Consider the following 57,671-nt stretch of genomic DNA (forward strand, 5'->3'; position numbering starts at 1 on the left):
TCATAAAGGAAAAATTTAAAGATTACTTTATTTTTCACTAACCCTCGTACAGAATCTTGCCCAGCCCCGCTAACGCATCCCGACAGAGTCGGGAGGGTCGGATGTTCGAATCATCTCACCTCGACCAAAATTAAAAACCTTTTCAAAAATGAAAAGGTTTTTTTATTCCATTACAATTAGACCCTCTGAGTTAATAATTTCAATATCGATCCTGTTGAGAAAAATTTGTTTAGTATTTTCCCCTCAAATCTGTCATACGCTTACCTGCCTCTTTGTTACCAAGGTCAGCCGCTTTACGATAGTAGCCAACCGCCTCACGCAGAGTAGCCTTTTTCTTGGCAGGCGCAAGCTTTATGCGGTTAGCACTTTCTTCTAATGCCTTACCTTTCAATAACAATGTTTCTGATTCAGTTAGCTGTAATTTACTAACAAGCTGCTCTACTTTTAACTCCTGCTCAGCCAGCGCCTGCTGTTTCTTTTCCAGTTCAATAAAACTATCATGCAAATCGCTCTCCTGTACTTTAACTTTTTCTTCTAATTCTTTATTTACCTTCTCAAGTGAATAAATCTCCTGAAGTCTTAGTTCCAATTCATCTTTTAATGAGGCTATCATATCAAAATAGAAACTCTCATTGGTTTTCATCATTTTTAAAGATTGCTCCAGAGAACTTATCTTCTTTTCCGATAAAACCACATGTTCATGAATTGCCTGAAGTCGCATAGTATAATCTTCTTCAGAAGCCCCTTCTACCACACTGATCTTTAAAAGTCTGCGACTGGCATCAATAGAGTCTATCATAGAACCAACTTCCTGCAACGTCATCATAACTTCCTTATTCAAGGCGAGTGCATTCTTCAAGGAATCATTAGTTGATTGTAACGCTTCCAGTTCTTCTTTAGGCGTACAACTGATAGATACTAATGCTAGTAATACAGCTAGTAAAAATGGGGATTTCATGAGGTTTTTTTTTCAAAATTAACAGCTGAAATTAGTAATTGCTGGTTTCACCGGCAATAAGAGTTAAACAATTGAATTTTTCAGATAAATAAGCAGTTTTACCGATAAACCGCGGCTTAAACTAAGCATATTATTTTTCTATAACGCGCCTAGCCTCACGAAAACTCTTTTGATAATAATCGGCAAATAAATTGGCCTCAACTACACCCAAAGAACTAGAGGCGTGTATAAACTTGACATTATCTTTTGCTTTTTTTTCTGTCACCAAGCCCACGTGGGTGATTTTCCGTCTCCTTTTGCCCGTTGCAAAAAATACCAGATCTCCGGGTTGGACCTCTTTAAGCTTTACCTCCTTTCCTACTTTACTTTGCTGTTCGCTGGTTCTGGGAAGGGGATAATCAATAGCTCGAAAAGCATTTAATAATAACCCGGAACAATCCATCCCCGACCGAGTAGTGCCGCCATATTTGTAGGGAACCCCAGTATAAAGACGTGCAGTTTGTACAACCTTGCTCACTTTTTCTTCGCGAACCCTGGCCTTTTTTTGCGATGCACACGATAGCAGAAAAATGCCTGATAGCAGTAGCGCTTGAAGAAGAAGCTTTTGACTAAATTTAAGTCTGAAAAGTAGCTTCATATACGTTTAAAAAGTAAAGTAAATATACGCTTTCCATGGCATTTGCAGCAGTAGTTCCCTCCCTCATTCAACAATTCGAACAAATAGTAGGCCAGCAAAATATCATTGTTGATGAGGAAAAACGTTACAACTATTCTCACGATGAAACAGAGGACTACTCGTTTCTACCTGATGTTGTATTGAAACCGGGTAACACTGACGAAATCAGTGCCATTATGAAATTATGCAATGAGCACACAATACCAGTAACACCCAGAGGTGGCGGCACTGGCCTAAGTGGTGGTGCTTTACCTATCAATAAAGGAGTTGTTATTTCAATGGAGCGTTTCAATAAAATCATCAACATAGATGAACTCAACCTGCAAGCGACAGTAGAACCGGGCGTGATCACAGAGGTGTTTCAGAATGCGGTTAAAGAAAAGGGATTATTCTATCCTCCCGATCCTGCCAGTCGAGGCACATGCTTTATAGGAGGCAACATTGCCGAAAATAGTGGTGGGCCGAAGGCTGTTAAGTATGGCGTTACCCGCGACTATGTGCTTAACATGGAAGTAGTATTGCCAACAGGCGATGTTATCTGGACAGGCGCCAATGTATTGAAGAACTCAACAGGCTATAACCTGACACAACTTATGTGTGGCAGTGAAGGTACCTTGGGTATTATTACAAAAATAGTTTTCAAGCTTAGAGGATTTCCTCAAAAATCAGTTTTACTGCTGATGCCATTTATTACCAATGAAGAGGCATGTAAAGCTATTGCAGAAATATTCAGAGCAGGTGTAAGCCCTTCAGGAATGGAGTTTTTTGAGCGAGAGGCCGCTATGAAAACTATTGATTATTGCGAAAAGATTTATGCCGCAAAAGTAACCACAACATTCCCAGAAAACATGGATGCTTACTTACTATGTGAGCTAGATGGTAACGATGAAGAAGTATTGATGCGCGATGCGGAGCGTGTAATGAATGTGGTTGAACAGTTTCAGTGTGGTGAAATTCTATTTGCTGAAACCGCTGCACAAAAAGAAGAACTTTGGAAAATCCGAAAAAACATTTCTCCTGCTGTTAACGCTTACTCTCTTTGTAAATCTGATGATGTTGTTGTGCCAAGGGCTAATTTACCTAAACTGATTAGCGGCATTAAAGAAATAGGAAAACGTTTTGGATTTAATTCGGTTTGTTACGGACACTTGGGTGATGGAAACCTTCATGTAAATATTATGAAGGAACAAATGACAGAAGAAAACTGGACTACAAAAGTACCAGAAGGTATAGGTGAAATCTTTAAACTGACCGTAAACCTAGGAGGAACCTTATCTGGTGAACATGGTATAGGCATTGCCAAAAAACCCTATATGAACATCGCCATGCGCGAAGCTAACCTGGTTGTGATGAGGGGTATTAAAAAAGCTTTCGATCCCAACGGCATATTAAATCCCGGTAAAATTTTCTAAATTAGCCTACCTTCTACCTTATCCTGAGCCTGGTAGAAGTAAAAAAATTATATGAGAATTTTACTTTTTGCCTGCCTGTTGATATCAACTATCAATCTAAGGGCTCAGGAAAACACTGCCGACACAACCAGTGTGTATCGCATTGAAACCAATGATGGTAATGAATACATAGGGACAATTATTTCACGCAATTCAGAAGCCATAGTTCTAAAAACCGTAAGGCTGGGTGAAATTACTTTACGCGTAGTCGACATTGTCAGAATAGAGACTGTACTGAAAGACAGAATTAAAAACAATCTTCTTTGGTTTGATAATGTGCAAGCCACACGTTACTTCTTTCAACCCAATGGCTATGGTTTAAAAAAAGGTGAAGCATATTATCAAAATATTTGGGTTGTCTTTAATCAGGTAAGCTATGGCTTTAGCGATCATTTTTCCTTGGGTGTCGGTATAATCCCTACTTTTCTATTTAGCGGAAGTGCTGATGGCATACCCTTTTGGCTAACACCAAAACTTTCTATTCCACTAGTTGATGACCGCGTTAATGTAGGCGTTGGTGTGTTTTATGCAAATGTGTTGGGTGGTGGTGAAGGAGGAACTGGTATTGCATATGCCTTATCTACCTTTGGCAATAAGGACAAGAATCTTACAATCGGCATTGGTTATGGTTTTTCTGGAGGAGAGTTGGGGCAACTACCTGCAATAACCTTTAGCACGATGATCCGAACCGGACAAAGAGGTTATTTCATTAGCGAAAACTACTTTTTAACTTCAGCAGATGAAACCCTTGCACTTGTTTCGATTGGTGGTCGCAGAATTATTAAGCGTGCAGGTTTAGATTTTGGTTTGTTTGTTCCTTACAGCACAGATCAAAATATATTTTTTGCAATTCCGTGGCTAGGCCTAACTTTCCGCCTCGATAAAAAGAAAAACTAGATGGCTAAGCCATCTTCAAACTCCTTCACATTGAAGCGCGTTACCTCATGCAGATCATTGCTGTTTGCATAAACCTGCTGTTGTCTTAAAGCGCTGTTTCCTGAATCAAGAATCTTATTTAGCGCGGTAATGTACTGTGCATAATTACATTTATGAACATAGGGCTCTAGCTCTGTAAGCCAGTATCTCACATCATCTTTTATAGCAATTGGTTTTTTATTTCCCTTTACAATAATCTCTCCATGCAAACCATAACGAATCGCTCGCCATTTGTTTTCGCGTAGTACCCAGTACAAGATACTTTTATGTTTTGCATTCCATTCTTCCTTGTGGTCTTCGAACCAAAGAGCCAACATATGAACAAACGCGGCAATTGCCAAGGCTTCCTCTAGCGTAGCTGGCTCATCACAAATCCTTAACTCAATAGTACCAAAAGCAGGACTTGGGCGAATATCCCACCACAAATCTTTCATGCTACCAATAGAGTTGGTGCTTGTAAGGGAATTATAAAGTTTTTGAAATTGCTTCCAATCTTTTACCACATTTGGCATACCACTGGTAGGCATTGATTCATAAATAGTAGGGCGTGCTGCTGCTAATCCAGTATCCATCCTTTGCCAGAATGGAGAACTGGCAGACAAGGCCATTACATGCGGAACAAAATGAAGTAGAAAATTGCTGAACTCAATTGCAAAGTCTGCAGAAGGCATACCCACATGAATGTGCATACCATAAATTGCAGTTCTGCGTATCATCCACTGGTTGCGATCTGTCAATTCATTAAATCGCACTGAGGAGTTAATTGTGCGTTCTCGGTAATCAGCTTCAGGATGAGTACCTGTAGATGAGATTTTAAGTCCAAGTTCGGTAGCTTTTGTTCTTACCTGTTCTAATGAATAATGTAAATCCTTTTTTACGACATGTACATCATCACAAATACCAGTAATTACCTCCAACGTACTTTTGAAAAACTCCTTTTTAAGACTTTCTAAAGCTAATCCATCAATAATTTCATGCGCCCTTGGTGTTAATAATAAGCTTTCCGCATCGAGCACTTGCAATTCTAACTCAACACCCAAGGTAAATGGCTTTGAAGACGGATTAAATACTAAAGGTTCTTTCTTCATCATGACGAAATAAGGTATTTTTGGTGTCTTATCCCAGAACAAATTATGTGTGGTATTACGGGCATCTATGCTTTCAATCTTATTGGCAAAATCAATAAGATACACGTAACAAACGCCACCATGGCTTTGGAAAAACGAGGCCCCGATTTTCAAGATATTTATCTAGATGAATGGGTGGGTCTCGGGCACCGTAGATTATCTATCATCGATACCAGCATCATTGCCAATCAGCCCATGTGGGATGATACACAAAGATACTGCATTGTATTCAATGGAGAAATTTTCAATTTTCAGGAGCTAAGGCAAATACTAATAGGTAAAGGTATCTCATTTCGATCTCAATCCGATACAGAAGTACTTTTGCACCTCTACATACATGAAAAGGAAAACTGCTTAAGTAAACTAAATGGTTTTTTTGCGTTTTGTGTTTACGATAAACAAGAACAAAGTTTTTTTATTGCTCGCGACCGCTTTGGTATTAAACCACTTTTATATGTGCATGATGAGGATAAATTCATTTTCGCCTCAGAAATGAAAGCTGTGTTACAGTACGGGATTGATAAGGAACTTGATTATGAGTCGTTGGAGACCTATCTCCAACTGAATTATATACCAGCACCTTATAGCATATTTAAATCAGTGAAAAAACTTTTACCAGGGCACTATCTTACACTAAAAAAGCGGGAGATTAACATCAATTCATATTATACAATACCCGATACTGAAGACAAGACTATTACTTTTGATCAGGCGAAACTAAAATTTAAAGACCTGCTCGAAAAATCAGTGCAACGCAGATTAGTTGCAGATGTGCCGCTTGGTTCCTTTCTAAGTGGGGGCATTGATTCATCCGTTATTACAGGAATTGCCAGCCGTCATAAAAAAAATCTTCACACTTTTTCTATTGGTTTTAAAGATGAAAAATTTTTTGACGAAACAGCCTATGCTAGTTTAGTAGCGAAACATTTTAACACCGAACATACAGTCTTTTCTTTAACCAATAGTGATTTATATAAACATGTAAATAATATTCTGGATTATATAGACGAACCTTTTGCAGATTCTTCAGCTATTAATGTTTATATTCTAAGTCAAGAAACAAGGAAACATGCAACGGTAGCCCTATCAGGTGATGGAGCAGATGAGCTTTTAGCTGGTTATAATAAACATGCAGCCTTCTATCGTATGATTCATGGTGGATTGAAAGAGAATGCTTTAAATGCGTTATCTCCCTTATGGAAAATCTTACCTAAATCAAGAAACAATGTACTTACAAATAAAGTAAGGCAATTTCATCGCTTTGCCGAGGGCATGAAACTTGCTCCGCAAGAGCGCTATTGGCGCTGGGCTGGATTTGCATCAGAGCAGGAAGCACTATCATTATTATCAAAAAAATCAAAAACGCAATTATCCGAAGAAAAATACAATGCACGGAAAACAAAATTATTAGCACAATTGTCGAAGAATGTCAGCATGCGCGAAGTTTTGCTTACCGACACTAATTTGGTTTTACCTAACGACATGCTTACAAAAGTAGACTTAATGAGTATGGCTAATGCATTGGAAGTAAGGGTTCCTTTTCTGGATTATGAAGTGGTGAATTTTATCTTCAGCCTGCCTGATGATTATAAGATAAACCATTCTATCCGAAAACGTGTATTGCAGGAAGCTTATCGAGATATGTTACCTCCTGCTTTATACAAGCGACCAAAAAAAGGTTTTGAAGTTCCACTACTGAAATGGTTCAGGTATGAGATGCGTCCATTAATTGAAAATGATCTACTTTCCAGGAATTACATTGAGGAGCAGGGAATCTTCCATTATCCTGTTGTCGAAAAATTAAAGAGACAGCTATTCTCTAATAACCCTGGCGATGTTCATGCGCGTATCTGGGGATTAATTGTTTTTCAATGGTGGTATAAAAAAGTAAATGGCAGCTAATCTATAATTACTTGTCATAATCATATAGAACTAATTAAGTTCAACGCAATTTTTTAAGCCAAATTCTTGCCTAATTTTAGTTTAGTGTATGCTCAATCTTAATTGAAATATTCGAACAGTTACAAGTAAGTAATTCAGTTTTTTGAAAAAATCCACCTCATGACCAAAAACAAATTTGTCCACCTAAATCGCAAAGCACATCGCTACCTTGGGTTCATCATTGGAATACAATTTCTATTTTGGACAATTGGAGGCATGTATTTCGCATTTAGTGATATTGATGAAATACATGGAGATCATCAGCGAAAGCATGTGATGTTAAAAAACTATGACTCAATAGTTTCACCATCGATAGTATTAAACCATATAAAAGAAATCCACGGCATTGATTCCCTTGAAAGCCTTAAATTAATTTCTATTCTAGATAAACCTGTTTACCAAGTTATTTATCATCATAAGCATATGGGGCATATGCTTATGATTCAGCTGGCAGATGCCACGACAGGCGAGCTATTACCTCCACTCACTCAAGAGCAAGGAGTAGCTTTAGCTCAGCAACACTTTAATACTAAGGCTCCTATAAAATCAGTACAATTTCTCGATGAAGTAAACGAACACCATGAATATAGAAAAAAACCATTACCTGCTTGGGCAATAACTTTTGATCACGTTAGTAATACAACCGTTTATGTTGCATCCAACTTAGGAACAGTTGAAAGTTTCAGAAACAGCAAATGGCGAATATTTGACTTTCTTTGGATGCTCCATACCATGGATTATGAAAACAGAGATAACTTTGGAAACCTGTTACTTCGTGCTTTTTCAATATTTGGTTTAGCTACTATTACATCAGGATTTATTCTGTTTTTCTCAACCAGAAAAAAACTATCTAAGAAAGGCATATCAAAAAAGCAATTCTTTTTTATGGATTCAGTTAAAAAATGAATAGGCACCAGAGATGTACATTTCTTAACGAATCAATAGCGTGAGACTTAAAGCTACTCGTCTATTGCCAAATATGTAAAAGTTTGATTTAACAAACAATATGCAATTTCACCAAAAGTTGTTGCGCCTGAAAATCCAATGTCGTTTTTATGCAATTCTCCAAATAGATAATTCAAAATACTATTGCAGTTATAAATTATTAAAGTCTCTCGTTCCAATACCTCTGCAATTTTTGCTTGAAAACTCTGCTGGTAACTATCCAGTTTCTTAGAAAAATAATATCTTTTGTTCTTAAATAGTGGAGCATAGAAAACAACTTCTTTTGTTTCATTTACTAAAAGTTGAAAACTAACGTTTACACTGGCACCAGAATAGTCGCAAATAAGCGGATAGCTTATGTCAACCTCTTTATCCTTTATAAATTGATATAAATTAATCCAATCACCATTAATGAGGCAGTCTTTTACTTTAAAAGTGTCTTCGAATACCTCAATATAAAAGTCATCTGACTGTTCAAATACATTTACTATCTCTATCCGTGCAACTTTAGAAGGAAGTAATGAACATTGTAAAACTACGGCCTGAGTCGTAGATGATTCCTTTAGATAACCGTTAAATGTTTTTGACAAATTTTTATTTTCTTCCAGACTAGTTCCTGCCACCAAACCAATTAATGGGTTCTTATAAAGATCTTCATAATGCCTAACATTCAAGGCGAAATTATAGTGAATACTTTGAAGTGCGGGCAGAATCAGAAAGTTAAATCCATTATCAAAACCTGTTAAACAAATTGAGCTCAGTGTTTCTTCATCTAAAGTTAAAATTTTAAAGTCATTAATGGATTCCGTGAAATCAGTCACAAAAACCTTTGATTTATCCATCCGGCCACATTCATTCTTCAAATAAAAATAGGGTATAGTACCACCGATCCAATTTCCTTTAGGCAACCTTTCCAACAAGTTTTCGTCTCCGGATATTACCAATACCCTTCCTCCTAAAATCAATTCAGTTGCTGTTCTGATATCTAATAATTTACTTTCTTGTACTCTTGCACCCATTTTACCATTTTTTAAAAATAACTTGAAAATCATTTTGCAATGAAACTGCATATTTTGTGGATAGTTCATACAGTTCATCAATTGATTGCATTATATCAATCTTGTCTGTTCCTTTTTTCTGTTTAAACTCCATAATTTTCAATTGCATTACTAAATTTTGAAACTTATGATCAAGCTTTGTGGTGACCAAAAATGTCCACTCTTTACGGTCTTTGGGCGGAACAAGTGTCTTTGTCATAATCGTAATTAGAGACTTAAAATATTAATTAAATCAGGCATCCTCTTTCACTAGAGATTTAAATGGAACAGGGTTATCCAATGACTGAAAAGCTGTCAAAGCAAAATTAAATTCACTTCCTCTACCTGGTTCGCTAACAACCCAGATTCTTCCGTTATTCATCTCAATAAATTCCTTACATAGCATTAAACCAAGCCCAGTACCCTCTTCGTTATAAGTCCCATTTTTACTAATTTTTTGCTTTTTGGTGAAAAGATTAATAGACTCATCTTTACTCATTCCTATTCCACTATCTATAATGGAAATAATAATCTCATTATTCTCCAATTTAGATTTCACAATGACTTTAGCCTCGTCAAAAGAAAACTTTATAGCATTCATTAGTAAATTTCTTATAACCAGTCTTACCATATCTAAATCAGATCGAATTAAATGATCGGTACTAATATCATTTAGAGTTTTAATTCTCTTCTTTTCTGCTACTGATTCTAGCAATAGGATACAGTCATTAACAATTTCATGTAAATGTATAGTAGTCGGTTTTACACTAAAACCGGTCATCTGACTTCTGGTCCAATAGAGAAGGTTTTCCATTAAATTATAGGTTACATCTACTTTAACCTTGATACCTCTTGTTAAAAACTTAAATTCATCAGGACTAATACTAGCCGATTTATTGATGAGTTCCAGTACTCCTTTGAGCGACTGAAGTGGTGCACGGAGGTCATGTGATATGATAATGAATAGTCTATCTTTAAGTGAATTAAGCCGAACCAAATCGATGTTCTTTTTGGATATTTCACTTGATTGCTTTTCAATTTGGTAGTTTTTATTCCACAGTTCGCTATTCAACCTATTAAGTTCCTGTTGAACTTTAAAATCGCTCAAGACTACTTTACCTCGATAATAGATATAAAACTGTGACATCAATCCCATAGTAAAGAGCAGGAAAGATCCATTTGCTAAAACCTCTCCCCAAGACAAGGGCGAGAATAAAGTAATAAGTATTGAGAAACAAGAAAGATTAAGTACGAGCAGTACTACAGAATTAATAGGCCTCCAAAAAATAAATAATGCACTTGCTATATAACCTGTGCATGAATTTATAGCGTAGATTGAAAATGTTTGTGTGCTGTCAATTTGACTTAACATCCACATTAGGGAATTAATAACTAGTTGTGTAGAAAAATGCGCAAGCGTAACTGGCTTAAGTTTGGCATAGCTATCATAAATTAGTAGTAGTATTAAAAGTAAAACACCAGTGAATCTCACCAGTAGAAATATCTTCCAATTTTCTACTAATAAATAGTCTAATAACCCAAATGCCGGATAAATAAAAATTGCACACCAGATCATAATCCTGTGCGAGCGCCTTGCTTTATCTAACAAGTGTTTATCTAGTAATTCATCACTAATTTGAAACATGAATTAATCTTGCTGGGGATTTTACAAATTGTATGAGACTGAACTTCTCAAGTCAGTCCCATACAAGTAATCTTTAGGCTCTTCCTACAGGCGCCTTAGTCATAATATCTGCTAATGCCATATAGAGCGTTGTCCACGCTTCCTTAACCTCATCTGTCCATTTATTTCCCAATCCTTGTTCCAATGTCCATAATAACGCACTCGCAACATTTGTATAATAATCATCCTTGACGCCATAATGCTTATGTCTTGTACCAAGTGCTCGAACATCGTCAATTATTTCATCAATATTTCTAAGCTTACTTACAGCAAAGGTGATCAAGGAAATCAATTTTCTTTCTTGATCCTTCATTTCGCCTTTAAAAAGTGGTCGTAGTTCTGGACTTTCTTTAAAAAGCCTATCATAAAAAAGTTGACCCGCTTCTTCTGTGTTTGTAATCACATAATCCCATGTTTCTTCAATGATGTCAATTTGTTTAGGTGTCATAATCAATTTAGTTAGTTGTTAATTGTTACTTGTTGAAGTTTTACTTTTAATCTATTAATAATTAGCTCGTATGATTTTTTTTGTGCTTCCAGTTTTGATTCTAATAGCATTTTCTCCTCTTCCCTAATTTTCTGAATTTCACTACCTTTTTCTTTAAGAAGAGCTTCTTCCAATTCAACAAGCCTTCTCTTCAATTCCGTCTCATTTCTTGCTAATTGTTCCTGCATAGCTGTCATTTCCTCCAAATTCTGCCTCATCTCTTCTTCCTGTGCTCGTAAATTTTCTGTTTGTTGTTGACTTAGCGCTAAAACTTCCTCGAGTCTTACTTTTTCATTACCAGCCCGAATCAGCGATGCTAAGTTCTCAGCAATCTTTTTAATAAAATCCAAGTGCTTCGATTTAAAATCAAAAAAAGAAGCAAGCTCTATAACACCAACAACAGTTTCGTTAATCAACAATGGTGTTATAAAAACATTGCGTGGTGTAGCCTCACCCAAGCCAGAAGTAATCTGAACGTAATCGGTGGGTATACTTTTTAAATAAATTGAGTCTTTTTCTATTATTGATTGCCCTGCAAGTCCTTCACCCAAAAACTGCTTTTTATCCAAAAATTTCTTTCTATCGTAAGCATAGCAGGCAATCATTTCAATATAAGGATCTTGCAATTCGTCTTTTAATATAAAAACAGCCCCTTGATTTGCCCCAACGTATTTAACAAGTTCTGCAAGGCACCTATCCATTAAAACAGTAAAAGAATGTTCATCTTTATTTCTTATCAATTCTAAAAAAAAAGAAAGACCTTTATTAAACCAAGCTCTACTTTCTTCCTCCTCTCGAACTTGTAATAGATACTTAATCATTAATTGTAATGAAGTAGCTAATTTAGTTTCGATCATTTTATCAGATAATCTGATATTCAAATCACCCTTCTCAATTTGAGAAATTGATTGGGTTACTTCCTCAACTAACTTTTTTTGATCGGAGAAGTCCTTCCTGACTTTATCCCAATCCTTTTTATTTACCAACTTCCAATACATTTTACGGGGCTTTATAAACTGTTATATAAAAATACAACCCGATTGTATGCGCATATATTTAAGGAAGCTCATATACCATTAGTAAAGGTTCACAGTATCCATTTAGAAAATTATCTATCCGCAGTTGCAAAATAAGTTTAAAAGAAGAGCTGCATTATTCAGTAAAGGTCAGTTTTTATAATGTTAAGCTTTTACAGTACTGCTGGAGAAGCAGATTAAGAATTCTGTTCCTTCATTGAGTTTACTTGAGCACAGTAGTTTACCTCCTGCTTTAGTCAAATATTCCTTACAAAGTGATAGTCCTATTCCATTTCCCGGTTCGCCTTTAGTACCCGGTTGACTTATCACATTATTTGATTGTGTTACAATTCTAATAAAATCAGCATCCATACCTATACCATAGTCTTGAATACCAATTGTGATATTGTTACTTTCCTTTTTAACATAAATACTGATTTGCCCACCATGATGAGAGAATTTAATAGCATTAGCCAATAGATTACGAAGTACCATATTAAGAATATGCTTATCCCAACAGATTATTAAGGATGTAAGAGAGTACTCAAAACGAATTCCTTTTTGTTCAGACGCAGATTTAAACATTTGAACATTGCTTTCTATCAAATCCTTTAAATTAAAAAAATCATTATTGATTGCTGATCCTTTAAGTTGTATTTTAGACCAATGAAGTATGCTGTCTATTAAAGCAGAAGTCTTATCCAACTCTTCTTCTATATTTTCTGATAAGCCTTTAAACTCTTTTGCCTCTAATAATCCTTTATTAAAAAGCATCAGTACGCCCTTTAGTGAATTAATAGGAGCTTTAACATCGTGTGATATGATTGATAATAGTTTATCCTTAACCAAGCTGGTTTCCACCAACTCTTTTGATCTTTCATTTACTTTATGTTCTAGCTCAACATTAATAGTGCTTAATGTTTTAAACGCCTTAGCATAATGTTGGGCAAGTAGATAAACCTGAAAGCCAAGAAAAATAAGCAGACCAACCTCAACAGGATAAAATAGCGTAAAGCTTGTTGTTATGTTTACTTTCCTAATAGTGTTATTCAAAAAAATCTCAATTAAAAAAAAGGGAGTCGCAGCAAACAGCCCGTAAAATATTATAATGGCTTCATGGTTTCCCGCTCTTTTTGCGCGAATGATTGTGCAAAAAGAATAGATTATTCCGGCTAAAATAATGGCATGTGCTAAATCGAGTAACCTTCCATAGGTATATTGGGGAGTTACTACTACAACTAAAAGTAACACGAATGAGGAGCAGACAAGAATCAGCACTGGAAGCTTTCTGGCAACCTTATGGTATAAATGATATACATATAATGCAACCAGAGCTCCCAAAATGTAGACGCCACCAAACTCAATTTTTTTCCATAGTTCAGTAGGAATCTCTGCAAAAAGATCAGGCAACAGAAAAGATCCTCCGTGAACTATCATACTGCGTAATGAAATTATCAAACAGATTAACGAAAGCCAGAGATAAGGTCTACCCTTTGGGTACAAGACAAATAATATAAATTGATAAACAAAAATTGCAAACAAGCTTCCTGCAAAAAAATTGACCATCCCCTTTGCTTGATACAGCCTTTCCAATAGTACCTTCGCATTTCCAATAGTTGGAACTTTAACTATTCCTCCACTAAAATATGAATAGTTGGCGACATGAATCAGCAAATTAATTTCGCTAGTGTCTGGTAAATGTATAATGCTATTCTCCAGACTTGATTCATACTGACTAACCTGCTTGGCTACAGTGCCTACCTGAAGGGATAACTTACCATTTATCCATACCGAATAGGCAGAATTGATTATAGGTAAACTGATTGCTAATGGCGGAGTGTTTTCTCCTAATTTTATGCTAAGGTGATATGTTGCGTAGCCAATTACCGGATACTTACTTTCCTTAGACCACGATCCTGGAACCAAAATAGTACTATCCGATATTCCGGGATTGAATTGTGGATTTTTAAAATCTGTCCAATAAAAATTCCAATTTCCTCTTAATTCTATAACATCATTTGTGAGATCACTTTTGCTTAAGTCAACCTTACCGAAAATAACCTGACTGTATAATGTGTTTGAATAGAATATACCGAATAAAAGAAATATGATGAAGAATCCTTTTAGCTTTTGGCCAAATAAATCTTCATCAATACTTTTTTCTTGATCACTAGCTTGCAATGCTATATTGATCAAGTGATTGTCTCTTCTGAAGAAAACTTTCCTTTAGTGCTTTTGGAGTAATTCCGAATTTGGTTTTGAACGATTGAATAAAATGTGATATATTCTCAAATCCCACCTCATAACCAATTTCCGAAATAGACCTATCACTAAATTCTAGTAAAGTTTTGGCTTCATTAAGTCTTTTCTCTTGGATCCATCTTTTAGGTGAACACTTATAAGCTTCATCGAATTTTCGCTTAAAAGTTGAAACACTAAACCCAGCAAGCCCTGCCAGTTGCTCAACCGAGAGATTCTCTTTGTAGTATTTATTAATTACAGCATCTAAGAATGAACGTTTTGGTATAAGGAACGGGGAAACAAAACGATCAAAATTAGTTTTTGCTTTAAGATTAAGTAGCCAAAGCAATTCGAGTAATTTAGATTCAAACAACACCTCACTAGATTCGAGCGTTGGTAGTTTAGAGTAAAGATCTAAACTTGATAAGAGAATATTTGTTTCTCTGCATGAAGGCATGGCAAAGGAATTCAGCGCTTCATAAAATTGTCGATTTCCCAGAGGTGAATATTTAATAGTTGAAAGCATTCTTTGAAGGCACTGTACATTGATTCTTATTAATAGACAACTTTGGTTTTGATTACCGCCAGCTATTTTAGGGATGCTCAAATGGCTAAAAACAAAACTAGATTCAGGAGTAAGGGTAGAAATCTGATCTTCATCATCATCCTTTTGCTTAACTCCAAATACAACCAAAACACCAACTTCGGCAGCTGTTAAATCGATATTAATGTGTCTGGAGAACGAAAAACGCTCGAAAGTAAAGCAGTTTGAGAGGCTCTTTTGGCCGCCTTTAGTCAATTTTAGTTTAGCATCCATAGGGTTTCTTTTTTTATTCAAAGGATGCTCTTTGAAGCTCAAAAGTAAAGAAATCGGAGACTACAAAGCGGCTACTTACGCTTTACAAGCGTATGCAAAAGGTTTACAAAGGAAATTTTGTCATCATTTATACAACATTTTTTCTGTTTTGACAGATTGACATACTACGAAATACAATTTGGAATAGATATTATAACCCTGGTGCCAAGTGCTGAATTGGACTTTATTGAGATATGCCCACCTAATCTATCAACCATGCTTTTAGTTACAAATAAGCCTAATCCAGAACCAGTGCCATCAGCGTTAATCCTAAAAAACACGTCAAACACATTATTGAGATAGTTTTGGTCTATTCCAATGCCATTATCTTCAATAGTTATTATGGCGCTTGCATCATTGATTGAATAGGTAATCTTCAGTAATGGTTCAGTGGAATTTGGACTGTGGAATTTAAAACCATTTAACAATACATTGGATAAAACCACTTTTAATCTTGCCATATCGCTATAAAGCAAGTTATTCCCAATATTGTCATGGATAACTTTTATGCGCGGAAACTCCTCCTTTAGAGGTTCAAGAATACGCTCAATAAGTTTATGCAATTGAATCTCATGCACTTTAATAGCGTAAACATTATTATAAGAAATATCACTTAAATCCTTTAAAACTTGATCCAAGTGAGAAACCCTATTTTCAACAAGCTTAGCATATTCCAGTAATTCTTGGATAGATCCTGTCTTATCGGATTTTATAAGATTTGTAAGTCCTAAAATAGTGGTTAATGGTGCCCGTATGTCATGGGAAGCCCTATATAAGAAATTATCCAACTCTGCTTTTAACTTTTGCAGTTCAATTACCTGGCGCCAGTTTTCAGAAACGTCCTTAATAACACCCTCCACATAGCCATCCTTACTAAATAGTGCACAAGTAACTGAAGCAAAAACGTTTAAATAGCTATGCTTTACCTGAAAAGTAAAATTATCTACTTGTCCGTTAGTTTTCAATTTATTGATAAACTCATCAAACACTGCTATGTCCCTAAAAATATCCTTTAAACTATATCGCACCTCAACAAGCCCCAGTATTTCTAATGCCTTTTCATTTAATTTCAGAAAATTGAAATCAGTACAATCGGTTTTAAAAACACCAACATAAGGATTATTGAAAAGGTTAGCATACTCATCATTTATAATCCGGGTACGAAGTTTATAAATAGCATTGTGTGTAGCATCAGAAAGTGCAATCCTATAACCGTTTAACTCTCCGTCACTATTATACAATGAATTGAATATCGTTTTAGCTAAAAAAATATCGCCATGTTTTTTAATTTTAAAGTCTGTAGTTATGTATTCTTTACTTTTAGATGCATTGTGTAAATCTTCTTCAACCTTAAGCTGTTTGATATCTTCTTTGGGGTAAATAATTTCGATGGACTTCCCAATCACTTCCCACTCTTCATAACCTGTAATGGTAACAGCCTCCAAATTACTACTGACGATCTTCCCCCATGGATCAACAATAAATTCCTCATGACCATTAAGAATATTAATCAATGACTTAAGTCTCCTCTTATCGTTGATTTGTAAATTAAAATTGTCACTATTCAAATCATCAAAAATCGCTGTCCTCATAAAATCAATGGATTTATCATTATGTTGAAAATCTACCTTATCATCACTTTAAGATAGTAGGATTACTTGCTGCAGAGCAATATTCATCAGTAGCAGAATAAAACCTATATAAAATAAAGTAACCGCTAATAATTGTAAAAGAATCAAATATGGGCTTCTGAAGATGCAAATAGACCCCTTTTGAATATGTTAAAAACGTTAATTCGATTTTACAAAAAGTATAAAATGGTAATTGTCAACTAACCCGAAAAACAATTTGCCCATGATCAAGCTTATTCAGTTAGTTCTTATCATGCTTACGGTATTTGTAGCAGATATTCCACAAAATTCTTCTACCCATAAAATTGACAAGCTCATTGAGCTAGGTCATTCAATTAAGGTAAAAAATATTGATAGCGTATACCTGTTAGCAACCGATGCATTAACCCAATGTAAAAATTTAAAGTACGATCTGGGTATTGCAAAAGCAAAGACACTAGCTTCTTTCTATTTCCTTGAAAAGCATAAGTACGATACTGCAAAATTTCTTTTATTTGAATCACTACAACATTTCACCAGAGTTCCAAAACACCAAAATACAATAGACCATGGTATGGTTTTTCTACATCTTGGATATGTTGGTATCAAGCAATATGAATTTAAACTAGCTTTACGCTACGCGGATAATGCATTACGTATATTCAAACTTAATAATGATATAAACAATATAGCAGCTTCTCTTACGCTATTAGGTGTTATCGAGTCCAATCAAGGAAATTATGTGCAAGGTCTTGCATATTATTCCAATGCCTTCCGACTTAAAAGTGATAATAATTTCTCTCCAGAGGACTGTATTTCAGACTTTAGTAATATAGCTGCCATTTATACCAAAATCGGGCAATACCAAAAAGCAATACAATATTCAAAAAAAGCATTGACTCTTGCCTTTAAGTATAACCATACATTAAAACAATTAGGAAACTTAAACAATCTGGGTGTTATTTACTCATCCTTAAAACAATATGATAGTGCCATTTATTTTTATGAAAAGTGCTTGGAAATCTCTACCGACCACAATATAATTGAAAGAAAAAATATTACGCTTTACAATATAGCTAACCTTTATTATAAGAAAGGAGAATATGAAAAATCCAGTAAACTCATACAAAATGTTATAATTGCTGATCCAACAGTTAATGTGTTACGCAACTCCAAGATACTTCTCGCTAAAAACCACTTGCAACTTGGAGAGATCGATAGTTCAATTTTGATTGCATCAAAGCTGTATAAAATTTTCTATAAGCATTCTAGAAACAAAGAATCCACAATCGAACTTACCCATGTACTTGGCCAAGCTTATAAAGCAAAGAAGAAATACGATTCAGCAATATTCTATTTAAATATTCACCACCTTTTAAGAGATTCCTTATACAGCCTTGACAATCAGCGAAAGCTTGGTTTATTATACGCTGAGCTCGAAACCTTAGACAAGGAAAAAGAACTAGAAATTTTGCAAAAAGATAGTATTGTTCGAAAAAAGAAAACTACAGGCATCTTTATTATTGTTGGATTTCTAACCCTCACAATTAGTCTTATCTCGATTTGCATTATTCTTATGCTCCGTAATAGAGAAAAAAATGAAAAAATAAAATCGAGGGAGCTCAGCTGTCAGCTAGAAAAAAAGAAAAGAGATTTACATCAACAAATTCTTAAAATAATTTACATGAACAATGGACTACTTGAGGTTGAAAGCGGTTTAAAGCGTTTGCAAATGCAAATTGAGAAGAATAAATCTAAGGATATTGACTTGATGCTTGAAACAATTCAAAAAAGTAAAACTTTAGATGCAGAATGGGATAACTTTATAATTTATTTTGATCAAGTGTATAACCAATTCATTAAAAAAGTATCTACTCGATTTCCTAATCTGTCTACTTCAGAGAAACGACTGATTCTATTAATTAAAATGGAACTAAAAAACAGAGAAATTGCCTCTCTGTTAAATATAGACTCGGCTAGTGTTAAAATGGCAAAATATAGGTTAAAGAAAAAATTACTTTTACCAGAAGAGATTGACGTGCAATTATACCTATACAACTTCAATTAATAAGACCACAATCTAACAGATTACCGAAAAGTAGCAATTCCAGGCACTATCTGAAATTAAATCTTGGCATTCAGCCAAATGCCAGCCTCTTGAACAGAAGAAAATAAATGAATTTCAATTCCATCCACTTCCTCCATTGCAGTTTGTACGGATAGTATTGAAAATATATTATAGGGAAGTACCAAAGCCTCGTAGAGCAATCCTGCACTTTTTGCTTGTGGAATAATAAACTGCAGGATATGATCCTTCATAAAGCTGAAATCTCCTTCAATCTTTGTCAAATCAGCTAGCCACTTTTTTGATTTATTCTTTTGTATGTTCGTTAACACAATATAAAGACCAGAAATAAAATTTTCCTTAGTCTCAAAATCACCTACCCATTCATCAACAGTAGCAGAAAGAATAGTGTCGTAATAAATAGTCACATATTGTACGCCTTTAACATTTTTTAATGAAATTATATCTCTTTTCATTTTTACACTATTTAAAAGTTAACCAGATCAATGAATTTCGAATAACTTGCGCATAAGTACTACCCAAGTTAAAACTTGAGCGACTCTCACCGGCTTGAAAGCACGCAATTCTTCCAATCTTGTTATCATTGTTTTTGTTAAACAACCGAACATAACCTTCAGTGTGTGCTTGGCCACCAGTTAAATTATTAGAGAATAGTGGTGTGATTTGATTTATTTCATCACCAAAAGAAACAGAAGCAACAAACACCTTATTATTATATATCTCGTCAAAAATATTAATTGTTGGATATACTGATAAGCTTCTGTTTGTTGTACTTATCAAAGGATAGTGAGTCCAGTGTAATGGAGCTTCATTAATTGCGCTGGTTGGTATGTGGTACGTTGAAATAAAGTGGCCGAAATTTGTAGAATACATCTGATAATTTTCACGTACTGCAGACCACGTATTTTCTTCAGATGTGGCTCCAAAAAGTTGTGTTGTAAGTATATTTTTATTTAGCGAGGCATTAGCATCATCCACATCATTATATAAAGCATGGTGCAGCGCCAAAACGCCACCACCATTATCTACATACGATACCAATGCGTTTTGTAACGCAGTATTTACTCCGGTAGACCAATGTTTAAAAAAAACAACTACATCAAAAGTTGCTAAATAATTTTCTATAGAAGTTTGATCTGTTTCGGTATATGGAAGTGTGGGATTAGTAATATTCACATCACTTACCAAAAATTGATATCCATCGCTATTATCTGATTGCAATAACGCCTTAACATGAGTAAAATCAGCAGGAAGATTAACTCCACCTTCATAGAGACATGGAATATCATTAGCTCGGTTAGATGGGCTACAATTTGACTCATTAAGAGGGCCTCCATGCATAATCAATACCTTTTTTTGTTCTTGCCGATGTTCAACGTCCGGAAAAGATTCCAGAATATTAACAAAAACCTTAGTAGCGTGGGCTACTGTTTGGGGATACCAATCTCTAGAGGTAACAATTTTAAAATCCCCTTCACCTAAGTCAGCAAGTGCCGCATTTGGGCTTGATACCACAACTTTATCTTCATCCCTTAATTCCACACCTAAGTTTTGATACGTAGATTCTGTTGAGGCCTCAGGATAACCAGTAGCTATTTGACCAGACATGAATGGTGTCTCGGATCCTTCGATCTTCCAAAATACTGGTAAACTTGCACCATGACATTGAGCAAGAATAGGTTTTCCCGATTTTAAGGCCTGGCTTGCAAGTGTATTCAATTTTTGTACAGTCAATTGAATATCATTTGCAGAAATACCGGCCTGTACATCATAAACTCCATCAGCTCTGAGATTCAGAATTCCAGTTCCTCCAGCAATGACTATACCCAGATATTCACTCATATCCTCAATTGAATGAATTGATTTTATACCTGATATTTTAATTGGAACAGTATTATGACTATGCTGCCAGTCAATACCAAATAAATCCTTGAATTGCATTTTGAATTCATTGAATTTGTTGTTTCCAGGTAAGGTATTGGCAGTTTCTTCAATGGTGGTACCTGATGGTAGCATGTATGGAGTAACATCCTCATCAGTTGCTGAAACAAGTTCAATTGTATAACCTAAAGCTTTAAGCGCTTCGTAAGCCACAATATATTCTGAATAATATACATTGTCAGGAGCCAGAAACATCAAAATTCTCTTCTCTTCTGTTGCAGGCTCTGGATCTGAATTTTTGGAACAGGAAAGCCAAAAACTGGCAAAAAACAAAACTATAATCTGTACTATTAATTTTTTCATAAGCTCAAATAATGTATGAAAACTAATAAAGTTATCTCAAGCTAAATACAGTAAAAAGCTCAAAATATATTCTTTTTAGCTTAAATAATTGCCTCGACATGCATATCATTTGATCTTTTCAAAACACATTATTATTTCCAAAAAAGTTTACTTTATATGGTCATCTAAACAAACACAACATGGAAACATTAACACTAAATCCAACTTACGCAGAGCCATTCAATCTGGAAGACAATGATTTGAGCGAAGTTAGAAAAATGTTCTCTTCGTTATTTAAACAGAATAATGATGCAAATGAAGATTTCATTATCTTATTTGAAAAGTATGACCAGTTACCCGCTAAATGTCTCGACATTTTTGCTCACATCATTAACATTCATGAGCTTTGGCTAAATAGAATAACCAATGTTTATGACGGTGATGTTATGCCTTGGAGATCCCTTAGCAAAATTGATTTTGCTTTACGAAATGAAGATAACTATTATATAACACTGGGGTTACTAGCTTCAGAAAGCTATGGCAAAAATTACAATTGGAGTTTTACCTATATTAACAATGAGGAAAATCCAATCCAAACAAATCTGACTGACGCATACTTTCACATATTATCTCACTCAGTTTACCACCGTGGTCAAATTGCTTACATACTTAAGCAAAACGGAATTGCTCTGCCCGAAACAGCATTCTCTATTCTAAAAAAATAATCAGAGTCAATTTTAAGCTAGAATCAATAATATACTCACCTTTTATAAATCAGTTTACTGCAAAAAATGGTAGATATCAACTGTAATATATTCGATTTACTGGTTTCAGGAATAATTAAGAATTCTTTTATCGATAAAAAATGGTGTTCTACTTATCTATTGTTAATACTACTTTTGAATTTAGTGGGCTGTAATAAAAGTAACAACAGCTCTTCAGAAATGCCTCCGGTCAAGCAAGACACCTTAGTTCAAAGTCAAGAATTGACAACTCAACTTGTAAATTCAAATTATCTGTTAAAAACTGAAAAGTATTTCCTGTTAATTAATAATGATACTTCAGATTTTAACTGCTTGATAAGTAAATCAAAAGAAGACAGGAGTTATTCTATGAATCTTAGTTTTTTCGCTGGCTATTCCAGCTATGCTGAAAGGTTAAAAGAATTAAAACTTATATTACCTTCTATTGACCAGAAATACAGTTTAGATTCATTAAAAAGTATCTATTTAGGCAGATTGATATACTATGGTGATCTTGCAATATCTGTAACGAAATCCTACCAGGAGCAATATGATACTAGCAAAAAAATAGAAGATTATGAAGCTATCTCTACTTTTCTAATGAAAACCAAACTTGCTGACGATTTCAATACACTACTTAAACCATACGCTGTCTCCATCAAAAAAATTTCAGCAGAAAAAATATTCTTTGCTACCAAAACCGAGTTACTTACACTTAATAAAATAAGTTATAATAGAGATTCTATACCAGATAAAATATTGGATTGCATGATTTGGATTAAAGTGGGTAAATAAAGTTATATACCCTTACAGTAATTATTAGTGTTGGTTAAAGTCAAGCTATTGCTCGAGCATCATCTAATTTGAAGCTAGTTTAATATTGTAAAAGCTAGTTAAGAGGTACTGCAACTCTTCATTATCGGTATTTATTTTAATAGCATATTCAATATTCTCTAATGCCTCTTTGTGCTGTCCATCTTTTGACAAAGTGCGTGCTAACATTGAGTACGTTTCAGGATTATCATAAAAAATATATGTATTGATTCTACAGATAAAGATAGCTTCTTTCAATTTTCCCTGGGTAGTCAAGACCTTAGCACAAGAACTCAATTCACTCGGTGTGATAAGCAAAGGCTTCAATTGTTTAGCCAATCCTTTTAAAGAAACATTAGGATTCGACATTAAACCTCTCTCAAGCCATTGATCAACATGTTTATATGTTCTAAAGTTAGATTCATAGTCACCGCCACTTATAATTTTAAATATATCTTCTTCTAAAGTATATACAGGATGTTCAGTTACTCTGCCAACCTCAAAACCATTTTTTAGAACAATAAAAGTAGCTACTCGATATATTCCCTTCCCGATTGTTTCACCACCAGGTGATTGTTTGTAGTTTTCTCCAGAATCAACAGCAACCAATTTTATTTTATTCTCTGGAAAATTACTTTCATTTATTATTTTGTAGAATCTGGGCAGTTCTCGTTTTGAATCGCCACACCAAGTTCCAAAGTAAACCTCAAAGGAGTAATCCTTACTTAAGTTCTTCCTTAGCTTGGCTATAAAATCAGCTTCAGGTTTATAATTAGTGTAATTTGGTTCAAACCATTCTTTCCAAGGCGATAGAAGTAACGAGTCTCGGTTACAAAGGCCTAATAACTTTTTACTTGCTTGTGCAACTACATTTTCACAGTTGCAAAAAAGCACTATTAGTAAAATGAATTTTTTCATGGCTTATTTTAATTGAATACGTAAATCTAAACTGTTTGTAGTTAGACAACTTAGCATTAACATTTCTTTAACATTATTTAATGTAAAATACTAATAGCAGATTTCTTCGAATTTTATACCATGATTAAGGATCTGAATATTATGAAGATCCCCTACTTGAACTACCAAAAAAATAGCAAATTAATGCAAACTGAGTGTTAATCAGCTTAATGGCAAACCATTAGATTTAAAGGTTGAGTATAAAGGAACATGAATAAAGATTGATGCTACACTTTGGTCTTCTGGAGCTTATCTACAAAGGGTTATACACAATAAGCAAGTATTTCTTAGAAAAATAATTAAACCGTAATTTTATGAGACCACACAACAAAGCATGCGTGTTTAACGGATCTTACATATTATTTTTTGGCGAAAAAGGTTAGTCGAGCATATCAGCTTAAAACCAAAGCGTAAAAGTTGCTCCTTGTCCTGGTTCACTTCTTAATTGAATTTTAAGATTAAGTTTATCAGCCAATAATTTTACTATATACAATCCTAGGCCAGTTGACGATTCACCTGCAGTAGGCCTGGCCGATAAGCGCTGAAATTTACCGAAAGCCTTATTTAAATCTTCATTTGAAAATCCTGGACCATAATCCCGAATATTTATACAACTATCATTTATCAAAAAGCTAATATTGGAGCCAACTGGCGAGAATTTTATTGCATTGGAAAGTAAATTTTCGATAATGCGTGTTAAATAGTTGGGATAAGTCTGCATGTGAATATTGTTCTTTATTTCAGTATCAATTTTTATACTCTTTTGCATAGCTATTAATTCCATGTTATTCAACAGCGGAACCATTAAATTTGATAAATCTATTTTCTCAAGCTTCAAAGTATCGTTGTTCTGCTCCAGGTTTGAGATAGTGCTTAGTTCGTCTATTAGTCGTATTCCGTGATCTGATGCTTGCTCAATACGTTTCAACATTTCAATCATTGTATTTTGATCAGTAGTATGATGCAATAATAATTTACCAAGTGCTTTAGTCTGATTAAGTGGACTTTTTAAATCGTGCACTACTATGTTAAGCAGGCTATCTTTTTCCTGCATGGCTAAAACAAGATCCCTATTTTTGTACTCAAGTTCTTTTGTTCGAAGATCAACCGAAGTCTGTAGTTCACTATTTTGCTTTCGCAATAAACCCTGATACTTTTTTATTATTGAATTTTGATAAGTAAAAATGGCCATAGTAAAGCAAACAGCCTCAGCTATTCCACCAAGCATAATGATGAAATCTCGGATAAATCCAAGTTCTATCCATTGATTTTGCGCTGCTAGGTAAATACCAATACCACTCACCATTAAAAATTGACCAATGATTATTAATCGATAATATGGTTTAAATACTTTGCTTTTAACAAAACAGATAAAGGTCATTAGCAATACAAGAAATGAAATAAGCACTGATGATACTTGAACAACCAATAATGCCAAGCTGTAATGGTCTGTATATAGAAAATAGATAACCGGGAATATTGGGATAATCGTTAAAACCCAAAAATTAAAATGATATAACGATGTCGCGAGCTGGTTTGCGTTAAATGCATAGCGAAGAAAGGCAAGTATAGAAAACGAGACTCCAAATGTATATAGGGGAAAGATATAATTAAAGATTGGGGCGTTAGGCCAAATGTTTTGAAAATAGATTCCAGACTCCAATAAGGTGATGGTACTTCCAAAAAATATGAAGCAGACATAAAACAAGAAGTGGTATTGCCTGCCCTGAACAATAACAGCCACAACAATTAAAACTATTACCAAGAGTATTCCTCCATATAGCCCATATATTAAATGACGCTTATTTGTATTTGTCGAAAGATCAGATAGAGAGGCAATGCGTAAGTCAGTATTTAGGAAGTGTCCACTCTCTAATCTTAGATAATACCAATTAGAGTCGGAAGTTACAGGAAAGGTAAAATGATCTGATAAAAATCCTCTTGAATAATAATTTCTTAGAAATCCAGTAGTAAGCACAGCGTACCCAAGTGTATCTTTGGGATGATAAAAGTCAACGTAATGAATAGTAGGGGTTGATAATTCCAAAAAATAAAAATTTGTGTTTTGTTCTTGACTGAAAAACTTAAACTTAATCCAGATGGCAGAATTTGTAATGTTGTAAACAAGTTTGGAATCATCCAATAGAGTAAATACGACAGAATCATTTTGAATAGTACTCAAATCGTAACTTTTTGAAACATCTTCAAAAAACCAAAACTTATAATTATCAGACGATTGAGCTTTAGTTTCTACGCAGAATAGAAATACAAATCCCCAAAAAAAAGTCAGAACTTTATTTATGTATAAATAACCAGACATTAGGATTGTTCATATACAATTCATTTTTTAGTCAAAAGGGCTTTATCTCTTTTAAATAATTCAACGTCAATCTTCCCTATTAAAATAATTCTGTTAAATTCCTTAATTGAATAAATCAACTTAACTATATAAAATTTAAAATAGTGTTTGCAAAGTTCGAAAATACTCAAGAAAATACTAAGCACTCTTCATGATTTGAAATCGTAACTCTTCTACCTTTCTATTTACTTCATCAATATTAGAAGTTATGAAAGTTTCGTTAGGCGGTTTCTCAATAAGCATCATACCCTTTATCATCATACTTACAATTGGTGAGCTAACCCAAAGTACAGCACCTATACAATACTTATTTAATCTCTCACGATCATTTTTAAAGAAAGTACCTTGCTCAATTCTTATTTCAGAAGAGAGAAAACCCACATTTCTGGCATCCATTATTAAAACAAATGGTTTCAGATAAGAAAGTAATTTTTTCTGACCATCAATAAATTGCTTAAACTGATCTAAAGTGGGATTTTTAATGTTAAAGGTAACCCTTACAATAGGAAAATCTGATTCATCAAAAGTTGCGTACTCCATAATAAAATTTTACCGTTAAACTATTATCTGCTCTTCGCTGCGTACAGCTCGTATTGGCAAGCCTACAATAAGACTCATAATTGAAGCTCCACCCAAAACAAGTTTAGAGTCCGTAACAACCCATATTTTATCTATTTGCTTACTCATTTCCTTCATGCATTTCTGGAAAGCTATTCTTGCCTGCGGCTCATAGTTTTCCATCTTAGATGCATTAAAAACAATGACAAAACTCTTTTCTGGCTCTTGAAGGGAGTATTTTTTCCACTCTGTGCATAATTCAATTGCTTTTTTCTGAGTGAGTAGTCCATCAAAATTAAAACGCAAAAAATCCTTACCAGCCCGGCTGACTGGTTCGATCGAGTTCTTCTGTTCTACTATTTGCTGCATACCCTTATCTGTTATTTTTAACATATCTGCTTAACTCAGTAATTCGATTTTCATCAATGAAAGCCTTATTAATTCTAAAATATTTATCCTTATCAGAGGTTCTTGAAAAGGCAAACTTTGCAAAATCAAGTTTCCGATCTTCATCAATAAATAAATCTACAACTTTATAGACTTGATTTGTTGATAGACATTCCTGATCAAAAACTGATTTTGCCACCTCTAGTTTATTATCTTCATCTATAGGCTCGTCTACTGCCTCAAGGGCTTCATCAAAGTCATTGACTTCCATTGGAATACATGAATAGCTAAAATCATTTGTAGTAGTAGAGTAAGTAGACTGCTTAGGTTCAACTGTTGATTTTTTATCTTCCTTAACGGGTACGTAACTTTGTGAAGCTTGGTTAGTGGATATAAAGTTTAGCAACTTCTCTTTATTAAATTCAGCCATTAGTGCCTCTACTATTAAACCATAATTGGCCTGATCGTAAGTTCGCAAATAACCCAGCTGAGCTACTTCATACTGATAATCATTCATCTGTACAATTTTTACCAGATCAGCCACCTGAGCAGATAACATGCACTGCTTATTCATAAACTCCTTGATGTCCTTAGCTTTATACATTTCCATATTGACGCTAGAAAGTTTGTATTTAAACTTTAGCAATGTTTGTGCATCCACTGTGGGGCCTGAACACATTAAGCCATCACTAACTGCAGGTACTCTATTGCTATTACTTTTTTCAGTTTTGCCAGTACTATTACTACTATCCATTTCAGGTATGTTCATATTCATACTAACAGCGTTTTGATTAACTGTTACCTTGATCTCTGATGTCTGAGCAGTACCCGATGCGGTTTCTTTGGTAGACAATTTGTTGTTATTCGAAGAAGATTCTTTTGTGGTGGTATTCCTACTTCCTGAAATATTCTCCAATTGTGCATCATCAGTATCCTGCCCAACAATGCTCATGTTATTATCACCAACGAACTGAAGTATATATTTTCCTTTAGCGTCTTTAATTACTTTATACGCTAACTGATGAACTTTATCATCGTTAGCCAGCTCTATTTGTGTATTCAATTCAGGAACACCCTTTCTTGAAAAGGCTAACCGCACATGATTCCGACCTATTTTCATTCCATCCACCACAGCCACGGTGTTTGGCATTGGGCTAACATTAATATTATTCAGAAAAAGCACAAACGGATCATTCTCCGAAACAATTGATAAGGTTGAACCTTGTGAAAAACTGTAACCATAAATGAACATTATGCCAATAAAAAATAATACACTCCTTTTCATATTGCGTAGTAATTGATTTAAGAATTCCTCTTTAAAGTTTTGGTTTATATGTTAGTCCAATACTCACATCCAGACCTCTAGCAGGAAAGTGATTAACGAAATCAATTGATGATGATGGGTAATAGTAGGTTGTATTAAATAGATTTCTAAACATCAAATTAAACTGAAAAGGAATTGTTGATGGTGTAGCTACTAAATTGAGGCGGGCAACGAAGTAATCTTTTACGCCCGCCCGTAAATCACTTTCTGGTTGTTCAAACCCACCTCTATAATTCCCCCCCAGATTGAAACTCATCCATTTTACTGGAATTGTGTAGTCAATATTTAACATAGTAAAGGGCATATACATGATTGTCTCAGCAAAACCATTGTCGCTATTAAAGTACTGAGTCATATTTACCTGCAATATTGTTTTAGAGAATCTAGTCACAACTTTGGCATCAAAACCGTTATTTGATTGGATAACGCCATTGCCCACATTTATAAACTGCCCTATGAATCCATTAGCTCTTAGTTCATCAGAAATATTGGCATTGGTTTCTAATCTATTAGTAATGCTTGAGTGAAAAAAACCAGCTTCAGTTCTAAAGTTCGACTTCCAATTTTTAATCCATTGTAGTTGATATGTTTGAATCCGCTCTGGTGTATTATTAGGATCTCCTAAAATTGATACTGAAGAAAGTGTTTCAAACCCATTTGGAATTCTTGTAGCTGTTCCCGCTAAAGCTTTTAGCGTTCCAGCTATTTCATTATCAAAAACAAGGGCAATTTTTGGGTTAAACTCTGAATATTTTTGACTTGCTAATACTCCTGTGCCTGAGAAGTTGTCGAATCTCGCTCCTACATTAATATAAAGTTGCTTTGTTAGGTGGTAATCTGCTTGCATATAAAAGGCTAAGGTTTGTCGAGATGCATTCAAATCGAATAACCAATTGTTTTGTGGATCTCTGATTTCACGAAAGGGATAGAACTGAAGTGGAACAAGGTTAAGTTCACTAGGTCTGACAGCATCAATCACCTTATCATCAGCGAGGTAAACTCCAAATACAATGTTGTTGCTATTAATATAATTGTATGTCCATTGTGCTTCGGCATCTAATGAACGGGTATCTGCACCTTGCCCGTCTATAAAAAAAGATGTCTGTATGTTTTCACCATTTCTGTATAGGTCTACTACATCCAATTGAGGTGGTTCTTCCGGAGTAGTCTGTGGAGCGAAAATGGGAATTAGCGCTACCTCAGTCCAGTTATCATTATGCCAGCCACCAGAAAGTTTAAAGGTAGACTTGTTCATTTTTTTGGAATAGTCAATACCTAATGAATATGCATGCATATATAACTCCAGTTCATCCATATTTGTTGGGTTAACTGCATTAAATCCTGTAAAAGTATTCCGACTCTGCTTGGTAAATTTACCTTGTACATTAAGGTTATTCCAAGACATGATTGCCTCACCATCATAAGTATAATTGATGCCATCTTTTAACTTTTGATTACCAAAAAGCGAATTATTAACTTGAAGTTCCTGGCCATCTTCGTTTGAATAACGAAAGGCTGCATTTAAACTACCTTTCTTTGCTATTGGTGTCAACAAAGAACCGTTATAGGTTATGCCCCCAGCTGTTGGTGTAACTGAAACGCCTGCTCTTGCAATACCTTCAGCATTACCTGTACTAATTTTTTTTGAAATAATATTTATCACTGCTGTAAAAGCACCAGTTCCATAAAGCGCGGAACCAGGCCCACGGATTATTTCAATTCTTTCAATGTTATCTAATAAATACTCCTCTCCTCCAAAACGATTTCCTGGCAAAAATGCATTTAAACGTTGTCCATTAAATAGCATTAATATATTCTGACCCGAATCAAAGCGAAAACCAAAACCTACGTTTTGATGAACCGGCTCACCGATACCCCAATTACTTCTGTCTTGATGATTGTTGGCTATATCATTTAATAATTGACCGAGATTTTGATAACCCCGTTGAACGAGTTGTTCAGCAGTTATTACTTCTGTAATAGCTGGCGCGACATCGGATTTACCCGCTGTTTTAGTCGCTGTGGTTATCTCCAAATTAAGCAGATCTTCTAAGGAGAGTTCAAATAGATCTTCAACTTCTTCAGTAGTAGATTCTTGTGCAAATGTGCTGTTCGCACATACCATGAGTAGCGTGCAAAAGCAGCAAAGTTTAACTATTTTCATAAGGCATCTTTTTTTTGATTTTATACTATTCCTAAATGATTTTCTCTGCCATGGCTGAGAAAGAGCTGGCAACTTTAATTTTCTTTTCCTGAAGCGCAGAGGCATTAAGCTGATATGAGAGTTTATCACCTTTCTTAATAAAATTGAGATCACTTCCTTTTTCTAAAAGGCCTTCTGTATTGGTAACCAGCAAAATCGGTTTTGCATTGACTGTATTAATGAGGGATTCAGCTTGCGCATTACCCGTAAAAATTACAATATGACATGAGGGTACATTAGTAAGACTTTTAACTTGCTTAACTACTATAGCACGGTTTCCAATCTTTCGTGATTTAGCAATCTTCTGGAGTTCTTGATAAATTTCACCATCGCCCACAACCAATATTTCAAAATTGGTTAACTCATCAGACGGCCACTCTAAATATTTGATTGATTGATAAAGGAATACAGCTTGCAATGTGGCTGAACTTACTTGACCTAAGGCGACCTTTGCACCCAAAATCGATATTAAAATAAAGGCATTTATCGTTCTCATAGGTATTGAGTTTATTGAACCTAGAACGATATAAAAGTAGAACTTGTAAAAGGTATAGATGATTTTGGTTAGCTCAATATGTACAGCAAATAGTTCAACTAATAAATAACTATTAACTCACAATTTCATCAAGAATTAAGCGCAAGGCTATTATGTACTGATTGTGATTATATATCTTAAAATATAATACCTATCAGTTCAAATTTTGAAAAAATGAATGAATATCTTCTTCTTCATTCAAACTTAGTTTCTTTTTCAATCTGTACTTGGCGATTTTAACACTAGATGATTCAATATTTAATATAGATGCTATCTCTTTATTTGTAAGATTCATTCTTATAAGAGATGCCAGACGTCTTTCTGAAGTTGACAAATCAGGAAAATCAGTATTTATCTTATCAAAAAAATGTCCATGAACCGTTCCAAAATAACGGTTAAAATTGTCCCATTCTTTTTCAAGTGTTCTATTAAGTTGCAAGTTACTGAGTAGTTGTCTAATGTCTTTTGCTGAGTCCGATGATTGTAAATGAAGTTGTTTAAGACTCTGTTCTATTTCCACGAAACTATTATTCATATAGATCATCTTTAAGGTCTGTTCGTGTAAATCTTTATTTTTTAAATCAATTTCTTGTTGAAGTATGAGGTTGTCAAGTATTTGTTTCTTTTGCTTATTTCTATAAAATAAAACCACACTAATTAAAACCGATATAAATGAAATCGATCCTAGTACGATGGCAAGGATCAAATTTCTATTTTGTACTTGATCTATAAGATTTTGCTTTTCAAGTGCTTCAATTTCCTTTTGTTTTCCTAATGTTTCTATTTCAGCATATAAGGAACTAAGCTTACGTTGATTCTCAATACTATAAACTGAATCTCTATTTGAGAAATTAATCATATTATAATGTAGTGCAGAATCATACCTTGCCAAGGCCTTAAATGCTTGAAATAATATTTCCGAAGTCTTGATGATTTCTGTTTGCAAACCGATGGTGTTGGCTGTTTTATATGCCATTCTGCCATAGTATATCGCTTTATCATAATTTTTTAAATACAGGTAGTTTCTGGCTATATGTGCTTTTACATTAGTTTCCATAGTTGAGTGCTTAGGAAACTTAATTTTTAAAAAAGGGAAAAGCATATCATTTGACTCTCGAAACTGACCATTCTTTGAGAGAAGTAAAGCAATATCATAGTTTATTAAATTTAAATACATTACCTCATTTAAATCGTTTGCCAATTTTTTTGCCAACTGGAAGTAATGCATAGCACTGTCAAAGGATGCTTGTTGATGAAAAATTTCGCCAATTAGTTTCAAATCTTCAAGTCGGTTCCTATCAGAAGATGAATTTTTGATATCAATTCTTATATATTCTAAAGCCTTATCGTACTCTCCCATTGTTTGGTATGTCTCAGCGATTCTTATTAACTCATATCTATAGTATTTAATATCGTCACCTACTTTCATTTTCACCTTTAAAGCTTTCAAGTAAAAATCTAAGGCCTCCGCGTACTTATCTTGCAGATAACTTATAGAACCTAGCTGTGTTAATGCAATTCCAATATTAATATCGCTTTTAATCTCAGTAAAGATAGCGAGCGCACTATTTGCATGGCTTTCAGCCTCAGCATAATTTCTTAATCTAAAAGCACGTTCTCCACTTAAAATATAGTAAAGCCCACCTTCTTCTGTCATTAACAGATTTTGATTCTTTTTGAAAAATAATCCACAATCCTCTAAGAGAATCCTTGCAGTATCTAGTTTCAGGTTATTGATAAAGTAAATCGATGCTAACAGCTTGGCTTTAACACTACCTAATTCATAATTATCCTGAACACTTATTCTAAGTATATCGTTAGCAAAGTTTTTAATACTGTCTCCATTCTTAGACTTGAGTGCCTTGGCCCTTAAGTATAGGCTATCTACTCTTTCTTTTTCACTTACCTGCGCTACTAAAAGTGTTGTAGTTAAGGAAAACAAAAAAGATATAAGAAAACATTTTTTGCATGCTTGCATATCCATTTTCTATGATGAGTTTATAAGTTAAAAAAATAAGACTAAAATTATAATCTCTTCCTCACAAATTACTTAAGACAAGATAAGATAAATGTCCTGTAGAAAATATAATTCAAAGAATTAATTAAGGCTATTGACCAAGATGGGTTATTGACCTGTATCAAATAAAAAATTAGGCCTAAAAATTGAATTTATCGTCCACCAGTTTCTGAGTAAGTTATATTATGCAAATAGGCGCTATTTTACTTGTAAGCAATAGCATCATGGTTCATAATAATCCAAAAAGGTGCCTAGCAGTAACTAAAAGCGTTTATAAAGTCACTCAGAATGAGGAATGGTTTAAGGTTGGTTTTTGGAGCAGTTGGATGTTTGAACCGAAATAGTAGTTATATGTACGCCAACAAAAAAGATTATAAAAAATGGATACATATATTTCTAATATTATACCTGCCTAAATATAAGCCTATAAAGCTCGTTTCCTTCTAAATTTCTCAAAAAACTCAGATAAATACCTGTTTTGGTGAACTAGATCACGAAACGTCATGTACAGAAATGTAGCAGGGCTTAGCTTTATCAGTGGCAATAAAATTGTCGGATAACGTTTGGTAACGTACAATTACATCTCCGTGTACTTCGGGTGAAAGCTTTGCGAGCCAGCCTAAATCAATTTTATTGGTAAATTCGTAAAGTTGGGAATTATTGTCTACCACCATAATGGCGGTATGCAATTTGTATTGGTATAGTAGTTTTTCTAAAAGTTTTTCAAAGACATGCTCATGCCCGGCAGTGAAATAAATACCCTCCACGGCAAGAAAATTGAAATGCTTAGATAATAGTCGAGATAGAAAAAGTGTGACGCCAAAAGCCTTAAGCAGCACTTTACCATACTTACCCGGCAAGCTTAACACACGCCATGCATCGGCATTCACCTGGACACCTGCGATAACTTTGCCTGCTCCATTTTCTACATAATAGTAAGTTTTGTCCAGGTTTTCGCAACTGAAATGGTTATAGTCTTTGTAGAAATTTTCTAGAAGCTTCTTAATTTTATCAGAAGATGAGTTGATTTCTTTAATCTCTAGATCGAGATGTCGCTTAGGAAAAATACGGCTGAATACTCTCGTTGTATACTTTCTAATTGGTACAAACCCAAATTCTTCGCATACATTGGCTGAACGCGGATTGCGCGGATCAACGTAGGCATAGTGGAAGAAATTAGATTGTGCGTTAACATTAAAATCACTACCATTAAGCAATGCCTTAATTTCACTGCGAATGATAGAAGTCTTTTCCTTGTTTTTGGGATAAGGGATTCCTTTTATTCTGAATTCATTCACAAAAGCAAAGTAACGGACATAGAATCCTGCAGAGCCTTGAAAATCTCTTTCACAAAAACAACAGGTACCTATGACTTTTTCATTTCGTTTAACGGTAATAAAATGAGGTTTGGCAATGTTGTACAGTTTCAGATCAACACCCATGTGTTGATACAACATACTTAAGCCGGGAGTGCCAATAACATTGGCTTTTAGCAAATTCTCAATTTGATTGGTCGGTGTTTGCTGTATGGTTAAATATTTGAATTGCACTGGGAAATTAGCTTAGTTATTAACGAAGGTAGGCGGATACCAGTATTGTTCATAATTTATATAATCAAGATAATTAAAATTCAGTGATACCAACTTGAACCAAATTTGTAAGAAAGAGAATTTAATTGCAGTTGTTTTAAATTGACAAGTCTCAATTAAATAAAAGGATCTTGTTTCGCAGTCATTTTTCAAATCGATTCTATAGGAGTATTTTGCAGCATGTATAATCGCGAAGAGGCATCGATGATTCGGAAAGAATTCTGGACAGCCTTTGGGAAGTATATGAGTCCTGTTCCTTCTGCTGAAGGATTAAAAGTAAACTGGATCAACTACCATACTGGTATTCGCGATGTGTTTTTCCGTATGGATGCTGGTGCTAAGTTGGCCATTATTGCTATTTCGCTTGAGCATAATGATACTGAGCTTCAGGAATTGTATTTCGAGCAGTTTCTGGAACTTAAAAGTCTATTGCACAAAACACTGGGGGAAGAATGGCAGTGGCGCTTGAACCTTACAGTAAATGAAAGTAAAATCGTTAGTCGGATTTACTGCGAATTGCCTGAGGTCTCTATTTTTAATAAAAAACAATGGCCGGAACTAATCTCCTTTTTCAAGCCAAGAATTATAGCACTAGATAGCTTTTGGGAAAATGCGCGTTATAGTTTTGATGGGTTGATGTAAGGTGCGTAAAAACTATTGATGTGAGATTTGGTTTGTTTGTTGCAGTAGGCTATTCAAATTGAAGTTTTAAAAATCTACTCTATTCTAGACAGTTTATGGTAGGCTTGACTTACGGTCTTCTTCTTGCCGTATAAAATCTGTCTTCCGCCCATTTAGAAGGATTGTTTTTGATGTAGTTAGAAATTCTATAATAGGCCTCCTCAGAACGAATGATGTGATCGTGAAAAAGTGGTTGCCAATCGAATTCAATATTGTTTTTTCGGGCGTAGGTGGCAACGGCAGATTTGTATCCGCGTAGGATCGATGCCAGGTTTTTGGATTGGGGGCCGAATTTGTTTTTGGATTCGGTGGATGCGCGATGCATCGCGTTGGTGGTTGTAGAGACGCAATGCATTGCGTCTCTACAACCACCATTATATTCATTTTTACCAATGATTATTATACCATGTATATGATTTGGCATAACCACAAATTCACCCAATTGCAAATTCATATCGGGTCGTAATTCAGGGGTTTTGTACCATTCATTGTGGGCAACCAAACCGATTTCGGATTGGACCATCTGTAGAGATGCCATGCATGATATCTCTACAGATGGTCCAATTTCGCCAAAATAATTTTTCCGGTTTTTGGTGCATGTGGTTACGAAATACATTCCATCGTTTGCATAATTCCATGATTGTAACCGTGTGGTTTCTATTCTGTATCTGTTTTTGAATAATGCTGCCATGTTGAATATTATGTTTGTTTTTGTTTATAAAATATCAGCGTTGGTTCAATACAAAACAGTAAAATAAAAATGCCCATCTCATCTGTTAAAAGATGAGTATGGGCATAGATGAAAGATAATATTAAAGTTAGAAATTATAACGCGCCCTGCATGAGGGATGGTAAGGATGAGCCGCAGGCAAAGTGCGCAGCACCGAAGCGAAGCGTAGCCCTGAACAGCCCGACCCTGATGGCACGTGTGTGGTATGTGTGCATCAGGGGCATGCCCAAAATTTTTATAATACTAAAATAGCATTGATGTTGATCTACCCAAATAAATCTAACTGGCGCTTGCTTACTGTCTGTTGCTTTTGTTTTTGTTTCTCTTCGGTAGTGACGATGGTCTTGCCGTTCTCGGAGTAAGAGCTAACGTGTATGATGTTGTAACCTGTAATTCTTTCGGCACCGGTGCTGCTTATTTTCTTTTCGATTTCTAAGGTACAGGCTATCGTTGATCCGCTTTTGAATTCTACTTTACCGGATTGTACCATTTCCATAAAATCATCGGACTTCATGACAAAAGAAATAGGCACTCCGTTGTAATCTCCTTTCCACTTGTGGCGGCCTTTTACCAACACAGGCGAAATGATATCGATTTGCGCTTGTTCAATTACTTGTGGTGCCACAGTGGCTGAACTGAGCAGGAAGTTTTTGAAATTGTCGCGTAACAATACTTGCTCCTCAGTAACGGTTTTCTTTGTGTCGTCAGTAAGTGCAATGGATATACTCTGTACTTTTTGGTATTTGCGAAGTAAGTCGTAAAAATTGGATCTACGCTTTTTTATAACTGGGTGCTGATCGAGTTTTTCAATGTAGTTGGCGCATTCTGATTTTAAATGATTAAGCATTTGTTTGCGTTGTTCACGCTCTGCTTTATTCAGTTCTTTATCGTTTGTAAGGCTGTTGATGATTTGCTGTAGTACTTCGCCAATAGAGGTCTGGTTGGCTGTAGCTATGCAGGAGGCCATTAGCATATTAACTACGGCTACTTTTGATGCGGGGGTTTTCTTGGGGGTTTTAGCACTGAGTGTGAGCCAGGTTTTAAGGCCGCCCTTGTTGTTATACTCTACTTCCATATTAACTACAACCGCACACACCTTGGCAATGGCTTTGGTGAGCTCAAGTAACTCGCGCTCGCATTTGTTGTGAACAAGCGCATCCATAGCATGCTTTTTATCGCTAAACCAATAGTGGAGTTGCAGTTTGCTGATGGTATGGTGTAGATCGGAATTTTCCGTCATGATCTGATAAAAACTGTTAAAGGGAAACTAAAATAGGAAATTATGTGGGAAAAGGAAACAGTAAATACCCAGTAAGAAAACCTCGGGTTTAGTTGTTAAAAAAAATGTCAACCCTTTCAGGTTGACATTTTGAGGTTCCGAGCGGATTCGAACCGCTGTAGGAGCTTTTGCAGAGCTCAGCCTAGCCACTCGGCCACGGAACCGGATGAATTCAAAATTTCAGATTTGAAATTTCAAATTGTGCTTCAAAAATAGCAATTATCGCTGTCGCAACAAATGCCATTTGAAAAAGAAAGGTGGAACCTTTACAGGAACCACCTTCTTATCATTTATGTACAACAATTACTTGTTGTCGCCAGTCATCTTGTTCTTCAAAGCACTTAGTGCTTCGATATCGCCAAGGGTTGACTTTTCGTTTGACTGATTGATTGACTTCACAGAAGGCTGTTCTTTACCAGGAGCTTTCGCGCCTTTCTTAGCCGCTGCTGCAGCTGGTGCTGCTTTTTCTTCTTCAGTTGACCATAATGCTTTTAATGAAAGCACAATTCTACGGTCGTCTTTAGAGAACTCTGTTACTTTGAAGTCGATTGCTTCACCTACTTCTGCTTTAGAACCATCTTCTTTAGCATTGTTTTTAGCTGAGCAGAAACCTTCGATACCATAAGGCAACTCAAGCACTAAGCCTTTGTCGTTCTTGCTGGTAACTGTACACTTGTGTACTGAACCTACTGTGAATATGGTTTCGAAAGTATCCCAAGGATTTTCTTCCAAATGCTTGTGGCTTAATGCCAGTCTGCGGTTGGTTGCATCCAATTCCAATACTTGTACTTCCATAGTCTCACCTACCTTCACAAACTCTGATGGGTGCTTAATTTTCTTAGTCCAGCTAAGATCAGATACGTGTACTAAACCATCGATACCTTCTTCTAATTCGATGAATAAACCGAAGTTAGTAAGGTTGCGCACGATGCCTTTGTGCTTAGTGCCAACTGCATACTTGCTTAATACATCCTGACGTGTCCAAGGATCTTCAGTTAATTGCTTAATGCCTAGTGACATCTTGCGCTCTTCGCGATCTAAAGTCAATACAACTGCTTCAACCTCGTCACCCACTTTCATGAAGTCCTGAGGATTGCGCAGGTGTTGTGACCAGCTCATTTCACTTACGTGGATCAAGCCTTCAACACCTGGTTGTAATTCAAGGAATGCACCGTAGTCGGCTACGTTTACAATCTTACCTTTTACTTTAGAACCTACTTCAAGCGTAGTAGTTAATGAATCCCAAGGATGAGCTGTAAGTTGCTTCATGCCAAGGCTGATGCGTTTCTTGTCGCCATCGAAATCTAACACTACTACTTTCACTACCTGGTCTAACTTCAACATCTCTTCCGGATGGTTGATGCGACCCCATGAAATATCTGTGATGTGGAGTAAACCATCTACACCACCTAAGTCGATGAACACACCGAAGTTGGTCATGTTCTTGATGGTACCTTCCAACACCTGGCCTTTCTCCAGGTTGCTTAGGATGGCTACCTTTTGTTGCTCCAGATCTTTTTCGATCAATACTTTGTGCGATACAACCACGTTGTCGTTTGTGTAGTTGATTTTCACAACTTTCACTTCCATGGTCTTGTTTACATAGATATCGAAATCGCGGATAGGCTTCACATCGATTTGTGAACCTGGCAAGAAGGCTTCGATACCGAATACATCGACAATCAAACCACCTTTTGTTCTGCGTTTTACGAAACCTTCGATGATGCTGTCGCCATCCAATGCTTTTTGAACATTGTCCCAACCCTTCATCAACTTAGCTTTTCTGCGGCTTAATACTAACTGGCCCATTTTGTCTTCGCGCTCTTCAATGAAGAGGTCAACAACATCACCAATTTTTAAGCTTGCGCTATCTTTAAATTCAGCCAATGGCACAAGACCATCAGACTTGAAACCGATATTCAAAATAACATCGCGATCGTTGATGCCTACTACGATACCTTCTACTAACTCACCGCTATTAACAGTAGTTACAGTATCACCGTAAAGGTTTGTCATCTCTGCACGCTTTTCTTTAGAATAACCTTCACCGAAACCTTTAGTCTCGTAGGCATCCCAATCGAACTCGCCAGCTACTTGCTTAGCATAAAGTTCTTTTCTCAATTGTGAGGCAGGAATTGCTTCAGAAGTGATTTCTTCTTCCTGACGCTTAAATTCTTTAGCAGCCTGGATTAGATCCTGACCAGCGATATCATCAGCTGATTTAGGTCCTTTTGCTTTTTTAACAGGAGTTTCCTGCTCATCTGCCGTTTTTCTTGGTCTTGAACCACCTTGTACTTTTGCCATAATGGACTTTGCCCTGGATTACATGCAGCAAATGGGCGTTTTTGCTACAAATTGGTTTAAAATACCCTCTGAAACCTATCAGAGTGTCCCTTCCACTTAATACTGGATTAGGGGGTGCAAAGGTAGCGCTTTTTGTGAAATCTGGAAGTTTTGATGCAGAAAATCAATCAGTTGGCTGATTAAACGGGGTTAAAATCAGGGCAGGCAACAGAATACTCAGTTTTTCGGAAAGGCTGCTCCTGTAGAAGTGAAGTCGACCTCAACTTTTAATCAGGAATTTGATAAAGACTTACGGTATTGGCAAAAACTGAATTCAGTCCTAAAAACCAGCAATGTAGTGTATACCGGAAAGGCTGGTGCTCCGGAGGGAACCTCCATTATAACTGGAAGCAATTGCAAGACATTAAGAATTATAAAACCTGACAAATCCGGAATCTGATTCCGGATTTGTCAATTTGTAAAAATTAAAACTGTGCCTCCTCGGTTGATCCTTTCAAGGCCACGGTGGAACTTTCTCCTGCGGTGATCGTCTCCTGCACAGCATCAAAATAACCTGTGCCTACAAAAGCCTGATGCTTTACCGCTTTGAAGCCGCGTGACTGCAATGCAAATTCGCGTTCCTGCAATTGTGAGTAACCTGCCATGCCCTGATCGCGGTATAATTCTGCCAACTCGAACATAGAGGTATTGAGTGCATGAAAACCTGCAAGTGTAATGAATTGAAATTTATATCCCATCGCTGCCAGCTTATCGCGGAAGGTGAGCATTGCTTGCTTGCTTAATTTAGATGCCCAGTTGAATGATGGTGAACAGTTATAAGCCAGTAGTTTGCCTGGATATAGTTTATGGATGGCATCTGCGAATTCTTTGGCTTCTCCTAGATCAGGATGTGAAGTTTCGCACCAAATTAAATCGGCAAATGGTGCGTAAGCAATACCACGGCTGATGGCTTGTTCAATGCCATTTTTTACCTGATAAAAACCTTCCATTGTTCTTGATCCGTATACAAAAGGCTTATCTCTATCGTCAATGTCGCTGGTGATTAGGTTAGCTGCATCGGCATCAGTACGCGCCACTAATAAGGTTGGTACGCCCATTACATCAGCTGCCAAACGTGCGGCAACTAATTTGTCGATGGCCTCGCGTGTGGGCACCAACACTTTTCCTCCCAGGTGTCCACATTTTTTTGCTGACGACAATTGATCTTCAAAGTGTACGCCTGCAGCGCCTGCTTCAATCATCATTTTCATCAATTCAAAAGCATTTAAGTTACCACCAAAACCTGCTTCCGCATCTGCTACAATGGGTGCCAACCAATGTACATCGCTTTCTCCTTGTACTGTCTGAATCTGATCCGCTCTCAATAAAGCATTGTTAATACGCTTGACAACGGCAGGCACACTATCAGCAGGATATAAACTTTGATCGGGATACATATTACCTGATAAGTTTGCATCGGCTGCTACCTGCCAGCCACTGAGGTAAATGGCTTTTAAGCCTGCCTGTACTTGTTGCACGGCTTGATTACCTGTGAGTGCACCTAACGCACCAACGTATTTTTCTGTATGCAGCAAATCCCACAGGCGTTGTGCACCTAAACGTGCCAGGCTATAGTCTATTTTTACAGAGCCTGAAAGCTTAAGCACTTGTTCAGCTGTGTAAGGTCTTTCAATGTTTTTCCAGCGTGGATTGGTAGTCCAGTCGGTAACAATTTGGTTTATCTTTTCTGAAGTTTTCATTTTATACTATAGATTTAAATAGTTGGTATTATGAGTGATTCATTCAAAATTTCAAATTTCAAATTTTGAATTATAAGTATCGATATGCGAGTGTGGTTAAGAAGTCTTCGAAGTCATCGCTGAGTACAAGTTTATCCAAAAGTTCTTCAGCACGATTGAGATAAGTGAGGTCTCTTCCTTCTTTACGGAATTGAGCAAGCAGTGCATTCAACTCTTCATCATAAAGCTTTAGGTAGAGGTCGAGGTTAAACGCACGACCATCATCGAGTTTTACATTATCATTATTAAGCCATTGCCATAATTGCGCTCTGGAAATTTCTGCTGTTGCAGCATCTTCCATTAGGTTGTGGATGGCAGCGGCTCCTACACCGCGCAACCATGACTCGAGGTAGAGTAAGGCCACATTGATGTTGGTGCGCACACCCTGCTCTGTAATTACATTTCCGGCACTACTCACTTGTAGTAAATCGCGGGCAATGACATTGACATCATGACGCATAATGTTCTTTTGATGAGGTGTGTTTTCTAACACTTTGTCAAATTCAGTTTTAGCAATTTCTACCAGGCGTGGGTGCGCCACCCAGGTGCCATCGAAACCGTGAAGTACTTCACGCACTTTATCTTGTCTTACTTTTTCAAAGGCTATTTTGTTGATGGTTTCATCCTTGCTTGGAATAAAAGCTGACATGCCTCCCATAGCATGTACGTTGCGCTTATGACAGGTTTTTACAAGCAGTTGCGCGTAGGCTTCCATAAAGGGAACATCCATGGTAATGCTTGTTCTGTCAGGCGTTACAAAAGCTTTATGGTTTTTAAGTTTTTTAATAATGCTGAAAATGTAATCCCATCTTCCTGCATTTAAACCTGCCATATGTTCCCGCAACTCATAAATGATTTCTTCCATTTCAAAAACAGCGAGTATTGTTTCGATAAGTACGGTTGCTTTTATAGTACCTCTGTTAAGCCCTATGCTTCTCTCCGCAAAAAGAAATACATCGTCCCACAAACGTGCTTCAAGATGACTTTCTAATTTTGGTAAATAGAAAAAAGGCCCTCTACCCTGCTTGGCCAGTAGTGTACCGTTGTGATAGATAAACAATCCGAAGTCTACCAACGAAGCCGAAACAGGTTGACCGTTAACAAGAATATTTTTTTCTTCTAAATGCCACCCTCTTGGTCGTACGTTGATTACTGCTGGTTTGTCGTTTACTTCATAGGTCTTACCTTCTGGTGATTCGAAGGTGATTGTATTACGCACGGCATCCATCAAATTGTATTGACCTTCAATAATATTACTCCATGTTGGAGATGTAGAATCTTCAAAATCGGCCATGAAAACTTTTGCACCAGAGTTAAGTGCATTAATAATCATTTTGCGATCTACCGGACCAGTTATTTCGACTCTGCGATCTTGCAAGGCAGCTGGAATGGCTCCGACTTGCCAATCGCCTCCACGTATGTAGGCAGTTTCCGGAAGAAAGTCAGGAAGTTTACCTTGGTCTAATTGCTTCTGCCGTTTTCGTCTAGCTTCCAACAATAAAAATCTGCGCTGTGCAAATTCGTTATGCAGTTTCAAAATAAAATCGATCGCACCTTGTGTTAATACGCGTTCTTCTTGGGGAAGGACAGTGCCCGTAATTTGCAAACCTGTCTTTGTTTTTTGTGCTTCCGTGGTGACCATAGCTTTTGATTTGAGTGGATCAAACTTAGGTCATCGAAAAACATATTTCAAGCGAATTTTCGCTGTTTGAATATTTTCGCTATTTTTAATACTTTAGCGAATGCGTTTTAAATCAGTTACAGCATTTTTAGTGATTTCAACCGTTTGAAAAATATTTTCTTTCGCTGTTTAGCGAAGGGTATTTTAAAAGATGAAATCTCGATTATGGCTGTTCAACTACCTAAATACATCAGTTTTATGAGGCCAAAACATGTACTTGATGAGACCAATCTGAAGCTCCTTTTTGGACTAAAATTGAAGCAACTCAGGCTCGAAAAAAACCTCTCTTTACAATCGCTGGCCACTGCTTCTGGTGTATCAGTTTCTTACCTGAACGAAATAGAAAAAGGGAAGAAATACCCGAAAGCGGAGAAGATCGCAAGCATAGCCAATGCCTTAGATGTTAGCTATGACTGGATGGTGTCTTTGCAAATGAGCAAAAAACTTGGGCCGGTAAGTGAATTGTTACAAAGCAAGCTTTTAAAAGAATTGCCTCTAGATGTATTCGGTATTGATCGCTCGCAACTCTTTGAGTTACTCTCAAGCGCACCTGTAAAACTCAATGCCTTTATTAATACTGTTATTGAAATTAGCAGAAACTATGGTATGCGTGTTGAAGATTTATATTTCTCAGCACTACGTTCTTATCAGGAAATGCATGACAACTATTTTGAGGAGATTGAACAAATGGTTGATTCGTTTATTAGTAAACACAAATTAGACCACTCTAAACCAATTGCTGCTGAAGCATTGGCTGGTATATTAGAAAAAGAGTATAACTATGTAATTGTAGAGGATGGTTTGTCGCAACAACCTGAGTTAAAAGAATTGCGCTCCGTGCTCATTCCTGGCAAACAACCTCGTTTATTATTGAATAAAGATTTAAGCAAAACACAGAAAGCGTTTATTTTTGGTCGCGAGGCTGGTTTTATGTTTATGAATATCAGTAGTCGTTCGCATACTACTTCGTGGGTTGCCTTTGATTCATTCAATGAAGTAATCAATAATTTTAAAGGCTCTTATTTTTCATGCGCTTTGTTTTTGAATCGCAGTAATGTGATCAATTGGCTTAAAGAGATTTTATCAGAAAGATCTTTAAACATTCAGCATTTTCAGGAATTGATGAACCGCTACATTGTTTCTCCGGAAATTTTACTTCATCGACTTACCACCTTATTACCGCGTTATTTTGGGATACATGAATTGTTCTTTTTACGCTTTAGTACGCAACATGGTACTGAAGAGTATGAGTTGACAAAAGAAATTCACTTGTCGGGATTGCAAAGTCCGCACCCCAACATGCTAAATGAACATTACTGTAGACGCTGGGTGAGCATTAGTATTTTACAAGAGCTTGCTAAAGAAGTAAAAACAGGCACGTACACACAATCTCTTTGTCGTGTACAACGCTCTAAATACTTTGGATCTAACAAAGAATATCTGATTATAAGTTTTGCAAAGCCGATGGTGTTTGGTTCGCGGAAACACAATAGCGTTTCCATTGGCTTGCTTATTAATGATCAATTGAAGAAAAAAGTAAAATTCTGGAATGATCCACAAATCCCTATTCGGATGGTGGGTGAAACCTGCGAACGCTGCATTGCTACTGATTGTAATGAACGTGTGGAAAGACCATTGTTTATAACCCAACAGCAAAAAATTGAAAATCTGAAACTGGCCTTGTCTGCGTTGAGGGATTAGAATTAAGAATTAAGGAGGTAGAAGATAGTAAATAGAATCTAGTAGCTAGAATGAATGCGGTGATCTGCTTCGTCCCTACGGAGACGATGCAGTGACCAGCCTGTAGCTTACAGCGTGAAACGTGAAACCTTGCTCAAAGCTAAAGGCTCAAAGCTTGACACTAGTAGACCAAATAAAGCAAATCGTGTAGCATTTGGCGTGTAGCTTAAAGCCGAAATCAAAAGTATACGAAAGTCAATTCCCCCTTTTCGCCTTATATCCTTCTTTCAATAAAATCTGTATGAGTTTATCTCTATGATCGCCCTGAATTAATATCTCACCATCTTTTACAGAGCCACCTACACCACACTTCGATTTTAATAATTTGCCAAGTGCTTCCAAATCAGTATTCGTTCCTACAAACCCGACTACCATCGATACTTGCTTGCCTGCACGCATGCTTTTATCCAACTGCACCCGCAGATTCTGTTGCTGTGGCGGTAAAGTCGTTTGTTCTTCCTCTTGTTTATAGTTATAGTCAAACTCGTTACTGGTGGAGTAAACTATACCATCTCTCTTCTTCCAATCATTTTTTTTAGCACTCATAACTTTGTCACTAAATAATACACAAGATTAAAGATAAAAATTAAAGCGGCTGTTATTCCCATATTAAAACCTTTGCTAACGTTATGCCTGTAATAAAAGGCCGCAAGTGTAAAGATAATTAAGGCTAAAGGGGCAAAAACAAAACCACGATAAATAGAAGAGAAAATTTTTACATGTTGTTGTTTACTTCTCACTTCGGTAATCTCACGCATCAACCACGATTTACCTAATACTATGGTATCCATACCGGCAATGATATCGATATCATCGGCCTCTAGCCTAAATGAACTGCCTTGTTGTGTGTAAATGATGGCGTGGGTATTGCCACCGTATCTTCTGCTGGTTGTTCTTAACTGACGGCTTTCAAACTGCTCTGTTACCTGTTGTCGGGGTAAAACATAATCGATAAAAAGAAGGGCACTAATTACCATGAGTGTTTTTGTTATTAAAACAATTCTGGGCAAATACTCTTTCATCAATTCGTAAGTATCATCCTTGCGATTGGCATGCTGCCTGGGTGCACGCGGTCTGTATTTGGGGTCGCGGTGGGTTTGCTGGGGCGGTGGCTGCGGACTTTGGTATACGGGGTTAATCAACCGTTGATCATACGCATAACGCAACTGAGGGTCTCCCAGTGTTTCGTAGGCTTCATTTACTTCTTTAAAAAAGCGCTCTGCTTCAGGGTGGGGATTTTTATCAGGGTGATATTGCAGCGCCAACTTGCGGTAAGCACGTTTAATATCTGCAGCATGTGCACTGGGAGACACACCTAATATCGCGTAATAGTTTTTCATTAAAAGAAAAGCCCTGTTTTACCAGGGCTTTTAATTGTTATAACTAAAGTTTAAGCTTATTTCTTTTTGCGTTTGGTTACAAAAGTAAGCACAGGGCGCTTGCTGTGACTCACCACATCTTCGGCAATACTGCCTGCCAATACGTGAGCAAATCCAGTACGGCCATGTGTAGCCATTGCAATCATATCTGCATCAATGCTATCGGCAAAGTATACGATACCCTCTTCTTCACTAAGGTCATTAAAGATGTTGATAGTGAATTTTTGCAATTGAAGTTTTATAGCGAAGTCTTCCATAGCCTTGCGTACTACTACATCGCGTTGGAAGTTCGAAGGTGTGTTAATACGCACTAAGTGAACTGTTGAATCATACATCTCTTGTGCTTTCTTAACAAAACGAGAAAAAACTTCTTCATCTTTATTCATGGAAGTTGCGTATACAATATCCTTAAAGTTTTTAGTACCTGGTCTGCCATGTACAGTTAAAACAGGACAAGCGGCATGTCTTACCACTTTCTCAGTGTTTGAACCGATTACCATTTCCTCCAGTGCTGTTTGCCCCGAAGTCCCCATCACCACAAGATCTACTTTGTGTTCTGTAATTATGGTGGTCATGCCATGAAACGGAGAACCAATTCTGAGTTCGCGCTTTACTTTAATGCCTTCCAATTTTGGATCGTTGGCCATTTTTTCCATCAGTTTTTTAGCTCGCTCTATCATCTTAAGCATAAACAGACGGTCCTCCATATCACCTTCAAGGTTTACCTGGCCAGCAACGCTAAAAGAGCCACCTCCAGAAGATGCTTCTTCAATAACGTGCAGAAGGGTTAATGTTGCTCCTGATCTCTTAGCAATGTCGGCCGCTACAGAAACGGCTGTCTGCGCTATCTTAGAGAAATCGGTAGGTACAAGAATTTTTTTCATAAGCTAATGCTATTGGGTTTGAAGAGAATAAAGATAAGTAAATCTTTTAAAAGGCAAACAAGTTCAAGGAACCAATACTATTGGTATCGTAACGCGTTTAATAAAAGTATTCCAGTCATTGTCGTTTACTCCGGCAATGGCGACATCCTTACTTAACACTATTAAACATATATCGGCATTTTGCATGTGTACTTCCAATCTGTCCGTTTCAAAGCCCACTTCTGCCATAAAGGTGTGGGGTACTTTTTTTAAAATATTTATTGACAACTTCAATTTTTCGAAATGTTCAATGGCCTCGGCTTCCAGCTGCTTTTTTACCATTGGCCTTTCCTCTCCATATCGCTGAAACTTAAGTCTATACGGATACAGTATAAGCAAATTTGCTTTGTGATCCAACGCATCTTCTGCTGCCCACTTCAGGACTTTTTCAGTATTGATCGATAAATCGATCATGCACAAAATTGCTTTGCTAGTATCTTTCACAATGCTAACTTACAGGCCTTGGAGGCCATTTTTCGTGGACTTTTCTCAATTGAAATTATGACTTTTGTCATTCGCAGTTAGATGTTATCTTTCAGGTATGAATAGGGAAACCCCCATACAGTTTCAAGAAATTTTTGAAGGATCGACAGAAGGCATTGTTATTGTCAACAAAACAGGGACAATTGTTGAAGCTAATCCCTCCTCTGAGCGAATATTTAATTACAATACAGGAGAGCTTATTGGTAAAAGCCTTGATTGTTTACTACCCGATCGGCTGAGAGTAAAACACAAACAATTTCGTGAAGACTTTCATAATGCTCCCTCACCACGCAGCATGGGCATGGGTCGAGATTTAATGGCCTTACGAAAAGACGGGTCTGAATTTCCAGTAGAGGTTAGTTTAAGCTATACGGAATCTAACGGCCAGTTTTTAGTTATGGCCTTCGTCATTGACATTACCCAACGCAAGAAAGCAGAAAATGCTCTCAAGCAAAGTGAAGAACAGCTGATTGTATATGCGACAGAGCTGGAAAGAAAAGTAGAAGCCAGAACTGAGGCCCTAAATGAGTTGGTGCATAAGTTAGAAAATGAGGTTCAGGAAAGAAAAAAAGCTGAGGAGGAAGTTAGGAAATCACTTGAAAGAGAACGAGAACTCAATGATCTTAAATCAAAATTCGTTTCTATTGCTTCTCACGAATTCAGAACACCACTAAGTACTATACTAAGTTCAACTTCATTGATTCAGCAATACAAAGAGCGAAATGAATTCGATAAACAAGATAAACATATAAACCGTATTAAATCATCGGTAAATCATTTAACAGGCATACTTAATGACTTCCTTTCACTTGGGAAGCTGGAAGAAGGAAAACTCGAAGTGCTTAGGGAAACTTTCACCCTTAAGGACTTTCTTTATGAGGTGCTGGACGAAGTAAGGCCTAGCTTAAAAGATGAACAGAGTCTTGTAATTGACATGTTGAAGGATTATAAGGTGGATACTGACCCACGTATGCTTCGGAATATTCTTTTCAATCTTCTTTCTAATGCAAGCAAATACTCAGACAAAGGCAAAAAAATTACATTGAAGTGCACTTGTGGAAATGAAAAACTCATACTAATGGTAATGGATGAAGGTATCGGTATTCCTGATACTGAGTTAAAGTATTTATTTGATCGTTTCTTCAGAGCCAGCAATGTCACCAACATACAGGGTACAGGACTTGGACTGCATATTGTAAAACGCTATGTAGATCTTTTAAAAGGAACCATTTCTTTTACCAGCGAAGAAGGAAAAGGAAGTATATTTACGATTGAGATACCTATAACATAAGATGAAAAAGATTTTGCTTATTGAAGACAATCAGGATGTTCGTGAGAATACCGCTGAAATTCTTACCCTTGCAGGATATCAGGTGAGCATTGCACCAAACGGTAAAGCCGGTGTAGAAAAAGCACTGCAGGAAAGGCCTGATCTGATCATCTGTGATATTATGATGCCAGAACTTGACGGTTTTGGTGTATTACATATTCTCAATAAAAATTCTGACACTGCCACCATACCTTTTATTTTTCTGACAGCCAAAGCTGAAAAAACAGATATGCGTAAGGGCATGACACTTGGCGCTGACGATTATTTAACAAAACCTTTTGACGATACTGATTTATTAAATGCCGTTGAAGCTAGATTGCGTAAACGCGATCTACTCCTGCAATCCTACGACAACACGGAAGCTGGTTTACAGACTTTTATCAAGGACGTAAAGAAAATACTGAAGATTGAAGACCTGGCTAAAGACCAAAAACTAAAGAACTACAAAAAGAAAGCAACCATCTTTGATGAAGGTGAAAGTGCTTCTTCACTTTATTTTGTTAAGTCAGGACAAGTAAAACTTTTTAAAGCACACCCTGACGGCAAAGAGTTAATTGTTAGTTTACATAAAGCCGGTGATTTTTTTGGCTTTGAAGCCATTCTTCAAAATGAGTCCTACACGGAATCAGCAGTAGCCCTGGAGGATACTGAGCTACACCTGCTACCCAAATCTGATTTTCTGGCGATTATGTATAGTAATGTTGAGATTGCAAAAAGCTTTATCTCTTTACTTTGCAGCAAAGTACAGGAGAAGGAAGAACAATTGCTTCACCTGGCATACAACTCCATTCGTCAACGTACTGCTGAATCTTTATTAAAACTTCATTCGCTAAAACCAACAGAAGATACCCTAAGCATTGCGAGAGAGGATTTGGCTAAAATGGTGGGTACGGCTACAGAGTCTGTTATTCGTGTGCTGTCAGATTTTAAGGATGAGGGCTTAATTGATATTATTAGCGGAAAGATCATTTTAAAACACACCGGTAAACTAGAACAAGTTGTTCGTTGGAGTGTGGCTAGAAAATGATTAATCGCAAACAGCAGGTGTAGAAACAGACAAAGGCTCTTGCAAACCTGCGTGGTGATGCGCGTGCATTGTACGACCTATCAATAATACACCCAAACCAATCATCATCACAGTAGTCAGTTTACTGTAATTGATTTTTATGTAACCACCAATAAATTTAAGTACATAAGGCATTCCAATCATTACCGGAAAAGTACCCAGACCAAATAGTAGCATAAATAAAAATCCTTCTGCCGGAGTATCTAATGTGAGCGTGTAAGAAAGCGCCAGGTAAGTAAGGCCACAGGGTAAAATACCGTTGAGTGTGCCTAGTATAAAAAGGCTTGCAGTATTTTTCTTTTTTAACTGATTAGCAAACTTACTTTTAACAATCAAACTTACCTTATTGATAAGTGTAGATAGCAAAGGTATACGAAGAGATGAAAGGGTGCCTATACCCAAAAGGATTAACAACACACCCAAAATAATTGATACATACGTTTGGATTGCCTGGAAATTAAATAGCGAGCCAAAAGTTGCCACTAAGGCTCCGAAAGTACCATACACGAGAATTCTCCCTGTGTTGTATACAAATCTATTAAAAAGAAGTTGTCGATTAAATGAAGTAACCGCTAATGCAAGAGGGCTGCACATACCTGCACAATGCAAGCTGCCACCAATACCCAAAAGCAAAGCTGTCCAGATCATATTACTATTGTCTTGTCAATGCGATACTGTTTAGTACCTTCTGTCCATTCTAACCTTAATTTATACAATCCACTGTTCAAATCCGATAGTTCAAATTGCTGAATTGAGTCTGTCTGTTGCTTCACTGTAAAGCTACGATCCTGATCGGCATTTGATGGACGCATCAAGGTAAGTGTCCCCTTCTCAATTTTTTCAAAATCGATATAGTTAATAGTAAGGGACTTAGTGATAATGGTTACCGTTGGTTTATTTGCCAAGGCATTAGCATTTTCATAAGCTTCAAATTGTTCCTGATAATGAAGGTCGTCTTCATAGTACTTTTTGGATACCAGACCTACATCTTCGCGAAAGCAAACCACCACAAGAGTAGCAATGAAAGCCACAAAGAAAATAAATACAACTACAATCGATTTTCCCCAATTCATACTTCAAATTTTAAATCTCAAATTTCAAATTCGCACCGAATAAAACGTCTACTTTTTAATTGAGACAGGTCCGATAAATTTTGTTTTCACAACTTCTATTACCTCACCTTTTTCACTTACCTCCAGCGCAATACTGGTTTTTGCTTCTTTAATAGCTTCTGCAGGTAGCTCAAGTATAATCACGCGTTTCACCAATTGTTCTGCCGGTAGTTTTATTAGCGGCTCTCCAATAAGCTGAAGACTGGTTTCTACCGGAGAAATAACACGGATGGTTAACTCACGATCATCAAATGATTTATTGATAAACTCAATGTTATATAAATTAGTAACACCTCCCCTATCAGTTTTTTGGAACAAGGTGCCCGGTACTTTTAATAAGGTGGTTTCAATGGGAGATCTTGTAAATACCATGAAACTTAACAAAACCAGCAGTGCTGTTAAAACAATCGAATAACCCATTACTCTTGGGTTCCACAATTGCTGAACTCTGTTAACAATAGAATTGTAAGAGGCAAAACGAATCAAACCTTTGGGTTTATCAATCTTCACCATCACATCATCACAAACATCAATACAGGCTGTGCAGTTTACGCACTCCAATTGTGTACCATTGCGTATGTCAATTCCAGTAGGACAAACATGCACACACAACTTACAGTCTATACAATCTCCTTTGTCAAGCCTTGGTTCGTTCTTTTTTATTTTACCACGTTGTTCGCCTCTCAGCCAATCGTAGGCTACTACTATCGACTCTTTGCCTAATAGCACACCTTGAAGCCTTCCGTAAGGACACACTACAATACAAGCTTGCTCACGAAACCATGCAAATACAAAATAGAATATACCTGTAAACGCAACCAATCCTATAAAACCAGCCATGTGTTCGGCAGGTGGCTGTTGTACTATGGCTATTACCTGATCAAGACCGATCAGATAAGCCATGGCAGTATGGGCAATTAAAATAGCAATGGAAACAAAAATAATTTGCTTGCCACCCTTCTTTATTATTTTCTCCTTCGTCCAGGGTGCTGCTTTAAGTTTGCGTTGCTGGTTGGCGTCACCTTCAATCCAATATTCAATTTTTCTGTACACCATTTCCATGAACAAAGTCTGCGGACAAGCCCAACCACACCACACCCTGCCAAAGACAACAGTAAAGAGAATAACGAATACAAAAAATGTAATAAGTGTTAATGCCAGCAAGACAAAATCTTGCGGCCAAAATACCTGACCGAATACAATAAACTTTCTCTCAAAAATATTGAAGAGCATAAAAGGTTGCCCATTAATTTTAATAAAGGGGCCACTAAAAAAGAGTGCGAGTAAAATGATGGTTACAAGTACGCGCTTGTTGTGAAAAAAGCCAGCGGGTTTTTTGGGGTACACCCAAATCCGCTTGCCTTTTTCATCAACAGTTCCTATTGAATTTCTAAACTCTTCTTCGTATTGATAAAGTTGATCTGTATTCTTCATGGTTTATAAAGAGGCTTGCGCCTTCACTGAATCTGCCTGCACACCTTCTACCTTCACTTCTTCTTTCCAAACTGCACCCTGTGGCGCTTTCGCATTTGGTGGGTTAGTGCCTTTCAAACTCATAATGAAAAATGATACATCACGAATTTCCTCCGGTTTCAGAATAGCATTCCAGGCAATCATACCTTTTTCAGGCACGCCATTTTTTACAACTGTAAACACATTCTGAATACTACCACCGTGTAGCCAATACTCATCGGTAAGGTTGGGGCCAATACTACCTTCACCCTTCTCTTTATGACAAGAGACACAATTATTTTTAAACACCACTGCCCCCTTACTAATTAACGCGGCATCGGCTGTATAGCTAAGAGTTGCTTCATCAATAGCGGCAACGGGTTCAGCAGCACGAATTTTTCTCAATTGCTCTTCCGCCATAGCTACTTCGTTCTCGTACTCTTGCTGTTGCAAAGGCACACTATCGGTAACATGGTACACAATAAGGTAAACAACAGACCAGGCAATAGTTCCATAGAACAACCATTTCCACCATGGTGGCAGGTGATTATCCAATTCTTTTATGCCATCGTAGTTATGATCTAACTCAATAGTAGCCTCTTTTTCAAGTGGAATTGCGTTGGTTAATTTTCTATCTAATTTTTGCCACCAACTTGGTTCAGGCTTGTATTCGATGCCAAGTGCCGCAGCTTTTTCTTTTGCAGCTCTTTCTACAAATGTATTCAGTACTTGTAGCAACATAATGGCTACAATAAATACAAGTACCGTAACCAACACCACCAATGCCATCAATGCATAAAAAGGTGCCATTGGATGATTAATGGGATCATCCCAAAATCCTTTTGTTACAGGTGCATCTTGTGCCCACACACTGGCAGGCAGCAGAAATAGGATGAAAATGATTATTCTATTTTTCATGGCCGGCAGGATTTGAGTTGCTAGTTGCATCATCTATAGGCATGTTGCTCATGTGTTTAATAAACTGCTTGTTAACTGTAAAAGTCCATAAGATCAACAAGAGAAAGAACACAAAGAAAATAACAAACGATATGATAGGCCAGATGGCTATGTTATCGATGCTTTGAAGAATATTTTTATACATAATCTTATTCGTTATTGATTAGCAGATACAGTATTGTCTTTAACCTTAATGTCGGTACCCAGTCTTTGCAGGTAGGCAATCAGTGCAATAATTTCTGCATCTGGCATTACTTCTATGCCTTCCATTTGCAGATTCTCTACAATACGCGCAGCCTGTTTATCTAAGTCACCGTTTGCTGTTTCTTCATAGCCTTCGGCATAAGGAACACCAACTGTTCTAAGTGCATTTATTTTAAGTGCTGTCTGATCTCTGTCAATTAGCTGCTCATACAACCAGGGGTATGCAGGCATAATTGTTCCTGCTGATACAGAGCCGGGGTCAAGCATGTGATAATAATGCCATGAGTCACCATACTTCCCACCTACCCGTTGTAAATCAGGACCTGTACGTTTTGATCCCCATAAGAATGGATGATCATAAATGTATTCACCCGATTTTGAATATTCACCGTAGCGTTCAGTTTCAGAGCGGAAAGGTCGTACCATTTGTGTATGGCAATTCACGCAACCTTCTCTTATATAAATGTCACGACCATGTAGTTCGAGTGGTGTATATGGTTTTACACTGGCAATAGTGGGTACGTTAGATTTTATTAAAAAGGTTGGCACCATTTCAATAACACCACCGATCAAGATTGCCACCAGGGCTAAGGTTGTAAATACAATTGGTTTGCGTTCTAATACAGCATGCCAACCTGTGTTGCCATGCGATGCCGTTGTTAGCGGAGCAGCCTGCGCATCTTCATTCGCGATAAACTTACCAGCATAAGCTGTTTTAATTAAGTTGTAAGTCATAATGATAGCACCTGTAAGGTAGAGTGCACCACCGGTTGCACGCAACATGTGTAGCGGTAGAATCTGAACAGTAGTTTCTAAAAAGTTTTTGTAAACCAGGAAACCTTCGGGTGTGAATTCTTTCCACATCAGGCTTTGCACAACACCTGAGATGTACATCGGTAGTGCATAGAAGATGATACCTAGCGTACCTAACCAGAAATGAAGATTGGCCAGCTTGTTAGAATATATTTTGGTGTCCCACATTTTAGGAACCAACCAATACAACATACCAAAAATCAGGAAACCATTCCAACCTAAACCGCCTACGTGTACGTGTGCTACAATCCAGTCGGTAAAGTGTGCAATCGCATTAATATTTTTTAATGATAAAAGTGGGCCTTCTAAAGTAGCCATACCGTAAGCTGTAACTGCTACCACAAAAAACTTTAACACTACATCTTCTCTCACGCGATCCCACGCGCCACGCAAGGTTAACAAACCGTTTAGCATACCACCCCATGATGGCGCTATCAGCATAATTGAAAATACTGTGCCTAAACTTTGTGCCCAGTCTGGTAAAGAAGTATATAATAAATGGTGAGGACCAGCCCAGATATAAATGAAAATCAAAGACCAGAAGTGAATGATGGAAAGGCGATACGAATAAACAGGACGATTAGCAGCCTTTGGTAAGTAGTAATACATTAAACCTAAGAATGGTGTAGTCAGGAAGAAGGCAACAGCATTGTGTCCATACCACCACTGAACTAAAGCATCTTGCACACCTGCATAAAATGAATAACTCTTAAAGAGATTCACAGGCATTTCGAAAGAGTTTACTACGTGCAAAACAGCAACCGTAACAAAAGTGGCTATGTAAAACCAGATGGCTACATACATGTGTTGTTCACGCCTGCGTAGAATAGTACCGATCATATTAATACCAAACACAACCCAGATAAGGGTAATGGCGATATCAATTGGCCATTCAAGTTCTGCATACTCTTTAGAAGTAGTTAAACCCAGTGGCAGGGTGATGGCCGCAGCGAGAATAATGGCTTGCCAACCCCAAAAGTTTATCCAGCTTAGTTTGTCGCTGAACATTCTTGTTTTTAACAAACGCTGCATCGAGTAGTAAATACCAGCAAACATAGCGTTGCCTACAAAAGCAAAAATGATTGCGTTAGTGTGCAATGGTCGTATTCGACCGAAGGTTGAATATTGCAGGTCAAAGTTGAAGATTGGCCACACTAACTGGAGGGCGGCCGTAAGACCTACCAGCATACCTACCAGGCCAAAAACCACGGTGGCAATGATAAAGGCCTTGACAATTTTATTGTCGTAACTAAATTTTTCGAGTTCCATAGGCAGATTAAGCTTACGTTTGGTTGATGTGGTAAAAGTACCTTTGACTTAAAGTATCTAGGCTGACAGGACTTAGAACCAAATATGATTTTTGTCAGGTCTATAATCACAACGTTTTATAAGATTGACGCTCATAGATTACAACCTCAACCCTACCCCTATGGCAATTCCCAATACTAAAAATTGAATTATAAACCAGTGGAAAATTGAAAGCAGTTATTAGGAACTATACACTGACTTTAAGAGACGTTAGATAGATTTTAGCAGATCTGAACTTTAAGAAGTATGCATTTGTAAAAGACTGAAATTGGCCTGCAGTCTAAGAGAAAAAAAAATGGCCGTTTCTAATTACTTCTCAAGTAGATTAGAAAAAGCCATTAAGTTTTGCCGATCGGTATACGATACAGCTTAAATGAAAATTAGGTGCTTATAATTTACTTACTATCTGCCATAATCATCATAGCTCTCATTGTAATACTCTTCGTAGCGATAAATCAGATCGATATTTTGCACTTCAATATCTGTTAGATTTTCTCTTATATCAATTCCCATAGGTATATACCAATCTACAACATCAAATTGTCTCCTATCTTCGATGTCTTTAAATGAATAACCATGACGTGCATAAATCTCGTTCCGCATAAATTCCAATTCCTCCGGCAATAAATTGGCTACATCCTCTTCTGTCAATAATCTTGAAGAGGCTTCCGGATATTCGCCCAAACCCGGCTGATACAAATAACTAGCCTTCGATAGCTCATAAGATTTCTTAGAAGTAGCATCCTTTTTAAAAGGTGACCACTCCCCCTTCAGCACTCCCTCGTTTCCATCAATAGTAAATTTGAAATTACCATCGTACTTATCAGTGCCTGGTTCATTCATTACAAAAGAATAAACATTGTCTTTCACTTCTGCGGTACCAGTAATGGGGCGATAATTACCTGCACAGACTGTGTAGCCGATCGCTTTTCCGTCTTTCACTTCAGCTATAGCAATGTTAATTTTATTCTTTCCAAACATACCAACCCAATACCCAACAGCGGGATCACTTTCATTGGCAGCCATTTTTTCGATTGCCTCTTCTATCTGCAATTGTTCAGAAGATTTTTCAGGGCCAATGGTTCGGGCATCTTTACTAACTGCCAGTACCACCAATGTGTCCTTTTCAGTTTCTTCGATAGCCTCTGTAAACTCAGAAGATTTTGGCTTTGCACATGATATTACTACCAATAGCAGGAGGGGAAGTATTTTATTCATATCGTTTTTCTTTACTAGAAATTTAACAACATTTCTTAATATTACACATGCCAATAAAGTGGAAAATTCTTGTATTGAACCTAACACTACTATTTTTTACCTTTTTAATGGTACGGATTTCACTGCCTTATCTTTCTCTTGACTATGATGTGGCATTTCTTCGAATTAAGCAGTGGGTGATCAACAATGACATATGGCGAACAGCCTTTTTCATTCACGTTTTCACAAGCACTTTTCTGTTACTGGCTGGCTTCACACAATTCTATAATCCTTTTAAAAAATTCAGTAAACTTCATCGACAGCTAGGTAAGCTTTACATTTTTATCTTATTGATATTTTCTGCGCCTGCCGGCTTAGTAATGTCCCTTTACGCCAACGGGGGACTACTGTCACAAATTGCTTTTACATTACTAAGTGTACTCTGGATATTTTTCACTTATAGAGCATACACCGCTATTCGCAAACGAGATTTTA

Annotated in this window: 50 protein-coding genes and 1 tRNA gene (1 of these 51 running past the window's edge); 12 read left to right on the forward strand and 39 right to left on the reverse strand. The window is 36.6% G+C overall.

The features are described 5' to 3' along the window. Positions 1-229: 229 nt before the first annotated feature. Both SanaruYs_RS18435 and SanaruYs_RS18440 read right to left on the reverse strand, forming a co-directional pair. On the reverse strand, positions 230-958 hold the full coding sequence (locus SanaruYs_RS18435) for a hypothetical protein (protein ID WP_127124090.1): 729 nt from the start codon (positions 956-958) through the stop codon (positions 230-232). A 130-nt stretch (positions 959-1,088) separates the two neighbouring features. Next, complete coding sequence (locus SanaruYs_RS18440) at positions 1,089-1,595, reverse strand: C40 family peptidase (RefSeq protein ID WP_127124091.1); 507 nt, start codon at positions 1,593-1,595, stop codon at positions 1,089-1,091. 35 nt (positions 1,596-1,630) lie between these two features. Between SanaruYs_RS18440 and SanaruYs_RS18445 the strand changes: the two genes are divergently transcribed. Both SanaruYs_RS18445 and SanaruYs_RS18450 read left to right on the forward strand, forming a co-directional pair. Further along, positions 1,631-3,046 carry an FAD-binding oxidoreductase gene (locus tag SanaruYs_RS18445; RefSeq protein WP_127124092.1) on the forward strand — a complete coding sequence of 472 codons (1,416 nt, stop codon included), beginning with the start codon at positions 1,631-1,633 and terminating at the stop codon, positions 3,044-3,046. A 51-nt stretch (positions 3,047-3,097) separates the two neighbouring features. Then, a complete protein-coding gene (locus tag SanaruYs_RS18450) occupies positions 3,098-3,982 on the forward strand; it encodes a hypothetical protein (RefSeq protein WP_127124093.1) in 885 nt (294 codons plus the stop codon). Here SanaruYs_RS18450 and SanaruYs_RS18455 read toward each other — a convergent pair. Then, a complete protein-coding gene (locus SanaruYs_RS18455; RefSeq protein WP_127124094.1) occupies positions 3,979-5,112 on the reverse strand; it encodes a carboxylate-amine ligase in 1,134 nt (377 codons plus the stop codon). The two genes, SanaruYs_RS18450 and SanaruYs_RS18455, sit on opposite strands and share 4 nt — an antisense overlap. A gap of 42 nt (positions 5,113-5,154) precedes the next feature. Between SanaruYs_RS18455 and asnB the strand changes: the two genes are divergently transcribed. Continuing rightward, positions 5,155-7,050: an asparagine synthase (glutamine-hydrolyzing) gene (asnB, locus tag SanaruYs_RS18460; protein WP_127124095.1), complete on the forward strand. Its 1,896-nt coding sequence runs from the start codon at positions 5,155-5,157 to the stop codon at positions 7,048-7,050. Between the two features lie 159 nt (positions 7,051-7,209). After that, a complete protein-coding gene (locus SanaruYs_RS18465) occupies positions 7,210-7,995 on the forward strand; it encodes a hypothetical protein (protein ID WP_127124096.1) in 786 nt (261 codons plus the stop codon). A 53-nt stretch (positions 7,996-8,048) separates the two neighbouring features. Here the strand turns inward: SanaruYs_RS18465 and SanaruYs_RS18470 are convergent, their stop codons facing one another. The 8 genes from SanaruYs_RS18470 to SanaruYs_RS18505 all read right to left on the reverse strand — a co-directional run bounded on the left by SanaruYs_RS18470 (position 8,049) and on the right by SanaruYs_RS18505 (position 16,947). Next, entirely contained in the window at positions 8,049-9,053 is a 1,005-nt protein-coding gene (locus SanaruYs_RS18470; protein ID WP_127124097.1) for a DUF6976 family protein, read from the reverse strand. Between the two features lies 1 nt (position 9,054). Then, entirely contained in the window at positions 9,055-9,291 is a 237-nt protein-coding gene (locus SanaruYs_RS18475; protein ID WP_127124098.1) for a hypothetical protein, read from the reverse strand. Positions 9,292-9,324: 33 nt separating this feature from the next. Next, on the reverse strand, positions 9,325-10,716 hold the full coding sequence (locus SanaruYs_RS18480) for a sensor histidine kinase (protein ID WP_127124099.1): 1,392 nt from the start codon (positions 10,714-10,716) through the stop codon (positions 9,325-9,327). 73 nt (positions 10,717-10,789) lie between these two features. Then, entirely contained in the window at positions 10,790-11,203 is a 414-nt protein-coding gene (locus SanaruYs_RS18485) for a globin family protein (RefSeq protein ID WP_127124100.1), read from the reverse strand. Between the two features lie 11 nt (positions 11,204-11,214). Next, positions 11,215-12,240, reverse strand: a complete 1,026-nt coding sequence (locus tag SanaruYs_RS18490) for a GAF domain-containing protein (RefSeq protein ID WP_127124101.1) — start codon at positions 12,238-12,240, stop codon at positions 11,215-11,217. A gap of 183 nt (positions 12,241-12,423) precedes the next feature. Beyond that, entirely contained in the window at positions 12,424-14,439 is a 2,016-nt protein-coding gene (locus SanaruYs_RS18495; RefSeq protein ID WP_127124102.1) for a sensor histidine kinase, read from the reverse strand. Further along, positions 14,429-15,337: a helix-turn-helix domain-containing protein gene (locus SanaruYs_RS18500; protein ID WP_127124103.1), complete on the reverse strand. Its 909-nt coding sequence runs from the start codon at positions 15,335-15,337 to the stop codon at positions 14,429-14,431. Before SanaruYs_RS18500 ends, SanaruYs_RS18495 begins: the two co-directional genes overlap by 11 nt. Before the next feature lie 143 nt (positions 15,338-15,480). Then, positions 15,481-16,947: a sensor histidine kinase gene (locus SanaruYs_RS18505; RefSeq protein WP_127124104.1), complete on the reverse strand. Its 1,467-nt coding sequence runs from the start codon at positions 16,945-16,947 to the stop codon at positions 15,481-15,483. A 262-nt stretch (positions 16,948-17,209) separates the two neighbouring features. Here SanaruYs_RS18505 and SanaruYs_RS18510 point away from each other — a divergent pair, with 262 nt between their 5' ends. Further along, complete coding sequence (locus SanaruYs_RS18510) at positions 17,210-19,033, forward strand: tetratricopeptide repeat protein (RefSeq protein ID WP_127124105.1); 1,824 nt, start codon at positions 17,210-17,212, stop codon at positions 19,031-19,033. A 56-nt stretch (positions 19,034-19,089) separates the two neighbouring features. Here SanaruYs_RS18510 and SanaruYs_RS18515 read toward each other — a convergent pair whose 3' ends face one another. Next, positions 19,090-19,506, reverse strand: coding sequence for a hypothetical protein (locus tag SanaruYs_RS18515; protein ID WP_127124106.1), 417 nt, complete (start codon positions 19,504-19,506; stop codon positions 19,090-19,092). A gap of 7 nt (positions 19,507-19,513) precedes the next feature. Continuing rightward, positions 19,514-21,295 (reverse strand): hypothetical protein, encoded by a 1,782-nt coding sequence (locus SanaruYs_RS18520; RefSeq protein WP_127124107.1) that lies wholly within the window; start codon positions 21,293-21,295, stop codon positions 19,514-19,516. 179 nt (positions 21,296-21,474) lie between these two features. Here SanaruYs_RS18520 and SanaruYs_RS18525 point away from each other — a divergent pair, with 179 nt between their 5' ends. Then, positions 21,475-21,999, forward strand: a complete 525-nt coding sequence (locus SanaruYs_RS18525) for a DinB family protein (protein ID WP_127124108.1) — start codon at positions 21,475-21,477, stop codon at positions 21,997-21,999. 66 nt (positions 22,000-22,065) lie between these two features. Continuing rightward, positions 22,066-22,812 (forward strand): hypothetical protein, encoded by a 747-nt coding sequence (locus tag SanaruYs_RS18530; protein WP_127124109.1) that lies wholly within the window; start codon positions 22,066-22,068, stop codon positions 22,810-22,812. A 63-nt stretch (positions 22,813-22,875) separates the two neighbouring features. On the opposite strand, the gene SanaruYs_RS18535 is transcribed toward SanaruYs_RS18530, so the two are convergent. The 9 genes from SanaruYs_RS18535 to SanaruYs_RS18575 all read right to left on the reverse strand — a co-directional run bounded on the left by SanaruYs_RS18535 (position 22,876) and on the right by SanaruYs_RS18575 (position 34,720). After that, entirely contained in the window at positions 22,876-23,748 is an 873-nt protein-coding gene (locus SanaruYs_RS18535) for a thioredoxin family protein (protein ID WP_127124110.1), read from the reverse strand. Positions 23,749-24,184: 436 nt separating this feature from the next. Further along, entirely contained in the window at positions 24,185-26,107 is a 1,923-nt protein-coding gene (locus SanaruYs_RS18540) for a sensor histidine kinase (RefSeq protein WP_127124111.1), read from the reverse strand. A 177-nt stretch (positions 26,108-26,284) separates the two neighbouring features. Beyond that, positions 26,285-26,686: a hypothetical protein gene (locus tag SanaruYs_RS18545; protein ID WP_127124112.1), complete on the reverse strand. Its 402-nt coding sequence runs from the start codon at positions 26,684-26,686 to the stop codon at positions 26,285-26,287. 15 nt (positions 26,687-26,701) lie between these two features. Beyond that, positions 26,702-27,097 (reverse strand): STAS/SEC14 domain-containing protein, encoded by a 396-nt coding sequence (locus tag SanaruYs_RS18550; protein WP_127124113.1) that lies wholly within the window; start codon positions 27,095-27,097, stop codon positions 26,702-26,704. Further along, entirely contained in the window at positions 27,078-28,376 is a 1,299-nt protein-coding gene (locus SanaruYs_RS18555; RefSeq protein ID WP_127124114.1) for a DUF4476 domain-containing protein, read from the reverse strand. Before SanaruYs_RS18555 ends, SanaruYs_RS18550 begins: the two co-directional genes overlap by 20 nt. A 31-nt stretch (positions 28,377-28,407) precedes the next feature. Next, positions 28,408-30,579 (reverse strand): TonB-dependent receptor plug domain-containing protein, encoded by a 2,172-nt coding sequence (locus tag SanaruYs_RS18560; protein ID WP_160118721.1) that lies wholly within the window; start codon positions 30,577-30,579, stop codon positions 28,408-28,410. A 31-nt stretch (positions 30,580-30,610) separates the two neighbouring features. Continuing rightward, positions 30,611-31,114, reverse strand: coding sequence for a YfiR family protein (locus SanaruYs_RS18565; protein WP_127124116.1), 504 nt, complete (start codon positions 31,112-31,114; stop codon positions 30,611-30,613). A gap of 193 nt (positions 31,115-31,307) precedes the next feature. Further along, positions 31,308-33,137, reverse strand: coding sequence for a tetratricopeptide repeat protein (locus SanaruYs_RS18570; protein WP_127124117.1), 1,830 nt, complete (start codon positions 33,135-33,137; stop codon positions 31,308-31,310). A gap of 524 nt (positions 33,138-33,661) precedes the next feature. Next, positions 33,662-34,720: a hypothetical protein gene (locus SanaruYs_RS18575; RefSeq protein WP_127124118.1), complete on the reverse strand. Its 1,059-nt coding sequence runs from the start codon at positions 34,718-34,720 to the stop codon at positions 33,662-33,664. Positions 34,721-34,939: 219 nt separating this feature from the next. Between SanaruYs_RS18575 and SanaruYs_RS18580 the strand changes: the two genes are divergently transcribed. Beyond that, the gene (locus SanaruYs_RS18580; RefSeq protein ID WP_127124119.1) at positions 34,940-35,401 is read left to right on the forward strand and encodes a DUF4268 domain-containing protein; all 462 of its coding nucleotides are present in this window, start codon (positions 34,940-34,942) and stop codon (positions 35,399-35,401) included. Between the two features lie 109 nt (positions 35,402-35,510). Here the strand turns inward: SanaruYs_RS18580 and SanaruYs_RS18585 are convergent, their stop codons facing one another. The 6 genes from SanaruYs_RS18585 to aceB all read right to left on the reverse strand — a co-directional run bounded on the left by SanaruYs_RS18585 (position 35,511) and on the right by aceB (position 43,173). After that, positions 35,511-36,131 (reverse strand): transposase, encoded by a 621-nt coding sequence (locus tag SanaruYs_RS18585; protein WP_127124120.1) that lies wholly within the window; start codon positions 36,129-36,131, stop codon positions 35,511-35,513. A gap of 304 nt (positions 36,132-36,435) precedes the next feature. Further along, the gene (locus SanaruYs_RS18590; protein ID WP_127124121.1) at positions 36,436-37,410 is read right to left on the reverse strand and encodes a hypothetical protein; all 975 of its coding nucleotides are present in this window, start codon (positions 37,408-37,410) and stop codon (positions 36,436-36,438) included. Positions 37,411-37,542: 132 nt separating this feature from the next. Continuing rightward, positions 37,543-37,613, reverse strand: a tRNA-Cys gene (locus tag SanaruYs_RS18595). Positions 37,614-37,752: 139 nt separating this feature from the next. Next, a complete protein-coding gene (gene rpsA, locus SanaruYs_RS18600; RefSeq protein WP_127124122.1) occupies positions 37,753-39,753 on the reverse strand; it encodes a 30S ribosomal protein S1 in 2,001 nt (666 codons plus the stop codon). Between the two features lie 464 nt (positions 39,754-40,217). Continuing rightward, positions 40,218-41,492, reverse strand: coding sequence for an isocitrate lyase (gene aceA, locus SanaruYs_RS18605; RefSeq protein ID WP_127124123.1), 1,275 nt, complete (start codon positions 41,490-41,492; stop codon positions 40,218-40,220). 70 nt (positions 41,493-41,562) lie between these two features. Further along, complete coding sequence (aceB, locus tag SanaruYs_RS18610; protein ID WP_127124124.1) at positions 41,563-43,173, reverse strand: malate synthase A; 1,611 nt, start codon at positions 43,171-43,173, stop codon at positions 41,563-41,565. Positions 43,174-43,377: 204 nt separating this feature from the next. On the opposite strand from aceB, the gene SanaruYs_RS18615 reads away from it, so the two are divergent. After that, a complete protein-coding gene (locus SanaruYs_RS18615; RefSeq protein WP_246011950.1) occupies positions 43,378-44,913 on the forward strand; it encodes a helix-turn-helix domain-containing protein in 1,536 nt (511 codons plus the stop codon). A 234-nt stretch (positions 44,914-45,147) separates the two neighbouring features. On the opposite strand, the gene SanaruYs_RS18620 is transcribed toward SanaruYs_RS18615, so the two are convergent. The 4 genes from SanaruYs_RS18620 to SanaruYs_RS18635 all read right to left on the reverse strand — a co-directional run bounded on the left by SanaruYs_RS18620 (position 45,148) and on the right by SanaruYs_RS18635 (position 47,698). After that, complete coding sequence (locus SanaruYs_RS18620; protein WP_127124125.1) at positions 45,148-45,498, reverse strand: translation initiation factor; 351 nt, start codon at positions 45,496-45,498, stop codon at positions 45,148-45,150. Next, a complete protein-coding gene (locus SanaruYs_RS20480) occupies positions 45,495-46,292 on the reverse strand; it encodes a J domain-containing protein (protein WP_127124126.1) in 798 nt (265 codons plus the stop codon). The genes SanaruYs_RS18620 and SanaruYs_RS20480 overlap by 4 nt, the downstream gene beginning before the upstream one ends. A gap of 56 nt (positions 46,293-46,348) precedes the next feature. Next, positions 46,349-47,215, reverse strand: a complete 867-nt coding sequence (locus SanaruYs_RS18630) for a universal stress protein (protein WP_127124127.1) — start codon at positions 47,213-47,215, stop codon at positions 46,349-46,351. Positions 47,216-47,278: 63 nt separating this feature from the next. Continuing rightward, positions 47,279-47,698 (reverse strand): universal stress protein, encoded by a 420-nt coding sequence (locus SanaruYs_RS18635; RefSeq protein WP_262708694.1) that lies wholly within the window; start codon positions 47,696-47,698, stop codon positions 47,279-47,281. A 97-nt stretch (positions 47,699-47,795) separates the two neighbouring features. Between SanaruYs_RS18635 and SanaruYs_RS18640 the strand changes: the two genes are divergently transcribed. Next, on the forward strand, positions 47,796-49,028 hold the full coding sequence (locus SanaruYs_RS18640) for a PAS domain-containing sensor histidine kinase (protein ID WP_127124129.1): 1,233 nt from the start codon (positions 47,796-47,798) through the stop codon (positions 49,026-49,028). A 1-nt stretch (position 49,029) separates the two neighbouring features. Next, positions 49,030-50,094 carry a response regulator gene (locus tag SanaruYs_RS18645; protein ID WP_127124130.1) on the forward strand — a complete coding sequence of 355 codons (1,065 nt, stop codon included), beginning with the start codon at positions 49,030-49,032 and terminating at the stop codon, positions 50,092-50,094. Here the strand turns inward: SanaruYs_RS18645 and SanaruYs_RS18650 are convergent, their stop codons facing one another. From SanaruYs_RS18650 to SanaruYs_RS18680, 7 genes are all read right to left on the reverse strand, one after another. Further along, positions 50,095-50,781: a sulfite exporter TauE/SafE family protein gene (locus tag SanaruYs_RS18650; protein WP_127124131.1), complete on the reverse strand. Its 687-nt coding sequence runs from the start codon at positions 50,779-50,781 to the stop codon at positions 50,095-50,097. Then, the gene (locus SanaruYs_RS18655) at positions 50,778-51,206 is read right to left on the reverse strand and encodes a FixH family protein (RefSeq protein ID WP_127124132.1); all 429 of its coding nucleotides are present in this window, start codon (positions 51,204-51,206) and stop codon (positions 50,778-50,780) included. The genes SanaruYs_RS18650 and SanaruYs_RS18655 overlap by 4 nt, the downstream gene beginning before the upstream one ends. A 48-nt stretch (positions 51,207-51,254) precedes the next feature. Then, positions 51,255-52,679, reverse strand: a complete 1,425-nt coding sequence (gene ccoG / locus SanaruYs_RS18660) for a cytochrome c oxidase accessory protein CcoG (RefSeq protein ID WP_127124133.1) — start codon at positions 52,677-52,679, stop codon at positions 51,255-51,257. A gap of 3 nt (positions 52,680-52,682) precedes the next feature. Further along, the gene (locus SanaruYs_RS18665; protein WP_160118722.1) at positions 52,683-53,615 is read right to left on the reverse strand and encodes a cbb3-type cytochrome c oxidase N-terminal domain-containing protein; all 933 of its coding nucleotides are present in this window, start codon (positions 53,613-53,615) and stop codon (positions 52,683-52,685) included. Continuing rightward, complete coding sequence (locus SanaruYs_RS18670) at positions 53,605-53,799, reverse strand: hypothetical protein (RefSeq protein ID WP_127124135.1); 195 nt, start codon at positions 53,797-53,799, stop codon at positions 53,605-53,607. The genes SanaruYs_RS18665 and SanaruYs_RS18670 overlap by 11 nt, the downstream gene beginning before the upstream one ends. A gap of 11 nt (positions 53,800-53,810) precedes the next feature. Next, a complete protein-coding gene (ccoN, locus tag SanaruYs_RS18675; protein WP_127124136.1) occupies positions 53,811-55,940 on the reverse strand; it encodes a cytochrome-c oxidase, cbb3-type subunit I in 2,130 nt (709 codons plus the stop codon). Between the two features lie 441 nt (positions 55,941-56,381). After that, on the reverse strand, positions 56,382-57,197 hold the full coding sequence (locus SanaruYs_RS18680) for a YARHG domain-containing protein (protein ID WP_127124137.1): 816 nt from the start codon (positions 57,195-57,197) through the stop codon (positions 56,382-56,384). 107 nt (positions 57,198-57,304) lie between these two features. Between SanaruYs_RS18680 and SanaruYs_RS18685 the strand changes: the two genes are divergently transcribed. Beyond that, positions 57,305-57,671, forward strand: the 5' portion of a protein-coding gene (locus tag SanaruYs_RS18685; protein WP_218022480.1) for a DUF2306 domain-containing protein. Its footprint extends 209 nt past the window's final position; only the first 367 of its 576 coding nucleotides appear in the window; its start codon is at positions 57,305-57,307; its stop codon lies beyond the right edge, outside the window.

The sequence above is a fragment of the Chryseotalea sanaruensis genome (assembly GCF_003990915.1).
In the GTDB taxonomy this organism is placed as follows: Bacteria; Bacteroidota; Bacteroidia; order Cytophagales; family Cyclobacteriaceae; genus Chryseotalea; species Chryseotalea sanaruensis.

Coding starts and splice junctions, on each gene's coding strand:
- SanaruYs_RS18435 (WP_127124090.1), bottom strand. CDS start 958: ATGAAATCCCCATTTTTACTAGCTGTATTACTAGCATTAGTATCTATC.
- SanaruYs_RS18440 (WP_127124091.1), bottom strand. CDS start 1,595: ATGAAGCTACTTTTCAGACTTAAATTTAGTCAAAAGCTTCTTCTTCAA.
- SanaruYs_RS18445 (WP_127124092.1), top strand. CDS start 1,631: ATGGCATTTGCAGCAGTAGTTCCCTCCCTCATTCAACAATTCGAACAA.
- SanaruYs_RS18450 (WP_127124093.1), top strand. CDS start 3,098: ATGAGAATTTTACTTTTTGCCTGCCTGTTGATATCAACTATCAATCTA.
- SanaruYs_RS18455 (WP_127124094.1), bottom strand. CDS start 5,112: ATGATGAAGAAAGAACCTTTAGTATTTAATCCGTCTTCAAAGCCATTT.
- asnB (WP_127124095.1), top strand. CDS start 5,155: ATGTGTGGTATTACGGGCATCTATGCTTTCAATCTTATTGGCAAAATC.
- SanaruYs_RS18465 (WP_127124096.1), top strand. CDS start 7,210: ATGACCAAAAACAAATTTGTCCACCTAAATCGCAAAGCACATCGCTAC.
- SanaruYs_RS18470 (WP_127124097.1), bottom strand. CDS start 9,053: ATGGGTGCAAGAGTACAAGAAAGTAAATTATTAGATATCAGAACAGCA.
- SanaruYs_RS18475 (WP_127124098.1), bottom strand. CDS start 9,291: ATGACAAAGACACTTGTTCCGCCCAAAGACCGTAAAGAGTGGACATTT.
- SanaruYs_RS18480 (WP_127124099.1), bottom strand. CDS start 10,716: ATGTTTCAAATTAGTGATGAATTACTAGATAAACACTTGTTAGATAAA.
- SanaruYs_RS18485 (WP_127124100.1), bottom strand. CDS start 11,203: ATGACACCTAAACAAATTGACATCATTGAAGAAACATGGGATTATGTG.
- SanaruYs_RS18490 (WP_127124101.1), bottom strand. CDS start 12,240: ATGTATTGGAAGTTGGTAAATAAAAAGGATTGGGATAAAGTCAGGAAG.
- SanaruYs_RS18505 (WP_127124104.1), bottom strand. CDS start 16,947: ATGAGGACAGCGATTTTTGATGATTTGAATAGTGACAATTTTAATTTA.
- SanaruYs_RS18510 (WP_127124105.1), top strand. CDS start 17,210: ATGATCAAGCTTATTCAGTTAGTTCTTATCATGCTTACGGTATTTGTA.
- SanaruYs_RS18515 (WP_127124106.1), bottom strand. CDS start 19,506: ATGAAAAGAGATATAATTTCATTAAAAAATGTTAAAGGCGTACAATAT.
- SanaruYs_RS18520 (WP_127124107.1), bottom strand. CDS start 21,295: ATGAAAAAATTAATAGTACAGATTATAGTTTTGTTTTTTGCCAGTTTT.
- SanaruYs_RS18525 (WP_127124108.1), top strand. CDS start 21,475: ATGGAAACATTAACACTAAATCCAACTTACGCAGAGCCATTCAATCTG.
- SanaruYs_RS18530 (WP_127124109.1), top strand. CDS start 22,066: ATGGTAGATATCAACTGTAATATATTCGATTTACTGGTTTCAGGAATA.
- SanaruYs_RS18535 (WP_127124110.1), bottom strand. CDS start 23,748: ATGAAAAAATTCATTTTACTAATAGTGCTTTTTTGCAACTGTGAAAAT.
- SanaruYs_RS18540 (WP_127124111.1), bottom strand. CDS start 26,107: ATGTCTGGTTATTTATACATAAATAAAGTTCTGACTTTTTTTTGGGGA.
- SanaruYs_RS18545 (WP_127124112.1), bottom strand. CDS start 26,686: ATGGAGTACGCAACTTTTGATGAATCAGATTTTCCTATTGTAAGGGTT.
- SanaruYs_RS18550 (WP_127124113.1), bottom strand. CDS start 27,097: ATGTTAAAAATAACAGATAAGGGTATGCAGCAAATAGTAGAACAGAAG.
- SanaruYs_RS18555 (WP_127124114.1), bottom strand. CDS start 28,376: ATGAAAAGGAGTGTATTATTTTTTATTGGCATAATGTTCATTTATGGT.
- SanaruYs_RS18560 (WP_160118721.1), bottom strand. CDS start 30,579: ATGAAAATAGTTAAACTTTGCTGCTTTTGCACGCTACTCATGGTATGT.
- SanaruYs_RS18565 (WP_127124116.1), bottom strand. CDS start 31,114: ATGAGAACGATAAATGCCTTTATTTTAATATCGATTTTGGGTGCAAAG.
- SanaruYs_RS18570 (WP_127124117.1), bottom strand. CDS start 33,137: ATGGATATGCAAGCATGCAAAAAATGTTTTCTTATATCTTTTTTGTTT.
- SanaruYs_RS18580 (WP_127124119.1), top strand. CDS start 34,940: ATGTATAATCGCGAAGAGGCATCGATGATTCGGAAAGAATTCTGGACA.
- SanaruYs_RS18585 (WP_127124120.1), bottom strand. CDS start 36,131: ATGGCAGCATTATTCAAAAACAGATACAGAATAGAAACCACACGGTTA.
- SanaruYs_RS18590 (WP_127124121.1), bottom strand. CDS start 37,410: ATGACGGAAAATTCCGATCTACACCATACCATCAGCAAACTGCAACTC.
- rpsA (WP_127124122.1), bottom strand. CDS start 39,753: ATGGCAAAAGTACAAGGTGGTTCAAGACCAAGAAAAACGGCAGATGAG.
- aceA (WP_127124123.1), bottom strand. CDS start 41,492: ATGAAAACTTCAGAAAAGATAAACCAAATTGTTACCGACTGGACTACC.
- aceB (WP_127124124.1), bottom strand. CDS start 43,173: ATGGTCACCACGGAAGCACAAAAAACAAAGACAGGTTTGCAAATTACG.
- SanaruYs_RS18615 (WP_246011950.1), top strand. CDS start 43,378: ATGGCTGTTCAACTACCTAAATACATCAGTTTTATGAGGCCAAAACAT.
- SanaruYs_RS18620 (WP_127124125.1), bottom strand. CDS start 45,498: ATGAGTGCTAAAAAAAATGATTGGAAGAAGAGAGATGGTATAGTTTAC.
- SanaruYs_RS20480 (WP_127124126.1), bottom strand. CDS start 46,292: ATGAAAAACTATTACGCGATATTAGGTGTGTCTCCCAGTGCACATGCT.
- SanaruYs_RS18630 (WP_127124127.1), bottom strand. CDS start 47,215: ATGAAAAAAATTCTTGTACCTACCGATTTCTCTAAGATAGCGCAGACA.
- SanaruYs_RS18640 (WP_127124129.1), top strand. CDS start 47,796: ATGAATAGGGAAACCCCCATACAGTTTCAAGAAATTTTTGAAGGATCG.
- SanaruYs_RS18645 (WP_127124130.1), top strand. CDS start 49,030: ATGAAAAAGATTTTGCTTATTGAAGACAATCAGGATGTTCGTGAGAAT.
- SanaruYs_RS18650 (WP_127124131.1), bottom strand. CDS start 50,781: ATGATCTGGACAGCTTTGCTTTTGGGTATTGGTGGCAGCTTGCATTGT.
- SanaruYs_RS18655 (WP_127124132.1), bottom strand. CDS start 51,206: ATGAATTGGGGAAAATCGATTGTAGTTGTATTTATTTTCTTTGTGGCT.
- ccoG (WP_127124133.1), bottom strand. CDS start 52,679: ATGAAGAATACAGATCAACTTTATCAATACGAAGAAGAGTTTAGAAAT.
- SanaruYs_RS18665 (WP_160118722.1), bottom strand. CDS start 53,615: ATGAAAAATAGAATAATCATTTTCATCCTATTTCTGCTGCCTGCCAGT.
- SanaruYs_RS18670 (WP_127124135.1), bottom strand. CDS start 53,799: ATGTATAAAAATATTCTTCAAAGCATCGATAACATAGCCATCTGGCCT.
- ccoN (WP_127124136.1), bottom strand. CDS start 55,940: ATGGAACTCGAAAAATTTAGTTACGACAATAAAATTGTCAAGGCCTTT.
- SanaruYs_RS18680 (WP_127124137.1), bottom strand. CDS start 57,197: ATGAATAAAATACTTCCCCTCCTGCTATTGGTAGTAATATCATGTGCA.